Source organism: Methylobacterium sp. WL18, assembly GCF_008040015.1.
GTDB classification, from domain to species: Bacteria; Pseudomonadota; Alphaproteobacteria; order Rhizobiales; family Beijerinckiaceae; genus Methylobacterium; species Methylobacterium mesophilicum.
In genome coordinates, this window is the sequence record NZ_VRVD01000005.1 from 1 (window position 1) to 41997 (window position 41997).

49 protein-coding genes and 1 tRNA gene are annotated in these 41997 nt (G+C 68.6%); 24 read left to right on the top strand and 26 right to left on the bottom strand.

What is annotated here, in order from left to right:
- From xseA to FV228_RS00955, 9 genes are all read right to left on the bottom strand, one after another.
- Positions 1-926: exodeoxyribonuclease VII large subunit (gene xseA / locus FV228_RS00915; RefSeq protein ID WP_147852868.1), on the bottom strand; the 926-nt coding region annotated here is incomplete at its 3' end.
- Between the two features lie 113 nt (positions 927-1039).
- A complete protein-coding gene (locus FV228_RS00920) occupies positions 1040-1342 on the bottom strand; it encodes a type II toxin-antitoxin system RelE/ParE family toxin (protein ID WP_147852869.1) in 303 nt (100 codons plus the stop codon).
- Positions 1339-1620, bottom strand: coding sequence for a type II toxin-antitoxin system ParD family antitoxin (locus FV228_RS00925; protein ID WP_147852870.1), 282 nt, complete (start codon positions 1618-1620; stop codon positions 1339-1341). The genes FV228_RS00920 and FV228_RS00925 overlap by 4 nt, the downstream gene beginning before the upstream one ends.
- A 146-nt stretch (positions 1621-1766) precedes the next feature.
- On the bottom strand, positions 1767-3239 hold the full coding sequence (locus tag FV228_RS00930; protein WP_147852871.1) for an MDR family MFS transporter: 1473 nt from the start codon (positions 3237-3239) through the stop codon (positions 1767-1769).
- Positions 3240-3336: 97 nt separating this feature from the next.
- Entirely contained in the window at positions 3337-4656 is a 1320-nt protein-coding gene (locus tag FV228_RS00935; protein WP_147852872.1) for an MFS transporter, read from the bottom strand.
- Entirely contained in the window at positions 4656-4865 is a 210-nt protein-coding gene (locus FV228_RS00940; RefSeq protein ID WP_147852873.1) for an Rmf/CrpP family protein, read from the bottom strand. Before FV228_RS00940 ends, FV228_RS00935 begins: the two co-directional genes overlap by 1 nt.
- 58 nt (positions 4866-4923) lie before the next feature.
- Positions 4924-5181 (bottom strand): hypothetical protein, encoded by a 258-nt coding sequence (locus FV228_RS00945; protein WP_147852874.1) that lies wholly within the window; start codon positions 5179-5181, stop codon positions 4924-4926.
- An 82-nt stretch (positions 5182-5263) separates the two neighbouring features.
- Complete coding sequence (locus tag FV228_RS00950) at positions 5264-5527, bottom strand: hypothetical protein (protein WP_147852875.1); 264 nt, start codon at positions 5525-5527, stop codon at positions 5264-5266.
- 165 nt (positions 5528-5692) lie between these two features.
- Positions 5693-5884, bottom strand: coding sequence for a hypothetical protein (locus tag FV228_RS00955; RefSeq protein ID WP_246693783.1), 192 nt, complete (start codon positions 5882-5884; stop codon positions 5693-5695).
- A 178-nt stretch (positions 5885-6062) separates the two neighbouring features.
- Here FV228_RS00955 and FV228_RS00960 point away from each other — a divergent pair, with 178 nt between their 5' ends.
- Complete coding sequence (locus tag FV228_RS00960) at positions 6063-7079, top strand: NAD-dependent epimerase (RefSeq protein WP_147852877.1); 1017 nt, start codon at positions 6063-6065, stop codon at positions 7077-7079.
- A gap of 16 nt (positions 7080-7095) precedes the next feature.
- On the opposite strand, the gene FV228_RS00965 is transcribed toward FV228_RS00960, so the two are convergent.
- On the bottom strand, positions 7096-7317 hold the full coding sequence (locus FV228_RS00965) for a hypothetical protein (protein ID WP_147852878.1): 222 nt from the start codon (positions 7315-7317) through the stop codon (positions 7096-7098).
- Between the two features lie 317 nt (positions 7318-7634).
- On the opposite strand from FV228_RS00965, the gene FV228_RS00970 reads away from it, so the two are divergent.
- Positions 7635-8000 (top strand): cytochrome c family protein, encoded by a 366-nt coding sequence (locus FV228_RS00970; RefSeq protein ID WP_147852879.1) that lies wholly within the window; start codon positions 7635-7637, stop codon positions 7998-8000.
- A gap of 109 nt (positions 8001-8109) precedes the next feature.
- Here the strand turns inward: FV228_RS00970 and FV228_RS00975 are convergent, their stop codons facing one another.
- The 3 genes from FV228_RS00975 to FV228_RS00985 form a co-directional block, all read right to left on the bottom strand.
- Positions 8110-8631 carry a MarR family transcriptional regulator gene (locus FV228_RS00975; protein ID WP_187277583.1) on the bottom strand — a complete coding sequence of 174 codons (522 nt, stop codon included), beginning with the start codon at positions 8629-8631 and terminating at the stop codon, positions 8110-8112.
- 124 nt (positions 8632-8755) lie between these two features.
- A complete protein-coding gene (locus FV228_RS00980; RefSeq protein ID WP_147852880.1) occupies positions 8756-9703 on the bottom strand; it encodes a site-specific tyrosine recombinase XerD in 948 nt (315 codons plus the stop codon).
- Positions 9700-9852, bottom strand: coding sequence for a histidine kinase (locus FV228_RS00985; RefSeq protein ID WP_147852881.1), 153 nt, complete (start codon positions 9850-9852; stop codon positions 9700-9702). Before FV228_RS00985 ends, FV228_RS00980 begins: the two co-directional genes overlap by 4 nt.
- Positions 9853-10108: 256 nt before the next feature.
- Between FV228_RS00985 and FV228_RS00990 the strand changes: the two genes are divergently transcribed.
- From FV228_RS00990 to FV228_RS01015, 6 genes are all read left to right on the top strand, one after another.
- On the top strand, positions 10109-10708 hold the full coding sequence (locus FV228_RS00990; protein WP_238260280.1) for a shikimate kinase: 600 nt from the start codon (positions 10109-10111) through the stop codon (positions 10706-10708).
- Positions 10709-10727: 19 nt separating this feature from the next.
- Entirely contained in the window at positions 10728-11873 is a 1146-nt protein-coding gene (gene aroB / locus FV228_RS00995; RefSeq protein ID WP_147852883.1) for a 3-dehydroquinate synthase, read from the top strand.
- Positions 11874-12030: 157 nt separating this feature from the next.
- Positions 12031-12105: transfer RNA gene (locus FV228_RS01000), tRNA-Thr, on the top strand.
- A gap of 184 nt (positions 12106-12289) precedes the next feature.
- Positions 12290-12859 carry an NUDIX hydrolase gene (locus tag FV228_RS01005; RefSeq protein WP_147852884.1) on the top strand — a complete coding sequence of 190 codons (570 nt, stop codon included), beginning with the start codon at positions 12290-12292 and terminating at the stop codon, positions 12857-12859.
- 114 nt (positions 12860-12973) lie between these two features.
- Entirely contained in the window at positions 12974-14692 is a 1719-nt protein-coding gene (locus FV228_RS01010) for an IlvD/Edd family dehydratase (protein ID WP_147852885.1), read from the top strand.
- A gap of 67 nt (positions 14693-14759) precedes the next feature.
- Positions 14760-15929, top strand: coding sequence for an acetyl-CoA acetyltransferase (locus FV228_RS01015; protein WP_147852886.1), 1170 nt, complete (start codon positions 14760-14762; stop codon positions 15927-15929).
- A gap of 282 nt (positions 15930-16211) precedes the next feature.
- On the opposite strand, the gene FV228_RS01025 is transcribed toward FV228_RS01015, so the two are convergent.
- The 3 genes from FV228_RS01025 to FV228_RS01035 form a co-directional block, all read right to left on the bottom strand.
- Positions 16212-17504: an aminotransferase class I/II-fold pyridoxal phosphate-dependent enzyme gene (locus FV228_RS01025; RefSeq protein WP_147852888.1), complete on the bottom strand. Its 1293-nt coding sequence runs from the start codon at positions 17502-17504 to the stop codon at positions 16212-16214.
- Between the two features lie 58 nt (positions 17505-17562).
- A complete protein-coding gene (locus tag FV228_RS01030) occupies positions 17563-17949 on the bottom strand; it encodes a response regulator (RefSeq protein WP_147852889.1) in 387 nt (128 codons plus the stop codon).
- 86 nt (positions 17950-18035) lie between these two features.
- Complete coding sequence (locus tag FV228_RS01035; RefSeq protein ID WP_092045953.1) at positions 18036-18692, bottom strand: alpha/beta hydrolase; 657 nt, start codon at positions 18690-18692, stop codon at positions 18036-18038.
- A 274-nt stretch (positions 18693-18966) separates the two neighbouring features.
- On the opposite strand from FV228_RS01035, the gene FV228_RS01040 reads away from it, so the two are divergent.
- The 11 genes from FV228_RS01040 to FV228_RS01095 all read left to right on the top strand — a co-directional run bounded on the left by FV228_RS01040 (position 18967) and on the right by FV228_RS01095 (position 29723).
- Complete coding sequence (locus FV228_RS01040; RefSeq protein ID WP_147852890.1) at positions 18967-20136, top strand: cysteine desulfurase family protein; 1170 nt, start codon at positions 18967-18969, stop codon at positions 20134-20136.
- A 70-nt stretch (positions 20137-20206) separates the two neighbouring features.
- Positions 20207-21676, top strand: a complete 1470-nt coding sequence (sufB, locus tag FV228_RS01045) for a Fe-S cluster assembly protein SufB (protein WP_147852891.1) — start codon at positions 20207-20209, stop codon at positions 21674-21676.
- A gap of 194 nt (positions 21677-21870) precedes the next feature.
- The gene (gene sufC / locus FV228_RS01050; RefSeq protein ID WP_147852892.1) at positions 21871-22623 is read left to right on the top strand and encodes a Fe-S cluster assembly ATPase SufC; all 753 of its coding nucleotides are present in this window, start codon (positions 21871-21873) and stop codon (positions 22621-22623) included.
- A gap of 4 nt (positions 22624-22627) precedes the next feature.
- Positions 22628-23950: a SufD family Fe-S cluster assembly protein gene (locus FV228_RS01055; protein ID WP_147852893.1), complete on the top strand. Its 1323-nt coding sequence runs from the start codon at positions 22628-22630 to the stop codon at positions 23948-23950.
- Positions 23951-24129: 179 nt separating this feature from the next.
- Positions 24130-25374 (top strand): cysteine desulfurase, encoded by a 1245-nt coding sequence (locus FV228_RS01060; RefSeq protein WP_147852894.1) that lies wholly within the window; start codon positions 24130-24132, stop codon positions 25372-25374.
- A 92-nt stretch (positions 25375-25466) separates the two neighbouring features.
- Entirely contained in the window at positions 25467-25850 is a 384-nt protein-coding gene (locus FV228_RS01065; protein ID WP_147852895.1) for an SUF system Fe-S cluster assembly protein, read from the top strand.
- A 209-nt stretch (positions 25851-26059) separates the two neighbouring features.
- Positions 26060-26239, top strand: coding sequence for a hypothetical protein (locus FV228_RS01070; RefSeq protein ID WP_147852896.1), 180 nt, complete (start codon positions 26060-26062; stop codon positions 26237-26239).
- A 655-nt stretch (positions 26240-26894) separates the two neighbouring features.
- Positions 26895-27206 (top strand): hypothetical protein, encoded by a 312-nt coding sequence (locus tag FV228_RS01080; RefSeq protein WP_147852898.1) that lies wholly within the window; start codon positions 26895-26897, stop codon positions 27204-27206.
- Positions 27207-27562: 356 nt separating this feature from the next.
- Positions 27563-27817, top strand: coding sequence for a hypothetical protein (locus FV228_RS01085; protein ID WP_147852899.1), 255 nt, complete (start codon positions 27563-27565; stop codon positions 27815-27817).
- A 197-nt stretch (positions 27818-28014) separates the two neighbouring features.
- On the top strand, positions 28015-28947 hold the full coding sequence (locus FV228_RS01090) for an ABC transporter ATP-binding protein (RefSeq protein ID WP_147852900.1): 933 nt from the start codon (positions 28015-28017) through the stop codon (positions 28945-28947).
- A 14-nt stretch (positions 28948-28961) separates the two neighbouring features.
- Positions 28962-29723, top strand: a complete 762-nt coding sequence (locus FV228_RS01095) for an ABC transporter permease (RefSeq protein WP_147852915.1) — start codon at positions 28962-28964, stop codon at positions 29721-29723.
- Positions 29724-29725: 2 nt separating this feature from the next.
- Here FV228_RS01095 and FV228_RS01100 read toward each other — a convergent pair whose 3' ends face one another.
- Positions 29726-30490 (bottom strand): alpha/beta fold hydrolase, encoded by a 765-nt coding sequence (locus FV228_RS01100; protein ID WP_147852901.1) that lies wholly within the window; start codon positions 30488-30490, stop codon positions 29726-29728.
- Positions 30491-30606: 116 nt separating this feature from the next.
- Here FV228_RS01100 and FV228_RS01105 point away from each other — a divergent pair, with 116 nt between their 5' ends.
- Entirely contained in the window at positions 30607-31452 is an 846-nt protein-coding gene (locus FV228_RS01105; RefSeq protein ID WP_147852902.1) for an FkbM family methyltransferase, read from the top strand.
- Here the strand turns inward: FV228_RS01105 and sfsA are convergent.
- Positions 31439-32152, bottom strand: a complete 714-nt coding sequence (gene sfsA / locus FV228_RS01110) for a DNA/RNA nuclease SfsA (protein WP_147852903.1) — start codon at positions 32150-32152, stop codon at positions 31439-31441. The two genes, FV228_RS01105 and sfsA, sit on opposite strands and share 14 nt — an antisense overlap.
- A 164-nt stretch (positions 32153-32316) precedes the next feature.
- On the opposite strand from sfsA, the gene FV228_RS01115 reads away from it, so the two are divergent.
- Both FV228_RS01115 and FV228_RS01120 read left to right on the top strand, forming a co-directional pair.
- Positions 32317-33057 (top strand): molybdopterin-binding protein, encoded by a 741-nt coding sequence (locus tag FV228_RS01115; protein WP_147852904.1) that lies wholly within the window; start codon positions 32317-32319, stop codon positions 33055-33057.
- A 41-nt stretch (positions 33058-33098) separates the two neighbouring features.
- Positions 33099-33968, top strand: a complete 870-nt coding sequence (locus FV228_RS01120) for a formate/nitrite transporter family protein (RefSeq protein ID WP_147852905.1) — start codon at positions 33099-33101, stop codon at positions 33966-33968.
- 51 nt (positions 33969-34019) lie between these two features.
- Here FV228_RS01120 and FV228_RS01125 read toward each other — a convergent pair whose 3' ends face one another.
- Positions 34020-35300, bottom strand: coding sequence for an NAD(P)/FAD-dependent oxidoreductase (locus FV228_RS01125; RefSeq protein ID WP_147852906.1), 1281 nt, complete (start codon positions 35298-35300; stop codon positions 34020-34022).
- A gap of 366 nt (positions 35301-35666) precedes the next feature.
- Between FV228_RS01125 and FV228_RS01130 the strand changes: the two genes are divergently transcribed.
- Together FV228_RS01130 and FV228_RS01135 are read left to right on the top strand one after the other, a co-directional pair.
- The gene (locus FV228_RS01130; protein ID WP_147852907.1) at positions 35667-37622 is read left to right on the top strand and encodes a Hint domain-containing protein; all 1956 of its coding nucleotides are present in this window, start codon (positions 35667-35669) and stop codon (positions 37620-37622) included.
- Between the two features lie 23 nt (positions 37623-37645).
- Positions 37646-37969, top strand: a complete 324-nt coding sequence (locus tag FV228_RS01135; RefSeq protein WP_147852908.1) for a hypothetical protein — start codon at positions 37646-37648, stop codon at positions 37967-37969.
- Between the two features lie 114 nt (positions 37970-38083).
- On the opposite strand, the gene FV228_RS01140 is transcribed toward FV228_RS01135, so the two are convergent.
- The 7 genes from FV228_RS01140 to FV228_RS34720 all read right to left on the bottom strand — a co-directional run.
- Positions 38084-38569 carry an ATP F0F1 synthase subunit B gene (locus FV228_RS01140; protein ID WP_187277584.1) on the bottom strand — a complete coding sequence of 162 codons (486 nt, stop codon included), beginning with the start codon at positions 38567-38569 and terminating at the stop codon, positions 38084-38086.
- 16 nt (positions 38570-38585) lie between these two features.
- Complete coding sequence (locus FV228_RS01145) at positions 38586-39164, bottom strand: F0F1 ATP synthase subunit B' (protein ID WP_147852910.1); 579 nt, start codon at positions 39162-39164, stop codon at positions 38586-38588.
- A gap of 151 nt (positions 39165-39315) precedes the next feature.
- A complete protein-coding gene (locus tag FV228_RS01150) occupies positions 39316-39543 on the bottom strand; it encodes a F0F1 ATP synthase subunit C (RefSeq protein WP_007566773.1) in 228 nt (75 codons plus the stop codon).
- 107 nt (positions 39544-39650) lie between these two features.
- Entirely contained in the window at positions 39651-40406 is a 756-nt protein-coding gene (locus tag FV228_RS01155) for a F0F1 ATP synthase subunit A (protein ID WP_147852911.1), read from the bottom strand.
- A 73-nt stretch (positions 40407-40479) separates the two neighbouring features.
- On the bottom strand, positions 40480-40854 hold the full coding sequence (locus FV228_RS01160) for an AtpZ/AtpI family protein (protein ID WP_147852912.1): 375 nt from the start codon (positions 40852-40854) through the stop codon (positions 40480-40482).
- Positions 40855-41042: 188 nt separating this feature from the next.
- Positions 41043-41687: a DsbA family protein gene (locus FV228_RS01165; RefSeq protein ID WP_147852913.1), complete on the bottom strand. Its 645-nt coding sequence runs from the start codon at positions 41685-41687 to the stop codon at positions 41043-41045.
- Positions 41688-41803: 116 nt separating this feature from the next.
- The coding region (locus tag FV228_RS34720) for a methyl-accepting chemotaxis protein (RefSeq protein WP_281406439.1) at positions 41804-41997 on the bottom strand (194 nt) is incomplete at its 5' end.

Below are 41997 nucleotides of genomic sequence, written 5' to 3' on the forward strand. Positions count from 1 at the left end.
CCGACCGCCCGAGCGGACAGTTCGGCCACCGTGGCGATCAGGTCGGCGCGGACGGGGACGGCCATCTCGGCGGCGCCCGTCGGCGTCGGCGCCCGGCGGTCGGAGACGTAGTCGATCAGCGTGGTGTCGGTCTCGTGCCCGACCGCCGAGATCAGCGGGATCGCGCTCTCGAACGCGGCGCGGACCACGCATTCCTCGTTGAACGCCCACAGATCCTCGATGGAGCCGCCGCCGCGGGCGACGATCAGCACGTCCGGCCGGGGCAGGGGGCCGTCCGGGGCCAGGGTATTGAATCCGCGGATCGCGGCCGCAACCTCCTCGGCCGCGCCGTCACCCTGGACCCGTACCGGCCAGACCAGCACGGGGCGCGGGAAGCGGTCCTCCAGCCGGTGCAGGATATCGCGGATCACGGCTCCGGTGGGCGAGGTGACGACGCCGACCACGCGCGGCAGGTAGGGGATGGCCCGCTTGTGCTCCGGAGCGAACAGGCCCTCGGCGGTGAGCAGCTTCTTGCGCTCCTCCAGCAGGGCCATCCAGGCGCCGAGACCCGCTGGCTCGAGGCTTTCGACCACGATCTGGTACGAGGATTTTCCTGCGAAGGTGGTGATGCGGCCGGTGGCGACCACCTCCAGCCCCTCCTGGGGCTTCTGGCGCAGGCGCCCGAACACGCCCTTCCAGACAACGGCATCGATCCGCGCCTGGCCGTCCTTCAGGGAGAAGTAGGCGTGGCCGGAGCCGTGCTGGCCGCGATAGCCGGAGATCTCGCCGCGCAGGCGCACATGACCGAACGCGTCCTCCAGGGTTCGCTTAAGTGCGCCCGCCAGTTCGCCGACCGACCATTCAGGCTGGTTGGCGGTGAGCATGCTGGTCGGCGGAATATCCGCCGCGGGCGAGGCTGCGGGGCGCGGAGGCGGCACGAGGGGCATGGGCGGACGGTAGAGCAAGAGGCTGAAAACTGGAAACCGGATTTCCGGCCGGTCGAATCCGACGCTGGGGCGGTGCTGCGGCGCACGGCGCCTTTTGCCGGTGGCATTTCCGGTCAGCCGAAATCCGCTTCCCAATCGCGGCCGCCGTAGAAGATGCGCAGGATCACGACGCGGCGATCCTCGACCGTGAAGGCAACCGTGACACGCCGTGCGAAGCCGATCGTGCGCAGGCCTGGGCGAAGTTCGCTGTGCAAGGTCCCGCGCTCGGCGCCGTATTCAAGCCCCTCGCAGAACGCACGGATGCTCTGTTCGAAGCCCGACGCGATGGCGGGCGTGCCGGCCTGCGCGATGGTGTCGTAGATCCAATCGAGGTCGTCACCGGCAGCAGGCGCGTAGATAATGCTCCGCCGCTTCACGTCCCAGGCCGAATCCGCGCTTCGTGACGAAGGCGCATCCGCTCGGCCATGTCCTCCGACGAGATGGCGCGCTCGGGATGCGCTCTCATCGCGTCGTAGGTCACAACCACTTCCTCGCGCAGCCAGCGCTCGACGGCGGCGTCACGCTCCTGAAGGGCACGCAATCCGGCCCGCACCACCTCGCTGGCGCTCGCAAACGCACCGGTCTTGACCTGTGCATCAATGAACGCGGCCTGCTCGGCAGGAAGGCTGAAGGTTCGCTTCTCGGACGCAGCCATGCGGGTTCTCGCGTCGGCGGGTATGAAAGTATCATACCATCGTGGGGACGCGCCGCAACCTCTGGAACGTCTTCACCCGGTCGTGCCGGAGACGCCTATCCACGCGATGTCGGGCCGAGCGCCGGTCGCGGCAACGCGGCGGACGCCTACTCCACGGCCAGTTCGCGCGGGGCGTCCGAGATCGTGATCCGGGGCACGAACAGCGACAGCACCAGGGTCAGCAGAGCCACCGCGAAGACCGTCCAGAACGTGCCGTGGAGCGCATGCTGCAGCCCGTCCCGGATCGCGTCGCCGCCGGCGCCGAGGCTGCCGGGATCCTCCAGGAGACTCCGGAGCTGGCCGGAATCGACCGGTGAGCCGTCTGCCGGATGGGCCAGCCGGTAGTTCAGCACCGCGCCGAGCGCCGTGGCGCCCAGGGTCGAGCCGAGGTTGCGCGCGAAGATGTTCGAGGCGGTGGCGGCGCCGCGCTGCGCCCAGGCGACGCTGTCCTGGATGATCACGATGGCGGCGGTGGACAGAAAGCCCATACCGAGCCCCATCACGATCGAGCCGCAGGCGGCCACGATCGGCGAGGTCTCCGAACCCAGGGCGACGAACGCGGTGGCGCCCAGCGGCAGTAGCGTCGCGCCGAGCAGCAATGTCGGGCGCAGGCCGAACCGTACGAAGTTTCGGGCCGCCGTGGTGGCGCCGATCGGCCAGCCGAGCACCATCAGCGTGAGGGTCAGGCCGGCGATCAGGGGCGACTGCCGTAGGACGCCCTGGACGTACATCGGCAGGAACGCGGTGAGCCCGATCACGGTCATGCCGGAGAGCAGCGTCGCGGCGTTGGTGGTCGCGATGGGGCGCTGCATCCACAGGCGGACGTCGAGCATCGGGTCGGCGGCCCGGCGTTCCTGGAGCACGAACAGGATGGCCGCCACCACGAAGCCGAGTGCCGGCCACAGGGCCGCCGAAGCCGACGTGCCGGCCTCCGTCAGCGCCATCATCAGCGCGGCGATGGCCGCGGTGAACAGGGCGGCACCGAGTGCGTCGATCGGCCGGCTGCGACGCTCGACGCTCTCCCGCAGGTAGGCCAGGAACAGGCCCGCCGCGACGAGACCCACGGGCAGATTGATCCAGAAGATCCACGGCCAGCTGAGATGGCCGATGATCAGGCCCCCGACCAGGGGTCCCGCCACCGACGAGATGCCCCACACGCTGGCGAGATAACCCTGGACCTTGCCGCGCTCCCGGGCCGGGTAGAGATCGCCGATCACCGTCAGGCTCACCGGCTGGATCGCTCCCGCGCCGACGCCCTGCACCAGGCGGAACAGGATCAGGGAACGCATCGACCAGGCCAGCCCGCACAGCAGCGAGCCGGCCAGGAACACGGCGATGCCGAACAGCAGCACCGGACGGCGCCCGTAGAGGTCGGACAGCTTGCCGAACACCACCGTGGTGGCGGTCTGAGTCAGCAGGAACGAGCCGAACACCCAGGCATACAGGTGGAGGTCGCCGAGCTGGCCGGCGATCTGCGGCATCGCGGTCGAGACGATGGTCGCCTCGATGGCGATCATGAACATCGCCGCCATCACCGCGGCGAGGACCAGCGGGCGGCGCGTCTCGGAAGGACTGGGCATGGGCGCGGTCTAGGCCCGGCTCCGGCCGAGACCTAGCGCCGAAGGCGGGCTCCCGCGCGGCCCCGCTTCCGGGCCGTGCGGGAGCGCACATCCGCGGCTACGCTTCCACGTCGGCGTCCAGGTCTCGGCCGCGGGTCTCGGGCAGCAGGAAGGCCGCGATCGTCCCGACCAAGCTGAAGGCCGCCAGGTAATAGGCCGGGGCGAGCCGGTCGCCGGTGGCGGCGATCAGCCAGTTGATCACGTAGTTGGTGCTGCCGCCGAAGACCGAGACCGAGAGCGCGTAGACGATCGACAGCCCGGCGCTGCGCACCGCCCGCGGCAGCGCCTCCGGAATCCCGACGATCACCGCCGCGGCGTTGATGGAGGAGAGCGCCGAGAGCAGGAAGGTCACGGCGTAGACGCTCATGGCGCTCGGGGATCGCACCACCCAGGCGAAGGCCGGGACCGCCAGGATCAGGATGAGCGTCCGCGGCCAGATCATCACCGGGCGCCTTCCGACCCGGTCCGCCAGCCAGCCCCCCAGCAGCGGGAAGATCACCGAGGCCAGGCCCAGCGCGATCGGCACCGCGGTCGCGGCGGTCTCGCTCAGGCCCAGGGTCGCGCCGGCATAGACCGGCATGTTGGTGCCGACGGCGTTCGAGACCGTGGAGGCGGCGATGACCAGGAAGGTCAGGCCCAGCAGGCGGCCGTGCTCGCGCAGGAGACGCCCGACCACCGCGAGGGTCGAGGGGGCAGCGTGGGGATCCTCCTCGGCGCCGGCGGTCTCGGGCAGGTGGCTGCGGATCACCAAGCCGACCGGAACGACGCAGAGGCCGAGCGCGAACATCAGCCGCCAGCCCCAGGCCGACATCGCCTGATCGCCGACCACGAGGGCCAGGATGGTCGCGATGATGCCGGCGAACAGGGCCGCGCAGCCCTGGCTGGCGATCTGCCAGCTGGTCACGAAACCTCGCTTGGCCGGCGGTGCCGCCTCGAGCAGGTAGGCGGTGGACGGGCCGACCTCGCCGCCGAGCGCGAGACCCTGAATGAGACGGCCCGCGATGACGATCACCTGTGCCCAGCCGCCGATCGCCGCGTAGGACGGGCATGCGGCCAGCATCAGCATGCCGAGCGCCATCAGCGCGATGGTGATCAGCATCGCCGGCTTGCGCCCGGCCCGATCCGCGAAGGCGCCGATCAGCACGCCGCCGATCGGCCGCATCACGTAACCGATGCCGAACAGGGCGAGCGACGCCAGCAGGCTGTGCGTCGGGTCGGTGGCCGGAAAGAACGCTTCGCCGATCGGTTTCGCGAAGAACGCGTAGACCGTGAAATCGTAGAATTCGAGGGCGTTGCCGAGCACCACGGCCCCGACCGCCTTGCGGTCGAGGGCGGGGTGGGCCGGCGCGGCGGCGTGTACCTGCGTCGTGGCATCCATCAGCGAGTCGGCTCCCCGGCCGGCGGATGCTTGGCGATTCCCCCCGTCACCGGCTCGGCGCCATCGGAGACGGCTTCGTCGTAGCCCGCAAGCCAGCGGTCTCGGGCTTCGGTGCCTTCGGCATAGGGGCAGGCCTCGCGGGCCAGACCCTTTCCGGGCGCGGCCTTGCCGAGCGCATGCGTGTCGAGGTCGTTCGGTGGCGAATCCATTCGGGCGGCGCTCCTCGTGTGGCGGCCGCCGCGATGTAGGGCGCGCGGGGCGGGGCGCTCAATGCAGGGTCGGATCCGCGTCCGGCGGCAGCGATACGACCTCGCTGAACGGGAATTCCAGAACGACGTCGCCGGCTTCGTCGGTGACCACCAGGCAGGCGGTCAGGAGCCTGGCCTGATCCCGGGCCTCGGCCAGGGCCGCACGGATCGTGTCCTGGGCCTTCTCCCAGGCCTGATCCGGATCGCGCAGAGCGACGCCGGTCGCATCGGTGATCACGTCGTCGCCGATCTGCGTGTGGAAGAAGTAGCGCGGCATGACCTTCAACCCCGGTGTCGACCGCTCCGGCAGAGCGGCAGGCTCCAGATGGGGATCGGAGCGGCCGCAATCAGCAGCCGTCCTAGCCGTTGGCGGCGCTCCGTGCCGAAGCATCGGGGACCGGCCGGAGGGTGTGCACGGTGGCGGAGGCGCCCCCCGTGCGGTGGATCTTCTCCATGGCCATCAGCGGTCGCAATTCCGGCTCCGCGAAGTCCATCAGCCGGGCGTTGCGCCAGCGCGGCTTTCCGGCTCCACGACCGAACCAGCGCGGTCGCACCTCCTCGACCAGCAGGACGAGCCGGCCCGTCCAGGATTTGCGGAACCAGAACCGCCCGGTCAGAGACATCGTCCGATCCTCGTCAACTGTCCCGCCCGGAACGATGGGCCGGGATCGCGGCGCCCCGCTCTCGAGCAGTCCGATACCCGACTTGGTCGCGTAGATACCAATCTTCATAACAGACCGATCGGGTATCGACCGATATCCACAGGCCACCATCGGGCACACCGGCGCTCAGCGCATGACGTGACGCGCGACCAGGCCGAGGACGAGGAGCCAGACAAGCCCCGAGGTGACGTAGACGAAGCCGCGCAGGAGCGCGGATTCCAGGGCATGGTGCGCCGAGACCTGTCCGGGCGCGTCAGCGCGAGGCTCCCCGGATGACCGGGCCGCGCCGCGCCCACCGCCGGGAGGGGCGGCGAGCATGCGGGTCAGGCTGTCCGGCAGCGGTCTGTGGTGGGTCTTCACGGATCGGAAGAATAGGCGCCGCCGATCCCGCCCGACAAGGCACCTGTCTTCAGGAAACCGCTGCGGGTGAATCGGCGGTCTGCCCGTGATAGAGAACGCCGACCTCGGCGGGACGGCCCGCCCTCGGCGTCCGATCATGTCCCTGCCACCTGTCCTGATCACGGGCGTCGCCGGCTTCATCGGCAACGCACTCGCGCTGCGGTTTCTCGAGGCAGGCCGGGAGGTCGTGGGCCTCGACAACGTCAACGCTTATTATGACGTCGGCCTGAAGGAGGCGCGGCTCCGGCGCCTCGATCCGTTCCAGGGCTACAGCTTCGCGCGCCTCGACCTGACCGACACGGCAGGCCTCGATGCGCTGTTCGGCCGGCACGGCTTTCGAACCGTCGTCCACCTCGCGGCACAGGCCGGCGTGCGCTACTCGCTCACGAACCCGCAGGCCTACGCGGCGAGCAACCTCGTCGGCTTCCTCAATATCCTCGAAGCCTGCCGCCACGGCGGCGTCGAGCACCTGCTCTACGCGTCTTCGAGTTCGGTCTACGGCGCGGTCACGGCCATGCCGTTCTCGATCCACCAGAACGTCGACCATCCGGTAAGCCTCTACGCGGCCACCAAGAAGGCCAACGAGTTGATGGCCCACAGCTACAGCCACCTCTACCGGCTGCCGACCACCGGCCTGCGCTTCTTCACCGTATACGGACCCTGGGGCCGGCCGGACATGGCGATGTCCCTGTTCGCCCGCGCGATCCTGGCCGGAGAGCCGATCCGGGTGTTCAACGAGGGCCGGATGCGGCGCGACTTCACCTATATCGACGACATCGTCGAGGGGATCGTCGCCCTGGCCGAAAGGCCGGCTGCGCCCAACCCGGACTGGAGCGGAGCCGATCCGGATCCGGGCACCAGCGCGGCGCCGTATCGCATCTACAACATCGGCAACAACGAGCCGGTGGAGTTGATGCAGATGATCGCGCTTCTCGAAGAGTCGCTCGGGCGCAAGGCCGAGACGATCCTGCTGCCGATGCAGCCCGGCGACGTGCCGGCCACCTTCGCGGATATCGACGACCTCGCCCGCGACACCGGCTTCCGGCCGGCGACACCGCTGACGCTCGGCATCGCGCGCTTCGCCGACTGGTATCGCGGCTTCTACGGCCTCTGAGCCACGAGGCTGCACCTCATCGACGACGTCCTGAAGGTCGATGCGAGCGTCCGGTTTCGCGCCGCCGGTAGCCGAGCAAGGCTGCGATCCCGACGAAGGCGGCCAGCGCCGTCCACATGCCGCCCTCGCCGAGCTTGCCGAACGCGACCGACAGGCGGTCCGGCTCGTCCACGAGCGCGATCACGATTCCGACAAGTCCGCAGAGCGTCACGAAGATCGCCAGGACGCGGAAGGTCATCGTGGGCACTCCCGGCGCCGCGAAGGGCGCGAGCCGGCGGGCGACCGGCCGATCCTGTCTAGGTCTTCGCCCGAGCGGACTGCAAGCGCGCAGCCGAGACCGGGCGCCGTCGGCCCATCCCAATGCAGCTTCCATCGGCCGCAGGCCGCTGAGGACGGGCCCCGCCGTTGAGGGTCTGGTCGCCAGCGCATGCGGCGGGACGGCGGCCTCGCGAGGCTAGGCCGTTGCACCATCTGCGTGTAATCATTTAGAGCTGTTCCAGGCAGGAAAGCTCTGCTTCAAACGCTGCCGCGACAGCGGCCAAAAGGAGGAAATCCATGCGTTCACTCATTCTCGGCGCCGTTCTCGCTGCCTTGATCCCGCTTTCCGCACAGGCCCAGGAGGCCGGTGATGCGGCTGCCGGCGAGAAGGCGTTCGCCCCGTGCAAGGCCTGCCACAACTTTCAGAAGAACGGCGTCGGTCCGGACCTGAAGGGCGTGGTCGGGCGCAAGGCCGGCACCTACGAGGGCTACAACTACTCCGCCGCGCTGAAGAATTCCGGCATCACCTGGGACGAGGCCAACCTTCACGAGTGGCTGAAGAACCCGAAGACCAAGGTGCCCGGCACCAAGATGATCTTCCAGGGCTACCCCGACGACAAGAAGATCAACGACGTGATCGCCTACCTCAAGACGCAGTCCTGAGCCCTCGCTCCAAGGTCTGACCACCAAACGAAGGCATCCGCGCAGCCGCGCGGGTGCCTTCCGTCGTTCAGGACCGCCCGATGAGCGGATCGAGGCTCGAGACGGCGTGCTATTCCGGGATCAGCCCGGCTTGAAGCCCGAGCCGCAGGGTCACCAGATCGTTCAGCAGATCCTTCCGGCCCTGCACGTTCAGGCCGGTCCTGTCGCCGGCCTCGTCGGGGAGGCAGGCGAGCACGTCGCGCAGCTTGGCTCCGGCGGGCGTGAGGAAGATGCTGACCTGCCGCTCGTCGGCCCGGTCGCGGGCGCGCCGCACCCGTCCGGAGGCTTCCAGTCGCTTGAGCAGGGGCGTCAGGGTCCCGGAATCGAGGAACAGGCGGTTTCCGATCTCCTTGACCGACAGGCCGTCCTCTTCCCACAGGACCAGCAGGACGAGATATTGCGGGTAGGTCAGCTCGTGCTGGCCGAGGAGGTTGCGATAGGCACGGCCGAAGGCGTGCGCGGCGGCGTAGACCGCGAAGCACAATTGGTTGTCGAGGCGCTGCCGGTCCCGCTGCGATAGCTGATCGGCGGGCGCCTGACCCGCCTTGGTGGTTGGCGCAGCGCCGCTCTGCGGAGCAGTCGGGCCTGACATGGGATGGACTCTCTCTGGTAAAGGCGGCCTATCGTACCGGTATGCCGAAGGGCACTCTTAGTCAGTTCGTCAAACCTGTACAATTCTCGTGGACCGCGGACGTGCCACAGATCCTCTGCGACGTTCAGCCATCCATCAATGGGTGCAGATCTCGTACCATCGCTTTCAGGCGTTCATCGAGGACGTGCGTGTAGATCTGCGTCGTCGAGATATCGGCGTGACCGAGCAACTCCTGGACGATGCGCAGATCGGCCCCGTTCTGCAGCAGATGACTGGCGAAGGCGTGGCGCAGGACGTGCGGGCTGACGCGGTCTGGGCGCAAGCCCGCCGCCAGCGCCACGGCCTTGAGGTCCCGGGCGAAGGCCTGCCGGGTGAGGTGGCCGCTGTCGCTGTCGGCGGGAAACAGCCACGGGGACTCCTCCGGCACCGCGGCGAGGTGGGCGGTCATCGCGGCCCTGGACGCCTCGGTCAGCGGGACGAGCCGCTCTCGGCCGCCCTTGCCCTTGATGAACAGGTAGCGCTCACGGGTGGCGCCCGCGGTGCGCGGGAGGGCGACGAGTTCCGAGACGCGCAGGCCCGTCGCATAGAGAAGCTCGAGCAGGCAGACCATCCGGCGGGCCCGGCGCGCCGGACCGGGCTGCTCGTCGGCGGAGGCCGCCGCATGGGCGGTGGCCAGTAGGCCGTCCACCTCGGCGATCGACAGCACCTTCGGCAGCGTGCGGCCCCGGCGCGGTCCCGAAACCGCGACGCTCGGATCGGCTTCGGCGTATCCCTCAGCGTAGAGAAACTTGTGGAAGCCGCGCACGCACGACAGGCGCCGCGCCGCCGACGACGCCATCAACCCCCGTGTCTCCAGGCCGGCGACGAACGCCCGGAGGCTGTGGGTGTCGGCCTCTTCGAGCGGGATGCCCGCGCGCTTGAGATAGGCGAGGTAGTCGTCGAGGTCGCGCCGGTAGGCGGCCAGCGTGTTGGCGCCGGCACCGCGCTCGGCGGCCAGCATGTCGAGATAGGCGGCGACCTCCGGGGACGGAGGCGGAGGCGGAGCCGCGCCGCCGGCGACTGCCGCGCTCAACGGCTGCCCGGTTGGAGCTTCGAGGCCGGGATGGTCACGGTCATCTCCCGGGGGGGCGGCACCACGAAGTTCGCCAGCGCGAACATCGCCGCGAAGACGAGTCCGGCCAGGATCGCGAGGGTAGCGAAGAAACGGAACAGGGTCGGCACGTCGGTCGAACCTCGGGCAGACGAGCGCAGTCGGCGGGGAGGGAGCGCGCGGAAATCTCCCCCGAAATGTCGCGAAGGCTCGGTTTCCATCATGCGATCACGGCGCTGACAAGGCCTGTAAGGACACAGCGATGCGTTTCGCAGGCCGCTTGAATCGCGCTAAGAGCCTGGCACAGGATTGGAAGCCCCCCAGCGAGGCGCGCACGGGGCGGCGTCAGGGAGCCGGAGACGCCACGAACATGCGATGCTGCCGTCGATGAGCGAAGAAGACGTCGGTGAACCGATCGAGGCGCGCCTGCGCCGGGCGCTGGGCCTGCGCTCGATCGTGCTCGTCGGCTTGATGGGGGCGGGCAAGAGCACGGTCGGCCGGCGCCTCGCCAGCCGGCTCGGGCTGATCTTCAAGGATGCCGACAGCGAGATCGAGGCTGCGGCCGGCCTGACCATCCCCGATATCTTCGCGATCTACGGCGAGCCGAGCTTCCGCGACGGCGAAGAGCGCGTGATCTCGCGCCTCCTGCGCGCCGGCCCCCTCGTGCTGGCGACCGGCGGCGGCGCCTACCTGCGCGAGGCGACGCGGGTGCGCATCCGGGAATCCGCCATCTCGGTCTGGTTGAAGGCCGATCTCGACGTGCTGATGCGGCGGGTGCGCAAGCGCGGCAACAGGCCCCTGCTCCACACCGACGATCCCGAGGCGACGATGCGCGACCTGATGGCAGTCCGCCACCCGGTCTACGCGGCCGCCGACGTGGTGGTGATCTCCCGGGAGGTCTCGCACGACCGGGTCGTCCAGGACGTGCTGGAGGCGCTGGACGCCCACATGAATGCCGCCGCCCCGCGCCCCATCGCCGCCCAGTGACGCCCAAGCGAGCCTGTCCGTGACCGAGCCATCGACCCAACCGGTTCCCCTGACGGTCCACGTGCCCCTCGATGCCGGGCGCGACTACGACATCCTGATCGGGCGTGGCCTGATCGAGACGGCCGGCGCGCAGGTGGCGGCCCTCGGGGGCCGGCGGGCGGCGATCGTCACCGACGAGAATGTCGGGGCGCTCTATGGCGAGCGGCTGCGCGACAGCCTGGAGCGGGCGGGCCTGAACGCCGGTTTCGTCACGGTGGCGCCCGGCGAAAGCTCGAAATCCTACGCGGGCTACGCGCAAGTCTGCGACGGCCTGCTGGCGCTGAAGGTCGAACGCGGCGATCTCGTGGTCGCCCTCGGGGGCGGCGTGGTCGGGGATCTCGCCGGTTTCGCGGCTGCCACCCTGCGCCGGGGCGTACGCTTCGTGCAGGTCCCGACCAGCCTGCTCGCCCAGGTCGATTCCTCGGTGGGCGGAAAGACCGGGATCAACGCGCCGCTCGGCAAGAACCTGATCGGCGCCTTCCATCAGCCGCGCCTGGTTCTGGCCGACACGGCGGCGCTCGACACCCTGTCCGAGCGCGAGATGCGCGCCGGCTACGCCGAGGTCGCCAAGTACGGGCTGATCGCCGATGCCGGCTTCTTCGACTGGTGCGAGGCCAACTGGCGCGGGATCTTCTCGGGCGGTCCCGAGCGTGACGAGGCCGTCGCCGCGTGCTGTCGGGCCAAGGCCGGCGTGGTGACCCGGGACGAGCGGGAGGACGGCGAGCGCGCGCTGCTCAACCTCGGGCACACGTTCGGGCACGCCCTGGAGCGGCTCACCGGCTACGAGTCGGCCCGGCTCGTCCACGGGGAGGGCGTCGCGATCGGTCTCGCCCTGGCCTATCGGTTCTCGGCCCGGCTCGGGCTGTGCGCGGGCCAGGATGCCGGCCGCGTCGCCAACCACCTGGCGCTCGCCGGCCTGCCGACACGCCTCCAGGCGGTCCCGGGCGGATGCGGCGACGCCGACGCCATCCTCGACGCGATGGCCCAGGACAAGAAGGTCCGCGACGGCGCCCTGACCTTCATCCTCGCCCGCGGCATCGGCCAGAGCTACATCGCCCCCGGGATCGACCGGGGGGATGTGCGGGCGTTCCTGCTGGACGAACTCGCCGCCGATCGTCAGGCCTGAGGGTATCCATTCGACCATCGGCCTTGCCTTGCGCCGGTCGGACCGCTATGAGCCTGCCACGTCCGGGACGGCGCAAACCGTCACGGGAGCCTGGCTCGAACCGCCCTCGGGGCGCTCGGGACAGAGGTTCGGGATCGGTGCGCCGATCTCGCCGGTTGCCGGTGTAGCTCAGTGGTAGAGCAGCGCTTTCGTAAAGCGAAGGTCGGGGGTTCAAATCCCTCCTCCGGCACCATCTTCCTCCGCAGACAGCGCTAGCGCACCCAATCGAGGTCGAGCCGCGAGCGGCTGGAGCGCGTGTCGGCCGAAAGTCGTCATGCTTGAGCGTCGCGTGCGCAGCACCTCGGTCGGAACCGGATTGCCCATCCTGGTGTAGGGCTTTCTGTGCCGCGTGGCGGCCCAGCAGGCGGGGATGCGTCATGAAAGCCGAGATCCTGGACGTCCGGTTCATCCATGAGGGCTGGAGCCGATTCGGGGTCGCGAAAGTGCGTCTCGCCGACGGCGCCGTGGTCGAGCGCGAGATCGAGGATCACGGCAACTCGGTGGGCGTCCTGCCCTACGATCCGGAGCGGCGGGTCGCCACGCTGGTACGGGAGCTGCGGGTGCCGCCCCTGTTCGCGGCCGGCGAGCAGGTCCAACTCGAAGCGCCGGCCGGCCTGATTGAGGACGGCAGCCCGGAGGAGAACGGTCGCCGGGAGGTTTTGGAGGAGGTCGGCTTGCGCCTGCACGCGCTCGAATTCGTCGGCGCGACCTATTCCTGCGCCAGCTTGACCACGGAAAAGCTGCATCTCTACCTCGCCCCCTACGGGATGGCCGACCGCGCCGAGGACGGTGGCGGCGCCGAAGGCGAGCACGAGAACATCCGGATCGTGGAAATGCCGCTCGCGGACCTCGCCGGGATGGCGGACCGGGCCGAACTCACCGACCTCAAGACGCTGACGCTGGTCCTGGCGCTGCGCGCCCGCCATCCGGAGCTTTTCGCGGCGTGAGAATCCGCTATCGCGTATTCGCGCAATGGTTGATCACCGCCGCGGTATTCGGCGCGGTCGCCTGGATCGCGTTTCACCTGCGCTGAGCAGAAACCCGTCTCAGGAATCGAAGCGATGAGCGAAGACGCCGTCACCGCCGAACCCCACGGCCTCGACCGGGGTCTGACCAATTACGGCGACCGCGATTTCGCCCGCTACCTGCGCCGCTCCTTCGCCCGGTCCATGGGCATCTCGCGCACGCTCCTCGACAAGCCGGTGGTCGGCATCGCCATGACGCCGTCCGGCTTCAACAATTGCCATCGCGGCATGCCGGAACTCGTGGAGGCTGTCTCCCGCGGGGTGCTGGCCGCCGGGGCCTTGCCGATGCCGTTCCCGACCGTGTCGCTCGGAGAGGTTTTCCTCAACCCGACCAGCATGATGTACCGCAACCTCATGGCCATGGACACCGAGGAGATGATCCAGGCCCAGCCGATGGATGCGGTGGTCCTGATCGGCGGTTGCGACAAGACCGTGCCGGCCCAGCTCATGGGGGCGGCCTCGGCCGGCCTGCCGGCGATCCAGGTCGTGACCGGCCCGATGTCCACCGGCCGCCATCGCGGCCAGCGGCTGGGTGCCTGCACGGATTGCCGGGGCTTCTGGGCCAAGTACCGGGCCGGCACGGTGGATGCGGAGGAGATCGCCGAGGTCGAAGGCCGGCTCTCGGTCACGGCCGGCACCTGCGCGGTGATGGGCACGGCCTCGACCATGGCCTGCATCGCCGAGGCGCTCGGCATGTCGCTTCCCGGGACCGCCGCGATCCCGGCCGTGCATTCGGACCGGCTGGTGGCCGCCGAGGAGACCGGACGCGCCGCGGTACGTTTGATCCAGACCAAAATCACCCCGGCGCAGGTCATCACGCAGAAATCTGTCGAGAACGCGATCCGGGTCCTGATGGCGGTATCGGGCTCCACCAACGCCATCGTGCACCTCACGGCCATCGCCGGGCGCCTCGGCATCCGCATCCCGTCCGGGCGCTTCAACGAAATCTCGGACGAGACCCCGGTGCTGGTCGACCTGAAGCCGGTGGGCGAGGGCTACATGGAGGATTTCCATGCCGCCGGCGGCATGGGTGCGCTGCTGCGCGAACTGCGCCCGCTCCTGCACCTCGACACCGTGGACGTGGAGGGCCGCACCCTGGCCGAGCGACTGGACGAGCCGGCCGGCTGGGTCGACCGGGCGGTGATCCGGGCTTTCGACGATCCGGTCTCGCCGGTGGGCGGCCTGGTGGCGCTGAGCGGCAACCTCGCCCCGGACGGAGCGATCTTCAAGCGCGCCGCCGCGACGCCCGAGCTGTTCGAATCCGAGGGGCGGGCGGTGGTGTTCACCGGCCTCGAAGACCTGAGCCGCCGCATCGACGACCCGGATCTCGACGTGGCGCCGGGCGACGTACTTGTGCTTCAGAATGCCGGGCCGCACGCCGCCGGCATGCCCGAGGCCGGCTACCTGCCGATCCCGAAAAAGCTCGCCCGGGCGGGGGTGAAGGACATGGTGCGGATCTCGGACGCGCGGATGTCCGGCACCGCCTTCGGGTCGATCGTGCTGCACATCGCCCCGGAGGCGGCCATCGGCGGCCCGCTCGGAGCCGTGCGCGACGGCGACCGGGTCCGCCTGTCGATCCGCGACAAGCGGATCGACCTGTTGGTGGACGAGACCGAGATCGCCCGGCGGCTCGCGGACCATCGACCGCCGCCGGCACCCAAGCGCGGCTACAAGGCGCTCTATCGGCGCACCGTCACCCAGGCGCCTGAGGGGTGCGACTTCGACTTCCTGATCGGCGACGGCGAGCCCGGCTGACACGCGGCTTGATCCTCGGGCGCCCCAGGGCCATCGTCCGGAGAAGCATCGGGAGGAGTCGAAGAGCATGACGCGCGCCTGCATCGTGGGCTGGGCCCACACACCGTTCGGCAAGCTCGAGGAGCCGGATGTCGAGGGCCTGATCGCGCGGGTGTCCGGCGAGGCGCTGGCCCATGCCGGGATCGAGGATTCCCAGGTCGACGGGATCTATGTCGGCGTCATGAACACCGGCTTCTCGAAGCAGGGTTTCGAGGGATCGCAGGTCGCGCTCAATCGTCCGGGCCTCGCCCACGCACCGGCGACGCATCTGGAGAACGCCTGCGCCACCGGCTCGGCGGCGCTCTACGCGGCCCTGGATTTCGTCGATAGCGGCCGCGGGCGGATCGCCCTGGTGGTCGGCGCCGAGAAGATGACGGCGAAATCCGTGGCCGAGACCGGCGACATCCTGCTCGGCGCCTCCTACCGGAAAGAGGAGGCCGACATCGAGGGCGGCTTCGCGGGCGTGTTCGGCCGGATCGCGGCCGGCTACTTCCAGCGCTACGGCGACCGCAGCGAGGAACTGGCCCGGATCGCCGCCAAGAATCACCGCAACGGTGTGGGCAACCCCTACGCGCAGCTCAGGAAAGACCTGGGCTTCGAGTTCTGCAACAAAGTTTCGGACAAAAATCCCTACGTGGCGGCGCCGCTGCGGCGCACCGACTGCTCGCTGATCTCCGACGGCGCCGCCGCCCTCGTCGTGGCGGATGCCGAGACCGCCGAGGGTCTGGCCCGCGCCATCGGCTTCCGCGCCCGTGCGCACGTCAACGACATCCTCCCCCTGTCGCGCCGGGATCCGACCGCGTTCAAGGGCGCCCGACTCGCCTGGGAGAAGGCGCGCGCGCAGGCCGGGATCGGCAACGACGACCTGTCGTTCGTGGAGACCCACGATTGCTTCACCATCGCCGAACTCATCGAGTACGAGGCGATGGGGCTGGCCGAGCCCGGCCAGGGTTACCGCGTCGTCCGCGAAGGGTTGACCGAGAAGGGCGGCCGGCTGCCGATCAATCCATCCGGCGGGCTGAAGTCCAAGGGCCACCCGGTCGGCGCGACCGGCGTCTCGATGCACGTGATGGCCTGCCTCCAGCTCATGGGCGAGGCCGGCGAGATGCAGGTGCCTGGCGCGAACCTGGCCGGGATCTTCAACATGGGCGGTGCGGCGGTCGCCAACTACGTGTCGATCCTGGAGCGGCGGCGCTGAGCCGAGGTCCGAGATGCCGTTGAGGACCGGACGCCACTCGCGCCCGCTCCCGTGCGGGCCGCGGTTTCACACATTGCCGGACGGAGCGCAGGTCCCCTCTCCCGTGCGGGAGAGGGACAGGGTGAGGGATCAGGTCTTTCCGGAGAGGGCGCATCCCTCACCCCAGCCCTCTCCGGCACGGGAAAGGGGGCCGGTCGCGGCCTGTACAAGCTGACGTGTGAACGCCGTGGCCCTGACGGGGCAGGGGCCTGCATTCTCGTCGGTTGAGAAGAATCAATCCCCTCAATCGAGCTTGTCGAGCGCCTGCTTCAGGTCGGCGATCAGGTCGGCCTCGTTCTCGAGGCCGATCGACAGACGCACGGTCTCGGGTCCGACCTGCGCGGCGGCCTTCTCGCCCTCCGGCAATTGCCGGTGCGTGGTCGAGGACGGGTGGATCGCCAGCGATTTGATCTCGCCGATGTTGACGAGGTGCGAGATCAGTTCGAGCCCGGCGATGAACGCCAGGGCCGCCGGCTCGCCGCCCTTCAGCGCGAAGGTGAAGATCGAGCCCGGTCCCTGCGGGGTGTAGCGCCGGGCGAGGTCCTCTCCGGTCTGGCCCGGCAGTCCGGGATAGCTCACCCAGGCCACCGCCGGGTGGTCCTTCAGGAAGGCCGCGACCGCCCGCGCGTTGGCGCAGTGCCGCTCCATGCGCAGCGGCAGGGTCTCGATGCCCATCAGGGTCAGGAACGCGTTCATCGGCGACAGGCCGGGGCCGAGATCACGCAGGCCGAAGAACCGGCAGGCCGCCGCGAACGGCGTCTCCGGGAAGCTCTTGGTCAGGACGAGGCCGTCGTAGTCCGGCCAGGGCTCGGTGATCAGGTTGTAGCCGCTGGTCCGGGTCCAGTCGAAGGTGCCGGCATCGCAGATCATGCCGCCGATGGTCTGGCCCGAACCGCTCAGAAACTTCGAGGTCGAGTGCCAGACGATATCCGCACCGTGCTCGATCGGCCGGATCAGCGCCGGCGAGGCCAGGGTGTTGTCGACCACGAGGGGCAGGCCGTGGCGACGGGCCACCGCGGCGATCCCGTCGAGGTCCACCACCGAGGCGCACGGGTTCACGATCGACTCGCAGAAGATGGCCCGGCATTCCGGCGTGATCGCCGCCTCGAAGTCCTCCGGCCGCATGCCGCGGGCGAAGCGCGGCTTCAGGTCGTAGCGGCCGTCGAGGCGCCGCATCAGACCGAGGGAGCCGCCGAACAGGCGCGGCGAAGCCACGTAGGCGTCGCCGCTCTTCATCAGGGTCATCAGCACCAGCATCATCGCCGACTGCCCGGAGGAGACCGCGACGCCGGCCTTGGCACCCTCCAGGTCGGCGACCCGGCGCTCCAGGGCGGCCACCGTCGGGTTCGACCCCCGCGAATACGAGAACCCGGACCGGCGGCCCGCGAAGATGTCCGCCGCCTGCTCGGTGGAATCGAACACGAAGCCGTTGGTGAAGTAGATCGGCTGGACCCGCGCGCCGGTGGCGGGGTCGGGCGCCGCGCCGGCATGGATGGCCCGGGTCGCGAAGCGGTGCTGTCGGCTGGTATCCGTCATGGCTCTCGGTCGGCTGTACGGCGCCCGGATCGTCGACGCGCCCGAGCCGGAGGAGGCTTCACGCCGCGCGACGGATGAAGGCCTGCAGGGTTCGGACCAGGGTCGTGGGCTCGTAGGGCTTCGGGATGAAGCGGGCGCCCTCCGGCATGTCGTTGGGGCCGGGGGTGCCCATGCCGGATACGACGAGGACGGGGATGGTCGGCCAGCGATGCGCCACGAGGCGGGCCAGGGCGAACCCGTCCATCGAGCCCTGCGGCATGTCGACATCCGTCATCAGGACGCCGACATCGTCGCGGTTTTCCAGGACCTTCAGCGCCTTGTCGGCGTGGCTGGCCTCCAGCACGGTGAAGCCGGCATCCGCCAGGGTGTCGGACGCCTCCATGAGCAGGAGGCCGTCATCTTCCACCAGCAGCACCACGGGTTGGTCGGACAAGCTTTCAGTCATCAGACCTGCAAAGGTTCAGTCGCGACGTTCGAAGCCCGCGCCGTATTCCCCGGACCTGCCCCCGTCAAGGCGCGGGACCTGCGGCGTCAGGCGGCCTCCTCGCGCTTGCCCAGGCGCTTGTCGAGATAGGTGTCCACCGTCTGGGTCAGCTCGTCGACCTTGCCGTCGAAGAAGTGGTTGGCGCCCTCGACCATCTGGTGCTCGATGATGACGCCCTTCTGCACCTTCACCTTTTCGATCACCGGCATGACGTCCCGGGCCGGTGCGACGCGATCCTCGGAGCCATGCACGAACAGGCCGGAGGAGGGGCAGGGGGCCAGGAAGGTGAAGTCGAAGCGGTTGGCCATCGCGGCGATCGAGATGAAGCCCTCGATCTCGGGACGCCGCATCAGCAGCTGCATGCCGATCCAGGCGCCGAACGACACGCCGGCGATCCAGCACGACTTCGCCTCCGGGTTGACCGACTGCACCCAGTCGAGGGCCGCGGCCGCGTCGGAGAGCTCGCCCGAGCCGTGGTCGAACGCGCCCTGGCTGCGGCCGACCCCGCGAAAATTGAAACGCAGGGCTGCGAAGCCGCGATTGGCGAAGGTGTAGAAAAGATTGTACACAATTTGATTGTTCATCGTACCCCCGAACTGGGGGTGCGGGTGCAGGACGATGGCAATCGGCGCGCCGCGCTTCTTGGGGGCCTGATAGCGGCCTTCCAGACGTCCGGCCGGGCCGGTGAAGATGACTTCAGGCATCGTTCAACTCTCGTTTCAGCGGTCGCCGGCCGCGCGATCTTGGGCAGTGAAGAGGCAGCCTTGACTCGCCGCACGCACACCATACAAACGCTCTTAGAACAGTTCTAGGCGATTAGAACTATTCTAATGTAGGTGAGCGGGCACGCTGTGCCAGTTCTCTGCACCAGCCATTCGGTTGGCGACATCTCATTTGTCGGCGCGCCTTAGCACGGCGAGCCGGTCCGCGGGCAAGGAATTGTCACGCGCCGCATGCAGGGGACCAGACGGAATCAGCATGAGCCGGGCCCGCGCCTATCTCGATTACAACGCGACCGCCCCCGTCCGCCCCGCCGTGGCGGAAGCGGTGACGCGCGCGCTGATGCTGCCCGGCAACCCGTCCTCGATCCATCAGGAGGGCCGGGCTGCCCGCGCCGCGCTGGAAGCCGCGCGCGGCCAGGTGGCGGCCCTCGTGGGCGCCCGCCCGGCGCAGGTTGTGTTCACCAGCGGCGGGACGGAGGCCGCGAATGCGGTCCTGTCCGGCGCGCTCGGCCGGCGTGGCCAGCCGAAGCCGACGCGGCTGCTCCATTCCGCCACCGAGCACCCCTGCGTCGCCGCAGGCCATCGCTTCCCCGCGGACGCGGTCGAGGAACTACCGGTCACACCGGACGGCGTGATCGAAATCCGGGCGCTCGAAAGACGCCTCGGCGCGCTTGCGGACGAGAGCGTGCTGATCTCGATCCATGCGGCCAACAACGAGACCGGCGCGATCCAGCCCCTGTCCGACGTCGTCGCCCTGGCCCGCGCCCATGGCCGGGCTCTGGTCCACACGGATGCCGTGCAGGCGGTCGGCAAGGTCGCCCTCGACATGGCAGCCCTGGGGATCGACGCGCTCACGCTGTCGGGCCACAAATTCGCGGCCCCCAAGGGGGTCGGCGCGATGATCCTGGCCGACGATGTCGCCTTGGACGCCGCGTTCCTGCGTGGCGGCGGGCAGGAGCGGCGCCAGCGCTGCGGAACCGAGTGCCTGCCGGCGATCGTTGGTATGGGCGAGGCGGCCCGGATCGCGACCGAAGCCCTCGTGGCAGAGGGCGTTCGCCTAGCGGGCCTGCGCGATCGGATCGAGGCTGGCATGCGCGTCCGAGCCCCCGAGGCCGTGGTGTTCGCGGCCGGTGCGCCGCGCCTGCCCAACACCCTGAGCTTCGCGGTTCCGGGCCTCGACGCGCCCGCCGCCCTGATCGCCTTCGACCTCGCCGGCGTGGCGGTGTCGTCGGGCTCGGCCTGCTCGTCGGGCAAAGTCGCCCGTTCGGCGACGCTGTCGGCGATGGGCGTCGCGCCCGAGCTTGCCGGGGGCGCACTGCGCGTCAGCCTCGGCTGGAATACGGTGGACGAGGATGCGTCATGCTTTCTCGACGCCTTCGAACGGGTCTTGCAGCCCCTATATAAGCGGCGAGGGTACGCGGCCTGAAACAGCCGCGTCCCACGCTTTCCGAAAGACGCTTCCCGGTCCTTGAAACCGGGCTTGCCAGGAGATGCTAATGCCTGCCGTGCAGGAAACAATCGACCGGGTCCGCTCGATCGACCTCGACCAGTACAAGTACGGGTTCGAGACCACCATCGAGATGGAGAAGTCCGCCAAGGGCATCTCCGAGGACGTCGTGCGCTTCATCTCGGCCAAGAAGAACGAGCCGGCGTGGCTGCTGGAATGGCGCCTCGACGCCTATCGCCGCTGGCTCACCATGAAGGAGCCGGAGTGGGCGCGGGTCGCGTACGACAAGGTCGATTATAACGACATCTATTATTACGCCGCGCCGAAGCGCCCGGCGGCGATGTCGCTCGACGAGATCGATCCCGAGATCCTGAAGACCTACGAGAAGCTCGGCATCCCGCTGCGTGAGGTCGAGGTGCTGGAAGGCATCGCGCCGGAGCGCCGCGTCGCGGTCGACGCCGTGTTCGATTCGGTTTCGGTGGCCACGACCTTCAAGAAGGAACTCTCCAAGGCCGGCGTGATCTTCATGCCAATCTCCGAGGCCGTGCAGGAATATCCGGAGCTGGTGAAGAAGTACCTGGGCACGGTGGTGCCCTCGACCGACAACTTCTTCGCGACGCTGAACTCGGCGGTCTTCTCCGACGGCTCGTTCGTCTACATCCCGCCGGGCGTCCGCTGCCCGATGGAGCTGTCGACCTACTTCCGCATCAACGAGCGCGACACCGGCCAGTTCGAGCGTACGCTGATCATCGCCGACAAGGGCTCGTACGTCTCGTATCTCGAGGGCTGCACCGCCCCGAAGCGCGACGACAACCAGCTCCACGCCGCGGTGGTAGAACTGGTTGCCCTGGACGACGCCGAGATCAAGTATTCGACGGTCCAGAACTGGTACCCGGGCGACAACGACGGCAAGGGCGGCATCTACAACTTCGTCACCAAGCGCGGCGATTGCCGCGGCGACCGCTCCAAGATCTCCTGGACTCAGGTCGAGACCGGCTCGGCGATCACCTGGAAGTACCCGTCCTGCATCCTGCGCGGCGACGAATCCCGCGGCGAGTTCTACTCGATCGCGGTGTCGAACGGCATGCAGCAGGTCGATTCCGGCACCAAGATGATCCACCTCGGCAAGAACACCACCAGCCGGATCATCTCGAAGGGCATCTCCGCCGGGCGTTCGCAGAACACCTACCGGGGTCTGGTCTCGGCCCACAAGAAGGCCAAGAACGCTCGCAACTTCACCAATTGCGACTCGCTGCTGATCGGCGACCAGTGCGGGGCACACACCGTGCCCTACATCGAGTCGAAGAACGCGTCCGCGGTGTTCGAGCACGAGGCGACCACCTCGAAGATCTCCGAGGACCAGAAGTTCTACTGCCTGCAGCGCGGGCTCTCCGAGGAGGAGGCGACCGCGCTCATCGTCAACGGCTTCGTCCGGGACGTGCTGCAGCAGTTGCCGATGGAGTTCGCCGTCGAGGCCCAAAAGCTGATCTCGATCAGCCTCGAAGGCTCCGTGGGCTAAGTCCCGACCGGCGTCGATACCCATGGCGATCGCGGCATCCCCGCGGTCGCCGACCGGATTGCGTGAAGGCTTTCATGCGCGGCATCCGGACCTGAAGGCCTTCGAAATGGCCGTCTCGGTGACGGCGATAAGGAACTGACGGCACGCGGTCGGTGCATGAACCCGGCTCGCCGTTCGATAGGACTTGAACTAACATGTTGGAAATCAAGAACCTCGTCGTGCAGATCGAGGACAACCGCATCTTGAACGGCCTCAACCTGACCGTGAACGACGGCGAGGTCGCGGCGATCATGGGTCCGAACGGTTCGGGCAAGTCGACCCTGTCCTACGTCATCGCCGGCAAGGAAGACTACGAGGTCCTCGACGGCGAGATCCTGCTCGACGGCCAGAACGTGCTGGAGATGGCCGCCGACGAGCGTGCCGCGGCCGGCGTCTTCCTGGCCTTTCAGTACCCGCTGGAGATCCCCGGCGTCGGCACCATGACCTTCCTCAAGGCTTGCCTCAACGCCCAGCGCCGCGCCCGCGGTGAGGGTGAGATCTCGACGCCGGACTTCATCCGCAAGGTAAACGCCGCCGCCGATAAGCTCGAGATCAACAAGGAGATGCTCAAGCGTGCCCTCAACGTCGGTTTCTCCGGCGGCGAGAAGAAGCGCATGGAGATCCTTCAGATGGCGCTGCTGGAGCCGAAGTTCTGCGTCCTCGACGAGACCGATTCGGGCCTCGACATCGACGCCCTGCGCATCGTCTCCGAGGGCGTCAACGCGCTTCGGGCCCAGGGCCGCTCGTTCCTGGTGATCACCCACTACCAGCGCCTGCTCAACCACATCGTGCCCGACACCGTGCACGTCATGTCGAAGGGCCTGATCGTGAAGACCGGCGGCAAGGAGCTGGCCCTCGAGCTCGAGGCGTCGGGCTACGCCGAGTACCGCACGAACGAGGCCGCGTAAGTCCATGGCCGAGATCCAGAACCTGCGCACCAGCGCCGAGACCGGGCTGTCGAGCCTGTTCGAGGCCGCACGCAAGGGCTTCGCCTCGGAAGAGGCGATCGCCCGCGAGGAGGCGTTCCGCTTCTTCGAGGCCGCCGGACTGCCCAGCCGGCGGGTCGAGGCGTTCAAGTACACCGACCTGCGCGCCGCCATGAAGGAGGCCGTGCCGCCGGCCGAGGCCCCGTCTGCGGAGGCCGCCCAGGCGGCAGCCGCATCCGCGAAGGGCTTCGCCGGCATCGACGCGGCGCATTTGACCTTCGTCAACGGCCATCTCGTCCGTTCGCTGTCGGACCTGGACGGGCTGCCGTCCGGCCTCACAGTGACGCCGCTCAACGATGCGATGGGCAAGAGCGACACCCGCCTCCGGCTGCTCGCGCCGGTGGAGCAGGCACGCGAGAACCCGATCTACCAGCTCAACACCGCCTTCCTGGCCGACGGCGCGCTGATCTCGGTCGCTCCCGGCACCAAGATCGAACGCGCCCTGCACCTGCGCTTCATCGGCAGCGGGTCCGAGGGTTTCTCCACGGCGACGCGGGTCCTGGTCGAGGTCGGCGACGGCGCGGAGATCACCGTGCTGGAGAGCCACGAGGGTCCGGACGGCCTGACCTACCAGCCGAACGATGCACTCGACGTGCGGGTCGGGAAGCAGGCCGTCTTCCGTCATGCCCGGCTCAACCGGGAGGGCAACGCCGCCATCGCGCTCTCGACGATCAGCGTGCGCCTGGACGACGAGTCCCGGCTGGAGACGGTCAACCTGGTGACCGGCGCCGTCCTGTCGCGTCACCAGATCTACATGCACGTCGCCGGTGAGAACGTGAACGCCGTGGTCAACGGCGCGGCGATGCTGGGCGACGGGCAGCTGGCGGACTCGACCCTGCTGGCCGACCATGCGGCCGTGGGCGGCATCGGCCGCGAGATGTTTAAGACGGTGATCGACGGGAACGCCACCGGGGTGTTCCAGGGCAAGATCATCGTCCGGCAGGCCGCACAGCAGACCGACGGCAAGATGAAGTCGGATTGTCTGCTCCTCAACGACGAGGGGCAGATGATGAACAAGCCGGAGCTGGAGATCTTCGCCGACGACGTCGCCTGCGGCCATGGTGCCACCTGCGGCGCTCCGGACGAAGACCTGCTGTTCTACCTGATGGCCCGTGGCCTGCCGCGTGCGGTGGCCGAGAGCCTGCTGGTCCAGGCCTTCGTCGGCGAGGCGATCGAATCGGTCACGCATGAGGGCGCCCGCGCGGCGTTGATCGGCGAGATCGAGGCCTGGCTCGCGGCACGCGCTTGATCGTTCGGCCGATCCTCCTGCAGGATCGGCCGGCCTTCGCGAATCCAGAGCCCCGTTCGCGGGGTCATCGGGGTCGCGACGCTCTTTTCGGAGGCCTCCTTCGAGACCTTCGCTTCGCTTCGGCACCTCGGATCGAGGTGGCCCATGGGACGGACTTGAGGTCTCAGAAGGTCGCGACCATGAACGCACCCGTCCGCAATACCGGCTACGACGTCGAGGCTGTCCGCAAGGACTTCCCAATCCTGTCGCAGACAGTCTACGGCAAGCCGCTGGTCTATCTCGACAACGCGGCCTCGGCGCAGAAGCCCCGGCAGGTGATCGACGCGATGGTCTCCTGCATGGAGACCGGCTACGCCAACGTCCACCGCGGCCTGCACTTCATGGCGAACGCCGCCACGGAGGGGTTCGAGGGCGCCCGCGAGACCACGCGCCAGTTCCTCAACGCCGCCTCCACCGACGAGATCATCTTCACCCGCAACGCCACCGAGGCCTACAACCTCGTGGCCTCCAGCATGGGCTGGGCCGGGCTGATCGGCGAGGGTGACGAGATCATCCTGTCGATCATGGAGCACCACTCCAACATCGTGCCCTGGCACTTCCTGCGCGAGCGGCGCGGGGCCGTGATCAAGTGGGCGCCGGTGGACGAGGACGGAAACTTCCTGGTCGAGGAGTACGAGAAGCTGTTCACGCCGCGCACCAAGATGGTGGCGATCACCCAGATGTCGAACGTGCTGGGCACGGTGACACCCGCGGAGGAAATCGTCCGCATCGCGCATGCGCACGGCGTTCCGGTGCTGCTCGACGGGGCGCAGAGCGCCGTCCACCAGCCGATCGACGTACAAGCGCTGGACTGCGACTTCTTCATCTTCACCGGCCACAAGGTCTACGGGCCGACCGGCATCGGCGTGCTCTACGGCAAGAAGGAATGGCTGGAGCGCCTGCCCCCATACCAGGGCGGCGGCGAGATGATCCGGACCGTCAGCCAGGACACGGTCACCTACAACGACCCGCCTCATCGCTTCGAGGCCGGGACCCCGGCGATCGTCGAGGCGGTCGGGCTCGGGGCGGCGCTGGAATACATGCTGGGCCTGGGCCGGGAGAACATCGCGGCGCACGAGGCGATGCTGACTCGTTACGCCCACGAGCGGCTCGGCGCCATGAACGCCCTGCGGATCATCGGTACCGCCAAGGGCAAGGGCGGCGTGGTCAGCTTCGAGATGAAGGGCGCCCACGCGCACGACATCGCGACAGTGATCGACCGACAGGGCGTCGCGGTGCGCGCCGGCACGCATTGCGCCATGCCGCTTCTCACGCGCTTCGGCGTCACCTCGACCTGCCGGGCCTCGTTCGGGCTTTACACCACGCCGGCCGAGATCGATGCCCTTGCCGAGGCGCTCGGCAAAGCCGAGATGATGTTCGCCTGATCGGCGCAGCGTCCCGAACAATATCGTGAGGACGATGCGCGTGCCGCGAGGAAACCGGGTCCGTCTGGACGGGCCCGGGGGAGAATGAAACGATGAGCACCGACGCCACAATCACCGGCGGCGCGAACGCCCCCGCGGTCGAAGCCGCATCGGCGATCCCGCCGGCCGAGTTAGACCGGCTGACCGACGACATCGTCGCCGCGCTGAAATCCGTCTACGATCCGGAGATCCCGGCGGACATCTACGAGCTCGGCCTGATCTACAAGGTCGATATCGGCGACGATCGGAAGGTCGCGATCGACATGACTCTGACCGCTCCCGGCTGTCCCGTGGCCGGCGAGATGCCGGGTTGGGTCGAGAACGCCGTCAGCGCTGTGCCGGGCATTCAATCGTGCGCCGTCACGATGGTGTTCGATCCGCCGTGGGATCAGAGCCGGATGTCGGACGAGGCCCGCGTCGCCCTGGACATGTGGTAGCGCCGCCCGGAACGGCCGATGCCCCCCGGATGCAATCTATCGGGACGGCGCATGCTCCACATGCGCCGTCCCCCTGTGCGCCGAAGCCTTTCTATCGCGCGACTCGGCCACGAAATGAGCGACCTCGACGAATATTGCTATTATTGACGGCGCCCGATGGGACGAAGAACGCGTCGATAGCGCTATAGGCCTGCACGCCGACGCTTGTGATGGAAGAAGCGCTCGACTGGTCGGCGAGCTACAATTCGGTCGCTACTGTCGAACGCATGCAGAAATGCCCGAACGGTCTATCAATCGATGGTGATTTTAAGATTTCGGTAACCACGATTGCCCACTTGGGATGGGTGGCCGCCCGTTCAGGCGGCTTCGCTGATCGCACAGGGTGGTGATGGATGGGTCCGGGTTACGTGGCCGCGGTGCTTCTCGAAGTGGCCGGGCTAAGCGGGATCGTGGTGGCCGCCTTTGTCATACGCACGGAGCGCAGGGCGCGGGTCGCAGAATTGCGCAGCTTCCTACTCTCCGGCCAGATCCCGGTGACAGGCCCCATTCCGGTCTCGCAGAGGCTGTGGTTTTCCCCTGGTCCCCGGGTCGTGAATGTCCCGGTCGCCCAGGGACGCGATGACGGGCGACCTCGGGAATCCGCGGCCCGGTCCGCCCTGGGCCGTGCCTTCGCGCGACACGGTTCGACGGAGATGGGCGGGATGGTGGCGGCCTCGATCAGCGCAGGATGACGTCCAGGCCGCTGCCGAGCAGCGTGACGGCGCTGAGGAGGAGCATGAACTTCAGGTCTTCGAAGCGAGTGCTCATGGTGGATCCGTCCTCTTGATGCGGTTCGTCGCCGTTCCGATGATGCATTATCGTCTGATTAACGACTGTTTCGCGAGTCGTTTCAGGAACTGTTAGGGATTGGTCTGCGCTTTCCATTTAGTAAGGTTGATAATCGGTTAATATCGATCCGGCCTGGTGAGTTCGTCTTAACGGGGCTTCGGCCGGCCGGCGGTGCGCCGCCGCACGATAGCGCGGCAACAGGAAGGGCGCCGGACCATGATGCAGCCATCGACCAGTCCCCTCCTGCGGGTGCGCGACTGGCTTTTCCGGGACCGGCAGACCGGCGCCATCACGATTGCGCAATGGCCGAACCTGCCGCTCTGGCTGTTCCTCGCGCTGACGCTGGCGGCATGGCTGGCAAGCGGCGCCGAGCCCCTGGGGTCTTGGCTCGCCATCGGCGCCGATGTCGCCTTGGGCTGGTGGGCGGTCGATGAGCTCGTCCGCGGCGTCAACCCGTGGCGCAGGATGCTCGGCCTCGCGACGCTGGTCGGACTGGCCGCGCTCGTCTTGCTCCGGCACGGTGGATAGGCTCGTCGTAGGCGCGTCAGCAGTCGCACGCGAACCTGCGCCCCGGGATCGACAGCCGGACCTCAGCGGGAGCACGCCTCTACTGATCTTCGCGATCGGCGGTGCGTTTCGGCACGCAAGAGCGGCGACGGCGCGCAATTCAATCGACCGCGGTATTCAATCTCCGCAGCCGGTCGTTACCGGCCGGCTCAAAACCAATCCTGCGTCTCTGGTCCATGTGACTACCGAGAAGCGTAACGGTTGATTGCGGCGTCGCGAAAACTCATGAATGGTCGGGTCGAATTCCGTCCCGAGCGGCGTCGGCCTTTCGAGGTGCGCAGACCCCTGCTCGGCTGCCGTTTAAGCTGGACCGCACGATGACCACGCCAGGAGCCTTCGAATCCTCCGAAGCCGCAGAGCGGCTCGACGAGCGGGCTCAGCTCCTCCGATACATCGCCGATACCCTGGACCTTCCGGTATCGCTCTTTCGCCGCCGCACTTCGCAAGGCGATGAGGGCCCGACGGCGGCCGAGTGCGTGGCGATCCTGGCGACCTTCTCGCGCATCCGCGATCCGGAGGCCCGGCGACAATGCCTGGCGCTGGTCTCCCGCTGCGCCGACGCTCAGGAGTAGGGCCGGTCCCGCTGTGCGCTTGCGCACCTGGGCGGCGTGAGAACAGTACAGACCCCGTGCTATAGGGGCTGCCGCTTCCGCCAGAGGCCCACCGGATCGGCAGGCCGTGCGGAACGTCGCGACGGCGTCGGCAGACGGGCCCCGAGCCGAGCCGGCGGTCGCCGGCGCACGCTGCCCCGCATTCCTTTCAGGCCCCGATGCCGATCATCTCCATCTCGAAGCTGTCGAAAACCTATCAGTCCGGCTTCACCGCCTTGATCGGTATCGACCTCGCCATCGAGCGGGGCGAGATCTTCGCGCTGCTGGGCCCGAACGGGGCCGGCAAGTCGACATTGATCAATATCGTCTGCGGCATCGTCACCGCGAGTTCCGGAACGGTGGTGGTCGACGGCCACGACATCGCCGTGGATTACCGCGCCGCGCGCCGGGCGATCGGGCTCGTCCCGCAGGAACTGACCACCGACGCCTTCGAGACGGTGCTGAACACCGTGAGCTTCTCCCGCGGCCTGTTCGGGCTGCAGCCCGATCCCGGCCATATCGAGCGGATCCTGCGGGCCCTGTCCCTCTGGGACAAGCGCGACAGCCGCCTGATGACCTTGTCGGGCGGGATGAAGCGCCGGGTTCTGATCGCAAAGGCCCTCTCGCACGAACCCCGGGTGCTGTTCCTCGACGAGCCGACGGCCGGGGTGGACGTGGAACTGCGGCAGGACATGTGGCGGCTCGTGCGCGACCTGCGCGAGCAGGGCGTCACCGTGATCCTGACCACCCACTACATCGAGGAGGCGGAGGAGATGGCCGACCGGATCGGCGTGATCCGACGGGGCCAGATCATCCTGGTCGAGGAGAAGGCCGCGCTGATGCACAAGCTCGGGCGCAAGCAGCTGACCCTCCAGCTCCAGACGCCGATCGCCACGGTCCCGCCCGAGTTGGCGGAGTACGAGCTGGCGCTCGCCGGCGACGGCCGTGAACTGGTCTACACCTACGACACCCGCGCGGAGCGGACCGGGATCACCGGCCTGCTCACCGGCCTCGCCGCGGCCGGCATCCGGTTCAGCGACCTCCATACGGAGCAGAGTTCCCTGGAGGACATCTTCGTCGGCTTGGTGCGCGAGGGAGAGGCACGGATATGAGCGCGACCATGAGCATGAACTGGCCGGCGGTCCGCGCCATCTACCGCTTCGAGATGGGCCGCTTCTGGCGCACCGCCGGGCAGAGCATCCTGGCCCCGGTGATCTCGACGACCCTGTATTTCGTGGTGTTCGGGGCCGCGATCGGCTCGCGGGTCTCGGCGGTGGACGACGTGCCCTACGGGCTGTTCATCGTGCCCGGACTGATCATGCTCTCGCTGCTGACGCAGAGCATCTCGAACGCCTCGTTCGGCATCTACTTCCCGCGCTTCGCCGGCACGATCTACGAGATCCTTTCGGCCCCGATCTCGCCGCTGGAGGTGGTGCTGGGCTTCGTCGGCGCGGCGGCGTCCAAGTCGATCCTGATCGGCCTGATCATCCTGGCGACGTCGGCGCTGTTCGTGCCGCTGCGGATCGACCATCCGGTCTGGATGATCGCCTTCCTGCTGCTCACCGCGGTGACGTTCAGCCTGTTCGGCTTCGTCATCGGGCTCTGGGCGGACGGCTTCGAGAAGCTGCAGCTGGTGCCGCTCCTCGTCGTGACGCCCCTGACGTTCCTGGGCGGCAGCTTCTACGCCATCGACATGCTGCCGCCGTTCTGGCACGCCGTGAGCCTCGTCAACCCGGTGGTCTACCTGATCAGCGCCTTCCGCTGGGCGTTCTTCGGCAAGGCCGATGTCAGCATCGCGATCAGCCTCGGGATGACGATGCTGTTCCTGGTGATCTGCCTCGGCCTCGTCACCTACATCTTTCGCACCGGCTACCGCCTGAAGAGTTGATTTCAGGGCTTCGCGGCGAGGAACGCCAACACGCCGTCCCGGTGCGGCTTGGCGCCCACGGCGGTGGAGTGGTCCTTGCCCTCGATCTCCAGAGCGCGTGCGTCTGGGATCAGGGCGGCCAGGGCCGGGCCGGAACCCGCCACCGTATCGAGGGTGCCGACCGAGACCAGCACCGGCACCTCGATCTGGGAGAGTTCCGCCCGGCTCAGCGTCTGGCGCGAGCCGCGCATGCAGGCCGCGAGCGCGCGCAGGTCGCTCCGGGTCTGTTCGGCGAAGGTGCGGAACGCCGCGGCGGTCGGGTTCGGAGCGGGTGTGCCGGGGGGCGCCTCCAGCGCCTCGGAGATCCCGGACGGCAAGCCCTTGCCCTCGACGAGGTGCATGCCGAGCCCCCCGATCAGCGCGGACCGGACCCGGTCGGCATGGTCGAGGGCGATGTGGGCGGTGATCCGCCCGCCCATCGAATAGCCCATCACGTGCGCGCGCTCGATGCCGAGATGGTCGAGCAGCCGTATCGCGTCGCCCGCCATGGCCTCGGAGCTGTATTCGGCCGGGTCGTAGAGCTTCTCGCTCTCGCCGTGCCCGCGATTATCGAGGGCGATCGCCCGGTAGCCGGCCTGCGTCAGAACGCGCACCCACTGGGTGTTGACCCAGTTGACCGCGTGGTTGGAGGCGAAACCATGGATCAGCAGGATCGGCGTGCCGGCCCCCTCCGCCGGCGGGACGTCGATATAGGCGATCCGCACGCCGTCCGAATTGAAGGAATCCATGCCGTGCAACCCGTGCCGTCGAAGCTCGGCCTCCGCTTAGACCACAGGGCCGCGCGGGGGCAACGCGGATCGCTCCGCTTGCGGGGGCGGGCGGGGGCTGGCACACCGCCCCGGTTATGACCGATCCCAAGCCCTACGGCACCTACGAACCGGCCGGCCTCGTGGCGGCGATCACCCGCCGGACCAACCGGATCCCGGCCGAGTCCTGGTATGGGCGGCGCCTGGCGCTGTTCCTGCGCCGGATCGCGATCTCGCGGCTGGGCGGCAAGCCCCTCGACGTGACCCGCTACGGAGCCCGGATGCGGCTGCACCCCTACAACAACAACTGCGAGAAGAAGGTGCTGTTCACGCCGCAATTCTTCGATCCGCAGGAGCGGGCGCTGCTGCAGGAGCGCCTGCCGAAGGACTGCGTCTTCCTGGATATCGGCGCCAATATCGGCGCCTACGCCCTGTGCGTCGCGGCGTTCTCGGGGCCGGCCGCCCGGATCGTCGCGGTCGAGCCGCAGCCCGACGTGTTCGAGCGTCTCACCTACAACATCGCCCAGAACCCGTTCCACACCGTCAAGGCGGTCGCCTGCGCGGTGGCCGACAAGGCCGGCGAGCTGACCCTGTTCATCGACCCGCGCAACCGCGGCGAGTCGAGCTTGCGGATTGTCGGCACCAACGAGGGCGCCCGGATCACCGTGCCGGCGGTGCCGCTCCTCGACTTGCTGCGGGCCGAAGGCCTGACCCGCGTCGACGCCGTCAAGCTCGACGTGGAAGGCGCAGAGGACCTGATCCTGGAGCCGTTCCTGCGCGAGGCGCCGGAGGCGCTGCTCCCCCGCATCCTGCTGATCGAGAACGGCACCGGCCAGTGGCAGATCGACCTGCCCACGCACTTGGAGAGATTCGGCTATCGCGAGATCTCGCGCTCCCGGCTGAACCTGATGTTCGAGCGGCAGGCGCCCGTCAGGGCGGCGTGATCACCGGGATCTCGTCGGTCAGGGCGACCCCCGCGGGGCTCACCGCGCAGCGGTAGGCATGCACTGCGACGCCGGCCGCGCGGGCGTCGCGGAACGCCCGGTCGAAGGCCGGGTCGATGTCCCGGGCGACGTCGAACGCCTCCGCGTGCATCTGCACCACGATGATCACCATCGCCCGGCCGCCATCCACGACCACCTGGGCCAGGTCGCGCATGTGCCGGGCGCTGCGGGCGGCGACGCAATCCGGGAATTCCGCGAGGCCCGCCCGGCGCATCAGGTGGCAGTTCTTGACCTCCACGTGGCACGGCCCGCTGCCTGCGCCGCTCGCGAGGAAATCGACGCGGCTGGCCTTCGCGTAGCGGACCTCCGGACGGAAGACATCGTGCCCGGCGAGCGCCGCGATCCCGCCGGCGCGAAACGCCTCGGCCACCAGGGCGTTCGGACGCAGGGTGTTGATGCCGACCCATTGCGGGCCGCCCGGCAGGTCGGCCTCCACCAGCTCCCAGGTCAGCGGCAGCTTACGCGCGGGATTGCTCGAGCGGGAGAGCAGGACCGGCCGACCCGGCTCGTTGAGGCCGAGCATCGCACCGGGATTGGGGCAGTGCGCGGTGACGAGGCCGTCCGCGGTTTCGATGTCGGCGAGGAAGCGCTTGTAGCGCTGCACCAGCAGACCGGGCGCGAGCGGCGCGGCGAACAGCATCGGGGGATATCTCCGGGTTCGTGTGGTCCGGGCCGGCGGTCGCGCTATCTGCAGAGCATCCACCGTCAAAGGTGTCACCGCTGCGGCGGCGAGACCGTTGCGCGCGGGATACCGTCGGCCGGACCGCGATCCGGCCTCGACCTGCTCCTCGCCGACAGAGTTCCATGGACCAGCCTTCCGATCCGATCACGGCCGCGATCCTCGTCATCGGCGACGAGATCCTATCGGGGCGTACCAAGGACAAGAACATCGGCACCATCGCCGATTTCCTCACCGCCGCCGGGATCGACCTGCGGGAGGTGCGGATCGTGCCCGACGAGGCCGCGATGATCGTGGAGGCGGTGAACGCCCTGCGGGCGCGCTGCACCTACCTGTTCACCACCGGGGGGATCGGCCCGACCCACGACGACATCACAGCCGATTGCGTCGCCCAGGCGTTCGGGGTCGGCATCGACATCGACGAGCGGGCGCGGGCGATGCTGCTGGAGCGTCACAAGCCCGAGGACCTGAACGAGGCCCGCCTGCGCATGGCGCGGATCCCGTTCGGCGCCGACCTGATCCCCAACGCGGTGTCGAAGGCCCCGGGCTTCCGCATCGGCAACGTCCACGTCATGGCCGGGGTGCCGAGCATCATGCAGGCCATGCTCGATGCCGTCGCGCCGACCCTCAAGGGCGGTGCCGCGATGATCTCCGAGACCATCGAGGCCGTCGGGCTCCCCGAAGGCCAATACGGAGGCGAACTCGGCGAGATCGCCAGGGCCCGGCCGGCCGTGTCGATCGGCTCCTACCCGGCGCTGACGCCGGAGGGGTTCCGCAACCGGATCGTCGTGCGCAGCCGGGATGCGCAGGCCCTGGCGGAGGCGAAGGCGGTGGTCGAAGCGCTCGTGGCGCGGCTCACGACCTGACTCTCTCACGTTCGGTCGCGTGGCGTCAGGGAGCTGAACGGATGATCCAGGATCAGAGGGACCGGGCCGACAAGGAGGCGCGGCGGGACGAACTGCTGAAGGAGGTCTCCGAGATCGGCCGCCCGGATGCCTACGTGCTTCACGAGGTGATCCGGCTGGAGGGCGACGAGGAGTTGCGCCGCCACGGCATCGCCCTGTTCCTCTCCGCCTTCGCGGCGGGACTCAGCATCGCGCTGTCGCTGATCGTGCCGGGCGTACTCAAGAGCCACCTGCCCGAGGCCGACTGGGCCAAGATCGTCACCACGATGGGCTACGCCGTGGGCTTCCTGGTCGTCGTGCTGGGGCGCCAGCAACTGTTCACCGAAAACACCATCACGCCGATCCTGCCGCTGCTGCACGACCGGACGGTGAAGACGGCGTTCCGGGTGGTGCGGCTCTGGCTGATCGTCCTGTGCGGCAACATCCTCGGGACGCTGGCCATCGCCGCAGTGCTCGCCAACGCCGGCGCGTTCGAGCCGCCGGTGCTCAAGGCCTTCGCGGAGATCAGCCACGACGCCATCGCGCACGGGTTCTGGTCCACCTTCGTGAAGGCGGTGTTTGCCGGCTGGATGATCGCCCTGATGGTCTGGTTTCTGCCCGCCACGGGCAGCGCGGCGCCGTTCGTGATCCTGCTGATGACCTGGCTGGTCTCGCTGTGCGGGCTCGCCCACATCGTCGCCGGCTCCGTGGAGGCGTTCTACCTGCTGATCACCGGCGCGGCCTCGCTCGAGGATTACGGGTACCGGTTCTTCCTGCCGACGCTGCTCGGCAACGTCATCGGCGGCGTCACCCTGGTGGCGGTGCTGAACTACGGCCAGGTCGCCCCGCAGGTGGAGGAGACCAAGGAGGTCGAGGGCGAGCGCCCCGACTGACCGGACGCGCGCACTCACGCCGAACCGATATCCACTTGGCGCGCGCGGGGGCTAATCGAGGCTCACCGGCGGGCTGATCAGGTGATCGAGGTCGTCGAGGATCCAGGTCATCGTCCCGCGCAGCGGGCCGTACAGGCCGATCTGGTGCTGCCGGTACAGCAGATCGTGCGTGAGCCGGGCCGAGAGGCCGTTCAGGCGGCCGCCCCCGAACGTGTAGCGCCCGAGGGTGCCCCACCCGTTGAAATCGGCCAGCGAGACGATGGCGCCCTTCTCGACATACTGGAACGGCGGCAGGTCCGTCGCGACCGTGTCGCCCCGGGCCAGCGCCCGACCGAGATGCAGCGCGAGGTGCTGCGCCTGCTGCCGCGCCGCCTGGGCCGTGGCCGGGACCGGTTTGCCGGTCTTGCTGTCAACGAGGCTGGCGCAGTCCCCGAGCGCGGCGATCGCCGGGTCCCGGGTCGTGCGCAAGTCGTCACCGACCGTGAGCTGGCCGGTCCGCGACCGCTCCAGCCCCTCGACAGTGCCGAGCACGTCCGGAGCCTTCACGCCGGCGGCCCAGACCTTCAACCCGGCCGAGATGCGGCTGCCATCCTTCAGGGTGAAGCCCGACGCGTCCGCGCCCGTCACCATGGCGCCGGTCCGCACCTCAACGGCGAGGTCGGACAAGGTGCGAGCGGCCGCCCGGGAGACCCGCTCGGGGAAGGCCGGCAGGAGGCGCGGACCGCTCTCGATGAGGGTCAGGCGCAGCCGGCGCGGCAGGTCGGGAGAGCCGTAATCCGAGGCCAGGTTGATGGCATGCTTCAGCTCAGCGGCCAGTTCGACGCCGGTGGCGCCGCCGCCGACGATGGCGATCTCGAGCCGATCGGGACTGTCGAGCCGGGCCAGCAGGTGGCGCCGCAGGTGCCGGTGGAACGATTCAGCCTCGGTGAGGTCATCGATGGTCAGGCAGTGCTCGGCGACGCCCGGCGTTCCGAAGTCGTTGGCCCTGCTGCCGATGGCGAGGACCAGGAGATCGTAGTCGAGGTCGGCTTCCGGCCGTCCCTGCGCCGCCTCGACTGAGAGCCGCACCCGGCGGGCCGAACGGTCGATCCCGATGAGGGTCCCGGGTTGGAACCGGAAGCCGTTCCGGCGCGCCTGCGCGAAGAAGTCGACCTTCTGCCGATCGGGCCGGGCGGTACCGGCGGCGAAGGTATGCAGCATCGGCTTCCAGACATGGGACAGGCTGCGATCGGCCAGCACGATTTCGGCTTTGCCACCGCGGCCGAGGCTGGTGGCCACCTCGATCCCTGCAACCCCACCACCGACGATCACGATCCGCGCCTTGTCCGCCATGCCGTCTCCCGGAATTCTCGTTCCCGGTGAACGCAGTGCCGGCAGCGATGTTCGCGACCCGCTGTCCGGACATACCGTGCCGTCCGCCGCCTCCGCGGGAATGGATCGGTCGACGGGAGAATGCGGGCGTAGACCCACCGAACACGCTGTCGCCGCCCGTCATCGGGACCGTTGCGCGGCGATCCGGAATAGCCCCACCGACGCCGATCCCCGCCCGAAATGCGGCCCGGCGTCAGACGTCCCTCATCGCCGCCCGGGAGACGCCGTGTAACGCCTTGTTTACCATTTGATCATTGTTAATGACCAATGCTAAACGCCAGAAAAAGCGTTCAATAGCGGACAACCTGCCTAAAAGGGGCGGCCTGAATGGTTGATCTCACCGGCTATCGGCTGACGTTCGACGACGAGTTCAATAACCGCAGCATCTCCCGGACCGGTGCCGGAACGACCTACGCCGACACGCGTGCCGAGTGGCGGACGACCGACGACAGGTCCGATATCGGGTTCGGGCGTTCGTCCTTCGTCGATCCGTCCTCGGGCTACGATCCGTTCAGCGTCCAGAACGGGACGCTGTCGATCACGGCGGTGCCGGACCGGACCCCGTACGGCTATCCCGGAAGCTGGGAATCGGGGCTGATCACCACGCAGGGCAACTTCTCGCAGACCTACGGCTACTTCGAGATCCGGGCCGACTTCTCGAACGATTCGAACGCGTGGGATGCGTTCTGGCTGCTGCCGAACCAGCAGAGCCCGCAATCGAGCGCCACCAATGGTCACCAGGAACTGGACGTCGTCGAGCATTACGGCAACGACGACCGGAGCGTCTACAGCACGATCCACACGACCGATCCGCAGAACGGCATACCCTGGCAGACCAATCGGCAAGTCGTCACCGGTCTGAACAATCCGTCCGGCTATCACACCTACGGAATGAATTGGCAGGCGGACAAGATCAGCTTCTATGTCGACGGCCAGCTGACCGGATCGCAGATCACGCCGTCGGACCTGCACAGCCCGATGTACCTGATCGCCGACCTGGCGGTCCGGAGCGAAGGGACCGCCACGGGAAGCCCGATCACATCGACCATCGACTACATCCGGGTCTACTCCAACAGCACGAACGCGGTCGCGGTGCCACAGGGCCGGGTTTCGTCTCCGGATGGGTACGATCCGGGCCTCTACGGCGCCACCGCCGCCCGTTCGGGCTCCACGACAGGGGTCGGGTCGTCACCCATCAGGGGAGGGGCAGCCGCGTCGTCATCCCTCTCGGGTCCCGCAGCATCGTCGCCGACATCGGTCTCGGGTCTTCCAGCGTCGTCGCCGACATCCGGCGCGGCGACATCATCGCCCGCGACAGGTGCGGCCGCGGCGCCGGCCGGCGCGGAGGCCACGCCCGGATCGCCGCCATCCAACACTCCGGCGCCGTGCTACTGCACCGGCACCCGCATCCTCACAGAACACGGCGAGGTTGCAGTCGAGGCTCTACGGGTCGGTCAGCAGGTCGTGACCGCCTCGGGGCAGCTGCGGCCGATCCGATGGATCGGCACGCGCCGCTACTCCGGCGCCACCGCACCGCGAGCGGACAGGCCCGTCCGGATCAAGGCGGGTGCCCTCGCGGACGGCGTACCTATCCGGGACCTCTGGGTCTCGCCGGACCATGCGCTCCATCTGCACGGCCTGCTCGTCGCCGCCGGTCATCTCGTCAACGGCCGGTCCATCACGCGCGGTGAGGCGGTGGCCGACCTGACCTACTGGCATATCGAACTCGACGCGCACGACATGCTGCTGGCCGAAGCCGCACCGGCCGAGAGTTTCTTCCCTGCAGCCGGCCTGCGCGCGCGATTCGACGGCGGCACGGGCCGGCCGGGAATGCGCCCGGCGCCCGCGGCCTATGCCGAGCGCGTGGAGGACGGTCCGTTCCTGAAGGCGCTCGTCCGCCGTCTGATCCAGCGGGCCGGCCTGTCGGTGGACGAGCCGGGCTTCGGCGACATCCGCGGCAGCCTGGATGTGTGCGAGATCCGGAACGGCGACCTGCGCGTCGCCGGCTGGGCCCAGGATACCGCGCATCCGAGCGGACCGGTCTGCCTGGACGTCCTCGTGGACGGCGTCGTGGTCGCCATGATGCTCGCGGAGATCGACCGGCCCGATCTCGGCGCGGCCGGGATCGGCGGAGGGCGGCACGGGTTCGACCTGGGTCTGGACGTGCCGCTCGCGGTCGGCGTCTCCCATACCGTTTCGGTGCGTCGCTCGGCCGACGGAGCCGGGATCGGCGCCATGCGGCTCGACGCAACGGGTGAATGGAGCCGGGCGCAGGTCGCCTGACGCCGGAAAGCGACATCATGACGATGCGCGGTAGTATCGACGTGCTCAGCCATCGCCGCATCGTCGGCTGGGCGTGGGAGACGGATGCTCCGGACGTTCCGGTTGCGATCCTGGTGGCGGTCGAGCGGCGCGTCCTCGGTCGCTGCCGGGCCGACCTGTTCCGCGAGGACCTCGCCGTCGAAGGCATCGGCACGGGACGATGCGGTTTCGCGCTGGACCTCCCGGTCGGGCTGCTCTCTCCGCGCCAGGATCACGCGATCAGCGTGCGGCGTGAGGGTGACGGCGCGCACCTGCCGGGCTCGCCCTACGTGCTCCCGGCGACGCTCCGGATCGTTCGCACGCCATGACGACCCCGCCACCCCGACGACAGGGCCGGGTGGCGGCCACGAAAGGGCACCCGGGGCATCCGAACGAAAAAAGCCGCCCGGAGGCGGCTTCTCGTCGGCGCGGGATGTCCGGGATCAGGACCGCAGGCGGGTCCGGACCTCGCCGAGGCTGGAGCGGATCAGGCCCTGAGCCGCGTCGCCCTGCATGCGCTCGCGCAGGATCGTCTCGGAGACCTTCACGGCCGCATCGGCAGCGGCCGCCCGAACCTGGGCCTCGGCCTGGACCTCGGCCTGCGCGATCTTGGTCTCGGCGGCCTTGGTGCGCCGGGCCAGGAAGTCGTCCAGCTTGCGATGGCCTTCCTCGGCGGCGCGCTTGGCCTCCTCGCGGGCGCCGGCGATGATCGACTCGGCTTCCTTCTCGGCCTCGGCGCGGCGGCGCTTGTAGTCGGCCAGCACGGTCGCGGCCTCCTCGCGCAGGCGCTTGGCCTCGTCGAGCTCGTGACGGACGCGGGTCGCGCGACCGTCGAGGCCCTTGGTCATGGTCGCGAAGGCACCGGCCTTCCAGGCGATCCCCATGAAGATGACGAACGCGACGGCGACCCAGAATTCGGCTTCGAGCAGCATCGTGGGTTCCCGTTCAGTGTGCGGTAGCGTCGAGGGCGCGGTCGAGGGTCGCCGGATCGGGCGCCTGGCCCGTCAGGCGCTCCACGATCGCCGCCGCAGTCTCGCCGGCGATGCTGCGGACGTTGCCCATCGCAGCCTCGGTCCGCGTGCGGATCGTCGCCTCGGCGGACGAGAGCTTCGTGTTCAGGTCGGCTTCCAGCGCCTTGCGCTTGGCATCGGCCTCGGCGGCCAGCTCGTTCCGGGTGGTCTGGGCGATGTCGCGGGCCTTGCCCTGCGCATCGCGGAGCGCGGTCTCATAGGCCAGTCCGGCGGCATCGGCCTCGGACTTCATGGCCTGGGCCTGATCGAGATCGGTCCGCAGGCGCTCGGCGCGGGCGTGCAGGATCGCCTGGATCCGCGGCAGCGCGACCTTGTCCATCAGGTAGTAGAGGAGACCGAAGGCCAGCGCGAGCCAGATCAGCTGCGACAGGAATCCGGAGGTCTCGAAGGGCGGGAAGGCGCCGCTATGCGCTTCCGTGTGCTCGACATGGCCGGGCACGAGCTGCGTGTCGGCGCCCGGGGGCGGCGTGGTGAGGGGATTCGGCTGCGCCATGAGACCGCTACACTGACACCGTTCGCACAGGTCACCGCCGACGCGGTGACGGAAGAAGGCGGACGCCTCGTTCGCGAAGCGCCCACCCGTTGGTCGGGCGGGGTGAGAGCCCGGTGGAGGCCGCGGTGTCCGCGGCCTCCGAGCGCGTCGATCAGACGGCGAAGAGCAGCAGCAGCGCGATGAGCAGCGAGAAGATGCCCAGCGCCTCGGTCAGGGCGAAGCCCAGGAGCAGCGTGGCGCGCTGGCCGTCGGCCGCGGAGGGGTTGCGAAGGGCGCCGGCGAGGAACTGACCGAACAGGTTGCCGAGGCCGATGCCTGCACCCGCCATGCCAAGGCAGGCGAGGCCGGCGCCGATGTACTTCGCAGCGACGGGATCCATGATAACTCCTGAGGTCTCTTCAGATCGAAACGTGCGGTGACGTTCGCGGCGGGTGGAGCCGGCCAAGTCCGGAGGCCGGGGTGAAGCTGAGCGGCCGGGGCGTGCGCCTAGTGGCCGGGGTGGAGAGCGTCGTTGAGGTAGATCGCCGTCAGCGTCGCGAAGACGTAGGCCTGAAGCGCCGCAACGAGGAACTCGAGAGCGGTCAGCGCGATCGTCAGGAACAGCGGAAGCGGCGATAGCACGCTCCAGGCACCCGCGAGAAGAAGCTGGACCACGAAGAACGCGAAGATCTTCATCGCGATGTGGCCGGCGAGCACGTTCGCGAACAGACGCACCGACAGGCTGATCGGCCGCGAGATGAACGAGATGATCTCGATCGGCACCAGGATCGCCAGCAGCGGCTTCGGCACGCCCGACGGCACGAACAGGCCGAAGAAGTGGGTGCCGTGCTTCATGACGCCGAAGATCACCACGACCGAGATCACCAGGGCGGCGAGGCCGAAGGTGATGATCAGGTGGCTGGTCACCGCGAACGCGTACGGGATCATCCCGAACAGGTTCAGGATCAGCACGAACATGAACAGGGAGAAGACCAGCGGCATGAACCGCTTGCCGCCGTCGCCGGTCGCCTGGTGCACCGTGTCGGCGATGAACTCGTAGAAGATCTCGGCCAGCGACTGCATCCGCCCCGGCACCACCGAGCGCGACGCCGTCGCCACGATCGTGATCAGGGCGATCACGCCGACGGCGGCGAACATGTACAGGGCGGATTGCGTGAACGCGAGTTGCTGATGGCCGATATGGCCGAGCGATACGAGCGGCTTCAGCTCGAACTGATGGATCGGGTCGATCGTGACCGCCATTCCCGCTTCCGCCCCTCTTGATCCGGCGCATCGACAGCGTCGATCGCCTCAAACCCCTATCGACCGGCGCGCCTTATGGCTCTTGCCGATCGTCTCGTCCGGGACGCGCGCCGGCAAAACCAGACACCCGCATCACGTTGTAGATCCCCGCCACGAACCCCAGCATGAGGAGGACGATCAGGCCCCAGGGTTTCGTCCCGAAGACATGATCGACGATCCAGCCGAGTATGCCCCCCGCGATCACCCCCGCCACGAACTCCGTGGAGATCGTCATGGCCTGACCGAGCGAGGAGGGCCCGGTACCCCGAGGCCGCAAGGAAGGATCGGGAGCGGCCTGCGGACGCTTCCGTTCGATCTGCGTCTCGAGACGTCTGAGCCTCGCGGAGAGTTCGCTGTCCGTCGGCGTTCCCGCGGCCTCTTTCCCGTCCCTGGAATCGTCGCCGCTCACGGCTGAAACTCACAGGGCGGGAGGATCTGAAACCGGCTGGACGCCCCCATCAAGCGGGCGCACCATAGTTTCGCCTATCTTGGGTGTCAAGGCGACCTCGATACATAGTAAGTCTTTGAACCGGTTGCTGTTTTCAGGCTTTTGCCCAGGCTGGGCGGTGGTGCTTCGCGCATCGACCGCCGCGACGATCAGGCACCGATGATCGGCTTGATGACCTTCTCCATGCCGTCGATCGTCATCTCGCCGGTGTAGCGCTCGCCGTTGATGAAGAAGGTCGGGGTGGAGTCGACCTTCATCACGTCCAGCCCGCGCTGCTTCACGGCGTTGACCGCGCCGTAGACCTTCTGGTCCTTCAGGCAGGCCTCGAAGGTATCCTTGGTGTAGCCGGCCTGACGGAGCATCTGCTCCAGCGCGTCGACGGGCTTCTGGGTGAAGGCCCAGGCCGGCTGCTGGTCGAACAGCAGGTCGGTGATCGGGTAATACTTGGCCTCGCCCTGGCAGCGCGCCAGCATGAACGCGGCGGTGGCCAGCGGGTCGAGGGGGAATTCGCGCAGGGTGAAGCGCACCTTGCCGGTATCGATGTAGCGCTCCTTGAGCACCGGCCAGGTGGTGCGATGGAACGCGGCGCAGTGCGAGCACGTCATCGAGGCGTATTCGATGATCGTGCACTTGGCGTCGGCCGGGCCGAGCCAGACGTCGCCGAGGGGGCCCGGCTGCATCAGGGCGGCCAGATCGGCGTTCTGCGCCCAGGCCGAGCGGGCCAGATAAGGCAGGGCCAAGCCGGCGCCGAGCGCGAGGCCGGTGAACTTGAGAGCGTCGCGTCGCGTGGTCATGGGCAGGCTCCGCCGGATCGGGTCGGTCTTCGCGTCTTTAATCTTGGCGTCCCGATGCGGGTACTCGGGCGCGGCTTTCCTGGCAAGATGACGCAATCGCCGCTGAAACCGGCGGGTCAGCGCTCGGGCCGCGTGGCCACCGCGGCGATCCCGAGGCGGTCCAGGGCGGCGCGCAACCCGTCATCCTCGATCGCGGCCACCGCGAAGCCACGGCCGGCAGCGCCGGCCCGGGCCGCCTCGATGGTGGCGTTGAGCGCCAGCAGGTTGGTCTGCCCGGCGATCTGCGAGATCAGCGCGATTACGCTGCCGA

What these genes read in the sequence shown, in the direction of transcription:
- FV228_RS00925 (WP_147852870.1), bottom strand. Translation starts at nt 1,620, where the DNA reads ATGGCTGCGTCCGAGAAGCGAACCTTCAGCCTTCCTGCCGAGCAGGCC.
- FV228_RS00930 (WP_147852871.1), bottom strand. Translation starts at nt 3,239, where the DNA reads ATGCCCAGTCCTTCCGAGACGCGCCGCCCGCTGGTCCTCGCCGCGGTG.
- FV228_RS00935 (WP_147852872.1), bottom strand. Translation starts at nt 4,656, where the DNA reads ATGGATGCCACGACGCAGGTACACGCCGCCGCGCCGGCCCACCCCGCC.
- FV228_RS00940 (WP_147852873.1), bottom strand. Translation starts at nt 4,865, where the DNA reads ATGGATTCGCCACCGAACGACCTCGACACGCATGCGCTCGGCAAGGCC.
- FV228_RS00945 (WP_147852874.1), bottom strand. Translation starts at nt 5,181, where the DNA reads ATGCCGCGCTACTTCTTCCACACGCAGATCGGCGACGACGTGATCACC.
- FV228_RS00950 (WP_147852875.1), bottom strand. Translation starts at nt 5,527, where the DNA reads ATGTCTCTGACCGGGCGGTTCTGGTTCCGCAAATCCTGGACGGGCCGG.
- FV228_RS00955 (WP_246693783.1), bottom strand. Translation starts at nt 5,884, where the DNA reads ATGCTCGCCGCCCCTCCCGGCGGTGGGCGCGGCGCGGCCCGGTCATCC.
- FV228_RS00960 (WP_147852877.1), top strand. Translation starts at nt 6,063, where the DNA reads ATGTCCCTGCCACCTGTCCTGATCACGGGCGTCGCCGGCTTCATCGGC.
- FV228_RS00965 (WP_147852878.1), bottom strand. Translation starts at nt 7,317, where the DNA reads ATGACCTTCCGCGTCCTGGCGATCTTCGTGACGCTCTGCGGACTTGTC.
- FV228_RS00970 (WP_147852879.1), top strand. Translation starts at nt 7,635, where the DNA reads ATGCGTTCACTCATTCTCGGCGCCGTTCTCGCTGCCTTGATCCCGCTT.
- FV228_RS00975 (WP_187277583.1), bottom strand. Translation starts at nt 8,631, where the DNA reads ATGTCAGGCCCGACTGCTCCGCAGAGCGGCGCTGCGCCAACCACCAAG.
- FV228_RS00990 (WP_238260280.1), top strand. Translation starts at nt 10,109, where the DNA reads ATGAGCGAAGAAGACGTCGGTGAACCGATCGAGGCGCGCCTGCGCCGG.
- FV228_RS01005 (WP_147852884.1), top strand. Translation starts at nt 12,290, where the DNA reads ATGAAAGCCGAGATCCTGGACGTCCGGTTCATCCATGAGGGCTGGAGC.
- FV228_RS01010 (WP_147852885.1), top strand. Translation starts at nt 12,974, where the DNA reads ATGAGCGAAGACGCCGTCACCGCCGAACCCCACGGCCTCGACCGGGGT.
- FV228_RS01015 (WP_147852886.1), top strand. Translation starts at nt 14,760, where the DNA reads ATGACGCGCGCCTGCATCGTGGGCTGGGCCCACACACCGTTCGGCAAG.
- FV228_RS01025 (WP_147852888.1), bottom strand. Translation starts at nt 17,504, where the DNA reads ATGACGGATACCAGCCGACAGCACCGCTTCGCGACCCGGGCCATCCAT.
- FV228_RS01030 (WP_147852889.1), bottom strand. Translation starts at nt 17,949, where the DNA reads ATGACTGAAAGCTTGTCCGACCAACCCGTGGTGCTGCTGGTGGAAGAT.
- FV228_RS01035 (WP_092045953.1), bottom strand. Translation starts at nt 18,692, where the DNA reads ATGCCTGAAGTCATCTTCACCGGCCCGGCCGGACGTCTGGAAGGCCGC.
- FV228_RS01040 (WP_147852890.1), top strand. Translation starts at nt 18,967, where the DNA reads ATGAGCCGGGCCCGCGCCTATCTCGATTACAACGCGACCGCCCCCGTC.
- sufB (WP_147852891.1), top strand. Translation starts at nt 20,207, where the DNA reads ATGCCTGCCGTGCAGGAAACAATCGACCGGGTCCGCTCGATCGACCTC.
- sufC (WP_147852892.1), top strand. Translation starts at nt 21,871, where the DNA reads ATGTTGGAAATCAAGAACCTCGTCGTGCAGATCGAGGACAACCGCATC.
- FV228_RS01055 (WP_147852893.1), top strand. Translation starts at nt 22,628, where the DNA reads ATGGCCGAGATCCAGAACCTGCGCACCAGCGCCGAGACCGGGCTGTCG.
- FV228_RS01060 (WP_147852894.1), top strand. Translation starts at nt 24,130, where the DNA reads ATGAACGCACCCGTCCGCAATACCGGCTACGACGTCGAGGCTGTCCGC.
- FV228_RS01065 (WP_147852895.1), top strand. Translation starts at nt 25,467, where the DNA reads ATGAGCACCGACGCCACAATCACCGGCGGCGCGAACGCCCCCGCGGTC.
- FV228_RS01070 (WP_147852896.1), top strand. Translation starts at nt 26,060, where the DNA reads ATGGAAGAAGCGCTCGACTGGTCGGCGAGCTACAATTCGGTCGCTACT.
- FV228_RS01080 (WP_147852898.1), top strand. Translation starts at nt 26,895, where the DNA reads ATGATGCAGCCATCGACCAGTCCCCTCCTGCGGGTGCGCGACTGGCTT.
- FV228_RS01085 (WP_147852899.1), top strand. Translation starts at nt 27,563, where the DNA reads ATGACCACGCCAGGAGCCTTCGAATCCTCCGAAGCCGCAGAGCGGCTC.
- FV228_RS01090 (WP_147852900.1), top strand. Translation starts at nt 28,015, where the DNA reads ATGCCGATCATCTCCATCTCGAAGCTGTCGAAAACCTATCAGTCCGGC.
- FV228_RS01095 (WP_147852915.1), top strand. Translation starts at nt 28,962, where the DNA reads ATGAACTGGCCGGCGGTCCGCGCCATCTACCGCTTCGAGATGGGCCGC.
- FV228_RS01100 (WP_147852901.1), bottom strand. Translation starts at nt 30,490, where the DNA reads ATGGATTCCTTCAATTCGGACGGCGTGCGGATCGCCTATATCGACGTC.
- FV228_RS01105 (WP_147852902.1), top strand. Translation starts at nt 30,607, where the DNA reads ATGACCGATCCCAAGCCCTACGGCACCTACGAACCGGCCGGCCTCGTG.
- sfsA (WP_147852903.1), bottom strand. Translation starts at nt 32,152, where the DNA reads ATGCTGTTCGCCGCGCCGCTCGCGCCCGGTCTGCTGGTGCAGCGCTAC.
- FV228_RS01115 (WP_147852904.1), top strand. Translation starts at nt 32,317, where the DNA reads ATGGACCAGCCTTCCGATCCGATCACGGCCGCGATCCTCGTCATCGGC.
- FV228_RS01120 (WP_147852905.1), top strand. Translation starts at nt 33,099, where the DNA reads ATGATCCAGGATCAGAGGGACCGGGCCGACAAGGAGGCGCGGCGGGAC.
- FV228_RS01125 (WP_147852906.1), bottom strand. Translation starts at nt 35,300, where the DNA reads ATGGCGGACAAGGCGCGGATCGTGATCGTCGGTGGTGGGGTTGCAGGG.
- FV228_RS01130 (WP_147852907.1), top strand. Translation starts at nt 35,667, where the DNA reads ATGGTTGATCTCACCGGCTATCGGCTGACGTTCGACGACGAGTTCAAT.
- FV228_RS01135 (WP_147852908.1), top strand. Translation starts at nt 37,646, where the DNA reads ATGCGCGGTAGTATCGACGTGCTCAGCCATCGCCGCATCGTCGGCTGG.
- FV228_RS01145 (WP_147852910.1), bottom strand. Translation starts at nt 39,164, where the DNA reads ATGGCGCAGCCGAATCCCCTCACCACGCCGCCCCCGGGCGCCGACACG.
- FV228_RS01150 (WP_007566773.1), bottom strand. Translation starts at nt 39,543, where the DNA reads ATGGATCCCGTCGCTGCGAAGTACATCGGCGCCGGCCTCGCCTGCCTT.
- FV228_RS01155 (WP_147852911.1), bottom strand. Translation starts at nt 40,406, where the DNA reads ATGGCGGTCACGATCGACCCGATCCATCAGTTCGAGCTGAAGCCGCTC.
- FV228_RS01165 (WP_147852913.1), bottom strand. Translation starts at nt 41,687, where the DNA reads ATGACCACGCGACGCGACGCTCTCAAGTTCACCGGCCTCGCGCTCGGC.